Origin of the sequence: Terrabacter sp. GCM10028922 (assembly GCF_042666095.1) — a bacterium.
Classification (GTDB): Bacteria; Actinomycetota; Actinomycetes; order Actinomycetales; family Dermatophilaceae; genus Terrabacter.
The window spans coordinates 468,216-515,857 of record NZ_JBHTFG010000023.1; the positions used below are offsets into that span (position 1 = coordinate 468,216).

Sequence of the window (47,642 nt, forward strand, 5' to 3'; positions counted from 1 at the left end):
CGAGCGCAGCAGCAGGATGAGGATGAGCAGCACGACGGCGAGGATCACCGGGATGATCCTGACGTTGTCGTCGGCGCTCGCCCGCAGGGTGTCGGCGCGCGTCGCCGTGTCCCCGCCCGCGATGGCGTCTGCGCCGGGGACCGTCGCAATCGCCCGGCGGATGCCGTCCAGCGAGGCCGTCGCCGCGTCCGAGTCCGGCGCGTCGGCGAGGGTCGCCTGGATGAGCGACCGCCCGTTCCTCGTGACCGCCGGCGTGACCGCGTCGACGCCGTCGACCCCCTCCACGGCGTCGGCGACAGCGCCCGCCGTCGCCTCGTCGGTGAGGACGAGCACGGGGGACCCGGCACCAGCGGGGAAGTGCTTGGCTGCGATCTCCTCGCCGATGACCGAGGGCGGGGTCGTGTAGTACGAGTCCTTGTTGGACAGGCCCACGGCGTTGAGCTGGAGGACGCCCACCGACGCGATGGCGAGCAGCAGCGAGGTGACGACCCAGGTGCGGCGTGGGGCGCGGGCGATGCGGGCGCCGATGCGGGCCCAGATCCCGTCGCGGGTGTGGTCGACGGAGCCGTAGGTCGGGCGGACCGGCCAGAACACCCACCGGCCGAGGACGACGAGCAGGGCGGGGAGGAGCGTGAGCATGACGAGGAGGCCGACCGCGACACCGATCGCCGCGACGGGCCCGAGGCCCTTCGTCGAGCTCATCGTCGCGAAGAGCAGGCACAGCATGCCGGCGATGACCGTGGTCCCGGACGCGAAGATCGCTGGACCGGCGCGGTGGAGGGCGAACGCCATCGCCTCGTGCCGGTCCTCGTGGCGCCGCAGCTCCTCGCGGTAGCGCGCGACGAGCAGCAGGGCGTAGTCGGTGCCGGCGCCGAACACGATGACGGTGAGGATGCCGGAGCTCTGGGCGTTGACCGTCAACGTGTCACCGTCGGCGAGGTAGTAGATGACGCCCTGCGCGACGAAGAGCGCCGTTCCCGCCGCCAGCACCGGGACGAGCCACAGGATGGGGCTGCGGTAGGTGATGAGGAGGATCACGATGACGACGGCCATGGCGCTGTAGAGCAGCTTGCCGTCGATGCCGGAGAAGGCCTCTGACGAGTCGGCGGCATAGCCGACCGGCCCGGTGATGTGCATCGACAAACCGGCGGGGGTGTCCTCGGCTGCGTCCCGCATCTGCGTCACGGTGGTGCCCAGCGAGTCCCAGCCGGCCTCGCCGGCGTCCACGGGGACGATGACCTGCAGGGCCTGCTTGTCGGCAGAGGGGATCGGACCGACGGCGTCACGCTTGACCGGCTCGAGGGCGTCGAACCGGGCGACCTGGGCAGTGACGGCCGCCAGGTCCTCCGGCGTGATCCCGCTGGGTCGCTCGTAGATGACGACGGCCGGGAACTCGTTCGTGCTCTGGAAGTCGCTGATCTGGTTGACCACCTGGGTCGACTGGGCGTCCTCCGGCAACCAGGAGGAGGCCTCGTTGTTGAGGACGTCGGGGAGCTTCGACGCCGGCCCGAACAGCAGCCCGACGGCGACGATCCAGAAGGCGACGACAAACCATTTCGTCACTCGCGACGACGGAATCCGGGCGAGGCGCCCGATCCCGCCGGTTTTGTTGGCTTCCATGGTGATTGCCCCTCTGCTGGAGTGGGGTCGCGCGCCAGCGGCCCGCACCAACGCTAGGTCCGGTGGTCCTCATCGCACAGAGGTTTGCCGCGGAATCGGGGTCAACCTCAGGGACGGCTGGGGGTAGACCCTGACCGCGCGCACCGCCGAGCCCACCGTCCGGCCCCCCCGTCCGGCCCCCGTCCAACCCGCAGTCCCACACGCCGGAACCCTGGTGAGCGGCCTAGCATGGGTGCCCGTGCAGTTCCTCAACGGCCTTCAGCCCCAGCTCGACCTCACCTACGACGACGTCTTCATGGTGCCGAGCCGCTCGTCCGTCACGAGCCGCCTCGACGTCGACCTGTCGACGGTCGACGGGTCCGGCACGACGATCCCGCTCGTCGTCGCCAACATGACCGCGATCGCGGGCCGCCGGATGGCCGAGACCGTGGCCCGCCGTGGTGGCATCGCCGTGATCCCGCAGGACATCCCGGCGGAGGTCGTTCGCGACGTCGTCGCCTGGGTCAAGCAGCGCCACCTCGTCCACGACACCCCGATCACGCTCGAGCGGCACATGACGGCCGGTGAGGCTCTCGTCCTGATCGGGAAGCGAGCCCACGGCGCCGCGGTCGTCGTCGACGGACCCAAGCCGGTCGGCATCGTCACCGAGAAGGACCTGACCGGCGTCGACCGCTACACCCAGGTGCACGACGTCATGCACGAGGACATGGTCGTGCTCCCGGACACGATCGACCCCCAAGAGGCCTTCGAGCGCCTCTCGATCGCGCGCCGCAAGGTGGCGCCCGTCGTCTCCGAGCACGGTGAGCTCGTCGGCATCCTCACCCGGGGCGGTGTGATCCGCGCCGGCCTCTATGCGCCGGCCGTCGACGCAGCCGGGCAGCTGCGCGTCGCCGCCGCCGTCGGCATCAACGGCGACGTCGCGGCCAAGGCTGCCGAGGTGCTCGACTCGGGCGCCGACGTCCTCGTGATCGACACCGCGCACGGGCACCAGGACAAGATGCTGGACGCACTGCGCGCCGTCCGCGCGCTCGACCCGGGAGTCCCGGTCGTGGCGGGCAACGTCGTGTCGGCTGCAGGCACGCGCGAGCTCATCGAGGCCGGCGCCGACATCGTCAAGGTCGGCGTGGGACCCGGCGCCATGTGCACGACGCGCATGATGACGGCAGTGGGTCGCCCGCAGTTCTCGGCCGTCCTCGAATGTGCAACGGCGGCAAGGGAGCTCGGCAAGCACGTCTGGGCAGACGGCGGAGTGCGGCACCCGCGCGACGTCGCCCTCGCCCTCGCCGCCGGCGCCTCCAACGTCATGATCGGCTCGTGGTTCGCGGGCACGCTCGAGTCCCCCGGCGACCTCTACACCGACAACGACGGCCGCCAGTACAAGGAGTCCTTCGGCATGGCCAGCTCGCGTGCGGTGCGCAACCGCACGGCGAGCGACACGGCATACGACCGCGCCCGCAAGGCGCTCTTCGAGGAGGGCATCAGCACGGCTCGGATGTACGTCGACCCCGCGCGACCGTCCGTCGAGGACGTCATCGACCAGATCATCGCCGGGCTGCGCAGCAGCTGCACGTATGCCGGTGCGCGCACTCTCGAGGAGTTCCACGAACGGGCCGTCGTCGGGCTCCAGAGCACGGCGGGCTTCGCCGAAGGGCGTCCGCTCCACACCTCCTGGTGACGGTCACCTGCGCGTGATGGGGGCGGGGCTCTCCGGCGAGCCGCCGGCGTAGGCGGCCGTGAGCCGCGGGAACCGGGACGCCAGCCGGCTCGCGTCGACCGGCGTGCCGCTCGGCTCCTCGTAGATCGCGCCGTGGTCGGGCACGTCGCTGTCCTCGTCGTCGGGATCGCGCCCGGTCAGCTCGCTCCAGACGTCGAGCGGCGTGAACTCGAGCTCTTCCGCGGCGCCGACCTGTTCGTCGTCGTCCGGGCCGTGCGCGGCCAGGGAGTCCGGGTCGGAGACGAAGGCGTCGTACACGACGCGGCCCTGGTAGAGCACCCACGTGCGGAACGAGACGAAGACGTCCTCGCTCGTGAAGCCCATGACGGCCTCGGCCGCGGCAAGATGCAGGTAGGTGTTCGACCGCTTCATCTGCTCCACGAACTGGGCCTCGTAGGCGAGCACCCCCTCCGGCCCGAGAGCCTCGAGCGCGCTCGTGAGGGACTCGGCAGCCCCCTCCGGGTCGCGTGAGGCGACCCGGTCGACGATCGCCCAGAACTGGTCAGAGGTCATGGCTCGTGCTCCCGGCATGGTGGCGATCGGATCCGTGGTGACGGGCGTCGCGCCCGGGGGTGGCTGGTAAGAGAACCAGCCGGTGCCCTCGATCGAGTCGACAGGCGTCGAGCCCACGCCCGGACTCGACGGGTTGCCGCACGAGGCGGTCGTCAGGGTCAGGGCTGCCGCCACCAGGAGCGGGAGTGCCCCTCGGGGCGCGTGCATGCGCCGCAGTGTGCCACGCGCGGTGGGTTGGGCTGGGGACAACGAGGGGAACGCGTCAGGCCGTTCCTGCATCGTTGTGGCATGAGCAGCCACGACGCAGTGCCCGACGACGTGGTCCCTCCGCCCCAGCGACTCGAGATGGCGCGGCACGACCTCACTGAGCGCGCCGAGCTCAACCAGCGGCTCCGCTCTCTCAACACCGCCCTCGAGCGGGCCCGGCGCGAGCACCAGCGCCTCCGTGACGAGCTGACCCGCGAGGAGTACGACGTCGACCGGCTCGAAGGGGTCTCGGCGGCCCGCGTCTGGTCGTCACTGCGCGGTTCGCGCGAGCAGGACCTCGACCGCGAGCGGGCCGAGGCGACGGGGGCGGCCCGCGCGGTCGACCGGCAGGCCTCCGTCGTCGAGAAGGCCCGGGAGGAGGTCGCGCGCATCGCCGCACGAGCAGGTCAGCTCGACGATGCGGATGCCGAGTACGTCGCCGCGCTAGAGGCCGTGGCCGGGAGTGGCGGGACGGTCGACGACGTGCACGTTGCGCACGCCGTGGATGAGCTGGCCCGGCTGAGGGAGCTGCGCGAGGTCGACCAGGCCCGAGTGGCCGGGCGCTCGGCACGTCAGGGCCTGGCTGCCGCGCTCACGACGCTCGACAGCGCCGATGCCTGGTCCGGCTGGGACACCTTCGGCGGCGGCGGCATGCTCACGTCCGCGTTCAAGCACGAACGGCTCGACGAGGCCCGTCAGCGGCTGCACCTCGCCGGGGAGGCGCTCGACCGCTTCACCCGCGAGCTCGACGACCTGCGCATGCCCGGGGTCGCCCTGCCGGAGTTCAGCGGACTGACCCGCGGTCTCGACATCTTCTGGGACAACGTCTTCACCGACCTGCTCGTGCGTGACGAGATCAAGCGGTGCAAGCGCAGCGTCGAGGCGGCCATCGCGCGGGTCGACGACACCGTCGCCTCGCTCGACCTCCGCCGCGAGCAGCTGATGGCCACCTGACCGGACCGGGGTCTTGTCTGGTGCGGGCTCGGTCCCTAGCATCAGCGAGCCGCGCACTGCCGCGCGCACGAGCAACAGGGGTGAAAGATGCGCGCGAGCCGCGTACTGCGTCAGGTCCTCGCCGCGCTCGCGGTCCTGGCTGCGACAACGACGATGCCGGCCGTCGGGGCGGCGCAGACGAGCCCACCGGCTGTCGACGCGCCACCAGCAGTCTCGACCATCGCTGCCGCGCCGGACCCCGTGTGGAGCGCGCCCGTCACGGCGGTGCCTGACCGCGGCCAGCCGAGCGACGTCGCGTGCCCGACGACCACGTGGTGCATGGCCGTCGACCTGTCCGGCCGGGTCTTGACGTTCAACGGCACCACGTGGAGCACGCCGAAGGTCGTCTTCCCCCGCGTCGACGGGCAGAATCCCGGCGTCCGGGCCGTCTCGTGCCCCACCACCTCCTTCTGCCTGGCAGTGTCCGACTACGGCTACGGCATCTACCGCTCGGGCACGTGGACGGTCACCCGCTCCGCCATCGCCCCCTTCCGCGCCGTCGACTGCTACAGCGCCACCCGGTGTGGGCTCGTGCGCGGTGACGGCTCCTCGGGTCGGGGGCTGACCACGTGGAACGGTTCGACGCTGTCCGCCCCGGTGACGGCTCCGTGGGCCTCGCGCGTCGACGCGATCGCCTGCCCGTCGGCGACGGTGTGCCATGCGATCGGCATCGAGCCCAAGGGCGGCGCGATCGCGCTGCGGACGTCCGGCTCCGGCTGGGTCGCCTCATACCTCGGGAGCGCCTGGCTCCACACGACGTTGGACCTCTCCTGCACCTCGGCGTCGTTCTGCCTCGCCACGAGTGGCAGCGCCTACCGCACATGGCGCTGGAACGGCTCCGCGTGGGCCAACGCCGCCAACGCCGATGACGGACGCCTGTTCGACATCGAGTCGGTCTCGTGCACGTCGTCCTCGTCGTGCACCGCCGTGGGGGACGGCCGGACCGGCCGGTGGAACGGCTCGACGTGGAGCGTCCGGGACCTCTACCCGATCTACGGGGCGTCCTATTCGATGGACTGCGCCACGTCGTCGTCGTGCCTCGTCGTCGACGACCGTGGACGCTGGTGGCGTGGTGGCGGCTCGACGTGGACCGCCGCCAAGAGCTTCGACCCCACGTCGCAGTGGGTCGCTGACCTGTCGTGCCCCACGGCCACCTTCTGCATGGCAACCGACTACGTCGGCAATGCAGTGCGATGGAACGGGTCCGGATGGACGGGCATGTCACGCCTGGGGACTCGGCCGTCGTCGGTGTCGTGCCTGTCGCCGACCTGGTGCATGACCGTTGACGCGCAGCAGGGGACATACCGGAAGTGGACCGGCGCGTGGGGACCGGCGACGACGTTCGACAGCATCGGCCCCTACTGGCCCGTGGAGTGCGCATCCACCACAGCGTGCTTCACCTTCCAATACGGTGAGGTCCGACGCTGGAACGGCACGACGTGGTCCTCGCCGACGCGGCTCTTCACGTCGTTCGGGCCCGTCGAGATCGAGTGTCGAGGGTCGCGGTTCTGCATCGCGATGACGTATGACGGACAGTTCAGCACCTGGAACGGCACGTCATGGTCTGCTCGTCGGGCCTCCGGCGTGACCGAGGCCAGACGGCTCACCTGCACGTCCAGCGCGTTCTGCATGGTCATCTCCGCCTCCGACCTGTACTCGACGTTCAATGGGTCGACGTGGTCGGTGCGCCGCGTCCTGCCTTACGCCGTCGGCGCTCTCGGGTGCATGAGCAGCACGCGTTGCCTCGCAGCCGACTATCAGGGCGTCGTATGGGTCTGGAGCGGGGGACCGTGGTTGGCCGCACCGAACCGCCTTGCGTTCCAAGCAATCACGATGGCGTGCGTGACGACACGCTGCATGGCCATGGGCTACGAGAAGGCCAGCTGGACGCTGTGAGCGCTGGACAGCTCCTGGTGACGCTTCGCGCGTTTGCGCCGGTGCGGCTCGAGGCTCCGGCAGACTGATCGCGTGGACGCTGCCCTCGCAGGCCTGCTCGGCACCGCGATCGGCGCGGTCGCCGGGATCGTCGGCTCGCTCATCGCCTCCGGGCATCAGGTCCGGATCGAGCGCGAACGGGTCGCTGCAGCCCGATACGACGAGCTGAACCGGGAGGCGCGTCAGTCCCTCCTCGACCTCGTGCAGCTGGTTGCGACAGGCACCCATGCCATCGCCTGGCTGACCTGGGCGGTCGAGTCCCAACCGCGCGACGACTCGGTTGCCGAGGCCCACCGCTACGAGGAGACGATGCGGGCACTCCTCCCGCGTCTCGTCTCCGCCCAGGTGGCGGTGGCCAGCCTCAGCGATGTCAGCACCTACGAGCGTCTCGACCCGCTGGTGCGCACGCTCGTCAACCTGGACGCACGAGTCGGGACCGCGCTCGTCGGGCACGAGCAGGGCGTCGACGAGGCAGCGGCCGAGCTCGCGCAGCTCCGTGACGAGACGTCCGCGTTCGAGCTGCGGACCATCGAGGTGGTCCGCGCCATCCTGTCCGGGTCCGCCGAGCGGTGACGGCGACAGAGGGTCGCCCTCGACGTCGTCGGCCGAGCGGGTGAGCTGGACGCTCAGGCGGCGCCACCGGGCATACGGCTCAGTGGCGCTTGCGGCCGACCTCGACGACGCGCCAGCCGCGCTCGCGGGCCAGCTCGCGAAGCTCGCGGTCGGGGTTGACGGCCACGGCCGTGCCGACCCGCTCCATCATCGGCAGGTCGCTGATCGAGTCGCTGTAGGCGGTGCACCGAGCGAGGTCGTAGCCCCGCTCGGCGGCGAGCTTCTCGATCTCGATGACCTTGCCCGCGCCGTAGCAGAACTCGCCCGCGAGGTGCCCGGTGTAGCAGCCGTCGTCGTCCAGCTCGCTGCGGGTGGCGACGGCGCCCTCGAGCCCGAGCGCCGTCGCGATGCGGCTCACCAGCTCGATGGGGGACGCCGACACGACGATGCGGTCCTGCCCCAGCGCGCGTGCGTCGGACAGGAGCGTCATCGACGCCGGGATCGCCTTGCGCACGATGCCCGGCACGATCGAGTCGGTGAGGTGGATGATGTCGGACTGCCGGATGCCGGCGACGGCGCGCAGGATGCGCTCGCGCAGCGCCTCCGAGCCCTCGTCGGTGGATCCCCTGCGGTGGAAGGAGATCGCGTTGACGGTGTCCTTGACGAGGTCACGCCAGGGCACGTGACCGCCGCGGAACGCGGCGATTGCGAGCGGGTAGTTGGCGGAACCCCGGATCAGCGTGCGGTCGAGGTCGAAGAAGGCGGCCCTCGGCACGGGTCGTGCCTCCGCCTCAGCCGACACTGGCCACCATCGGCAGGGGCGAGCGGCGCTGCGGCACCGGCGCGTTGACGGCATCCTTCGGCAGCGACCGCGGCTTGCGCGGCGGCAGCGCCAGTCGGAAGACCTTGGCCCAGGCGGATGCGACCTGCTTCGGCAGCGGGCCGGTCGTGTAGGGCAGGCCGTAGCGATCGCAGATCTCGCGGACCTCGACGGCAACCTCGGCGTAGCGGTTGCTCGGCAGGTCGGGGAAGCAGTGGTGCTCGATCTGGTGGCTGAGGTTGCCCGTCATGATGTGCATGAGCTTGCTGCCGGAGATGTTGGCCGAGCCGAGCATCTGGCGGATGTACCAGTCGCCGCGCGTCTCGCCCTCGATCTCCTCCTCGGTGAACGTGTCGACACCGTCGGGGAAGTGGCCGCAGAAGATCACCGAGTGGGCCCAGACGTTGCGGATCGCGTTGGCGGTGAAGGTGCCGATGAGCGCCTGCTTGCCCGAGCCGAACGGCACGGCGGCGAGCGGGGTCGCGGCGTAGTCCTTGGTGAACTGGCGCACGACCTTGCGGCCGACCGCCTTGAGGTCGCGCTTGAGGTCGTCCTTGGACTTCTCGCCGTCCTTGACCGCCTCGAGCTCGAGGTCGTAGATCGCGATGCCCCACTCGAAGAACGGCGCGAGGACCATGTTGATGGCGGGGTTGAGGATGTTGAAGGGACGCCACGGCTGGTCCTCGGCCATGCGCAGCGTCGAGTAGCCCACGTCCTTGTCCTTGCCCAGGACGTTCGTCCACGTGTGGTGCAGGTCGTTGTGGGTGTGCTTCCACGCCGCCGCGGGGGTGACGAAGTCCCACTCCCACGTCGTCGAGTGGATGTCGGGATCCCGCATCCAGTCCCACTGCCCGTGCAGGACGTTGTGGCCGATCTCCATGTTCTCGAGGATCTTCGCGACCGAGAGCATCGCAGTGCCCGCGACGAAGGCCGTCTTCTTCTTCGACAGGAGCAGCGTCGCGCGGCCCGCGATCTCGAGGGTGCGCTGGATGCGGATGACGCGGCGGATGTAGGCCGCGTCCTTGGCGCCACGCGAGGCGATGATGCGGTCGCGCACCGCGTCGAGCTCCTGGCCGAGGCGCTCGACGTCCGCGTCGGACAGGTGCGAGGCGGCGCTCGGGCGTTGGACGGGTCCGCCGGTCGCCGCGAGGATCGGCTTCCTGGGCCGGATCGTCGTGGCGGCGCCGTCGACGGCATCGACTGCGACGCCGGTGGGCGTCGTCGTGGGTCGGTTCGTGGTGGCGGTCATGGTGGTTCCCTTCTCAGATGTCCAGGTGGACGGGTCCGGCGGCCGCGTTGACGCAGGTCTGGATGAGCTCGCCCTCGTCGCCGTGCACCTCACCGGTGCGCAGGTCGCGGACCTTGCCGGCCACGAGCGGCGTGAGGCAGCTGCGGCAGATGCCCATGCGGCACCCGCTCGGCATGACGACCCCGCACTCCTCGCCGGCGTCGAGGAGGGGAACGTCGCCACCCACCTCGACCTCCTTGTCGCTCTTCTCGAACGTCACGAGGCCGCCCTCGCCGCCGACGCCGTCGAGCAGGACGGGGGCGAAGCGTTCGATGGTCAGGGCCGGGGTGTCGTCGACGTCACTGGCGCCCTCGCGCTCCCACAGCTCGGTGGCCGCGTCGAGGAACTCGGGGGGACCGCAGGCGTATGCCGCCCGGTCGCGCCAGTCGGGACAGAGCGTCTCGAGGTCGGCGACGTCGGAGAGGTCGAGGCGTCGGCCGCCGTCCTCGCGGGTGAACCAGTGGCGCACCTGCAGGCCCGGGAACTGGTCGGCCAGCTCGAGCAGCTCGTCGTGGAAGAGGGCGTCGTCGCGCGTGCGCGCGGAGTGGATGAGCACGACGTCGGCGTCGGGTCGGCGCGGCACGAGCGTGCGGATCATCGACATGACGGGCGTCAGCCCGCTGCCGGCTGTCACCATGAGCAGCGGGCGGGGGTGCTCGGGAAGCACGAAGTCGCCCTGCGGGGTGTCGAGGAAGAGGATGTCGCCGACCCGCGTGTCGCGGGCGAGCGCCGTCGAGACGAAACCGATCGCGGTGACGGTGATGGCGGGGTCGTGGCCCACCGCAGCCGACAGCGAGTAGCTGCGCCACTGGCGCACGCCGTCGATCTCGACGCCGATGCGGGCCCACTGGCCGGCCACGTGCTGGTTCCAGCCGCGTCCCGGGCGGAAGTGGATCGTCGTCGAGTCGGGCGTCTCGCGGACGACCTTGGTGACGACGCCGCGCAGCTGTCGCGAGGACGCGAGCGGGTTGACCAGACCGAGGAAGTCCTCGGGCGCGAGCGGGGTCGTCAAGATCGACGCCACACGCCGTAGAGCTCTGATCTGGACCATACCTTCTATGTTCCCTGTGGGAGCCCTTTCCTATCTTGGGCCGGCGCGTACTCTTTGGGGCAAGAAACTATCGCGTCACGACAAAAGTGAGGAGACCGAAGTGGTGCACGCCACGTCGGACCCGCCGTGGTTGTCTCTACCCGCCGACGTGACGACCGTCCTGCGCCCCGTCGTCGGCGACATCGTCGAGGCGATCGTCGAGGGCATCCCTCGGGACGTGCCGGTCTATGCGATGCCCATGGAGGGACGTTTCGGGCAGGGCGTCAGGCGGGGCGTGAGCATCGCCCTCAACCGCTTCCTCGACCTGCCGGGGACGCGTCTGCCGGCGCTGTCCGAGGACGGCAAGTGGGTCTACGAGAGCCTCGGACGTGGCGAGGTGCGCTCGGGGCGCAGCCTCGAGTCGCTTCTGGCCGCCTACCGCTACGGCGCGCGCGTCACCTTCCGCGCCATCTCGCGCACCATCGACGTCTCGCAGCTGCCGCCTGATGCGCTCCTCGCGCTCGGCGAGTCGCTCTTCGCGTACATCGACGAGCTGTCGGCGGCGAGCGCTCAGGGCTACGCGCAGGAGCAGTCCGAGCGCGCGGGGGAGCAGCTGCGGCTGCGCGGCGAGCTGCTCGAGATGATCCTTCGCGGCGACTCGAGCGACGGTGGCGTGGCTCGGCTCGCGGCCGCCGTCGGGTGGACCCTGCCCGAGGTCGTCGTCGTAGCCCTCGTGCCGTTCCCGCACGTCGACGGTCTGCGCGGCGCCCTCGGTCCCGACGGGCTCGTGGCCGAGCGCGGGACCGACGTCATCGTCGTCTTCCCGTTCGTGAACCGCAAGCCACGGCGGCGCGACCTCGAGCGCGCGCTGCGGGGCCGTCGCGCCATCGTCGGACCGCCACGCCCGTGGCAGCAGGCGAGCGAGTCTCTCCACCTGGCGACGTCGGCCGGCGCGCACGGCGTCGGGCCGGGCCCCGACCAGCCGCACGTCAACGCGAAGCCCGTGTGGGTCGAGGAGCACCTGGCCGAGCTCGTCGTGCACGCGGAGCCGCTGGCCACCGACGACCTCGCCCGCACCCGGCTCGCCCCGCTCGACGGCCTGCGCCCTGCCGCGCGCGACCGGCTCACCGAGACGCTGTTCTCGTGGCTGCGTCACCAGGGCCAGCGGGCGCCGATCGCCGAGGAGCTCTTCGTGCACCAGCAGACGGTCGGCTACCGCGTCGCTCAGCTCAAGGAGCTCTTCGGCGACGCCCTCGACGACCCCGAGGTGCGGTTCGAGCTCGAGCTCGTGCTGCGCGCCGGCCGCCGCTGACCGTGCGCCGTCGCCTCCAACCCCGTCGAGTGGGCACGTCCACCCGGCCGGACGGCATACGCCCGGGTCAGAGCAACCGGACCGGGGAGCCGTCGAGGTATGCCGTCACGCCCTCGACGACGCCCCTGAAGAACGTCGCGTAGACGTCCTGCGTGACGTAGCCGACGTGCGGCGTCAGCAGCGTGCGCGGCGCGCGGCGCAAGGGGTGGCCGGCCGGCAGCGGCTCCTCGTCGAAGACGTCGAGCCCGACGCCGCCCAGGTGACCGCGGTCGAGGGCGGCGAGCAGGGCCTGCTCGTCGACGATCGGCCCGCGCGAGGTGTTGACGAGCAGGGCGTCGGGCCGCATCAGGCCGAGCTCACGCTCGCCGATGAGGCCGCGCGTCCCCTCCGCGAGGACGAGGTGGATCGAGACGACGTCGGAGGTCGAGAGCACCTCGTCGAGTGACGCCGCACGAGCGCCCGCGTCGGCGGCGCGCCCAGGCGTCAGGCTGCGGCTCCACGCGACGACGTCCATGCCGAAGGCGCGTGCCACGCCGGCGACCTGTGTGCCGATGCGCCCGAACCCGACCAGGCCGAGCGTGTGCCCGGCGAGGTCGCGACCGACCGTGGTCTGCCAGCCGCCGTCGCGCACCGCTGTCGCCTCCGTGACGAGATGACGTGCCAGGCCCAGCACGAGCGCCCAGGTCAGCTCCGCGGGACCGCTCGGCAGGCTGTCGGTGCCGCAGACCGTGATGCCGGCCTCGGCGGCCGCAGCGGTGTCGATGCTCGGGTTGCGCCGACCCGTCGTGACCACGAGCCGCAGCCGGGGCAGGCGGGTCAGGACCTCCCGGGGCAGGGGCGTGCGCTCGCGCATGACGACGACCGCGTCGTAGGGCTCGAGTCGCTCGACGAGCGCCGCGGGCTCGCTCAGGTGGTCCCGGAAGACGTCCACGGTGCTCGAGGCGGTCGCGTGGTCGGTCACCGGCGACCAGTCCGCGCTGGTCAGGGCCACACCCTGGTAGTCGTCGAGCACCGCGATCCGCACGGGACCACCCTAGGAGACGGTCAGGTCAGGGCATCCGCCGCTCGACCCACCAGTGGGTGGCGACGGCGCGGTTGCCGAGGTGGTGTCGCCGGTAGACCCGGTGCAGGTGCTTCGAGACGGTCGATGTGGCGAGCCCGAGGCGGCGGCCGATCGCCGCGTCCGTGAGACCCTCCGCGACGAGGTCGAGGACCTCGCGCTCGCGTGGCGAGACGAGGGCAGACCGGTCGGCCTCCGTCCCGGATGCGGGCTCGCCCGGCGGCGAACCGGCGCCGTGCGCGAAGCACACCGGCGTCCAGGCGATGGCCGGTGAGAGACGCAGGGCCAGGATGCGCGTGCCCCGGGTCCGCGCGACGGCGGCACGCAGGTGCCGGGCGCCGAGCGCGAGCAGGTCCCGGTCCGGCGGGCCGAACACGCCCCCGAACCGGGTCAGGCTGAGAGCGGTGACGACGGTGCCGTCGTAGCCGAGCGGGAGGCAGAGCTGGTCGGTGACCGCGCCGAGCACGTCCCGCCCGAGCGCCGTCGAACGCCAGCCGAGCTCGCTCGAGACCTCGGACAGCTGGATCGGAAGGACCCACGGCCTTCGCTCCCGGACCGACCGCAGCAGCGGCGCGCGGACCGGGTGGGTCGCGGCGGTGTCCGGGTAGGCCGCCAACGTCCGGACAGCGGCGCCCGCCCTGGACGTCGGCCACAGCACGGCCACCTCGTCGCGGCCGTCGAGATCGATCCTCGCCAGGCTCGCCGTGTCCGCGCCGACGAGCAGCGCGACGTCGCCGATGAGCGTCGTCAGGCCACTGCCGTGCTCGACGGACACCGCCCGAGCCGCGAGCTCGAGCGCCGCCCGCAACGTGGACTCTTCGGTCCTGGGCACATCCCACCTCCCCGATCACGGTCAGAGCCGCCAGCGCCGGCGCTGATACGCGAGGGAGTGCCAGGACGCGGCCGATTACGCAGAAGTGCGACATGTCGTCTCCACCGGGTCCCGGTGCCGCACTGCCTCCTCGTCCGGCACCGCGTCGGACGACGTGCCGCCACAGGGGTGGCACTGCGGAAGGAGACTCACATGTTCACTCGTCGACACGTGGTGCGCGCCGCGACCGCCGTGGGAGCGGTGGCGGCGCTCGCCGCCGCGCTTCCCGGCTCGGCCGCCGCCGCACCGCTCATCCCGTTCGGGGTTGCCACCTCCAGCGCGATCGCGGGCATGTCGTACAACACGGCCTTCGGGGCGAGCACGACGATCGTCGTCTCGCGCGTCGGCAACTGGTTCCTCGTCGACGACACCATCCGCGTCGTCGCTGGTGCCGGCTGCCTTCCGATCGCCGCCGACAACACCCGGGTGTGGTGTGCGGCGCCCAAGGTCGGGCTCGTGTTCCGACCGTTCCAGGTGTTCGCCAAGGCCGGCAACGACGCCGTGTGGAACCAGACCGACGTCCGCATGATGGCCGACGGCGGACTCGGCAGCGATGCCCTCGTCGGCAGCCCGACCGCCTCGGACATCCTCGTCGGCGGCGACGGCGACGACGTCGTCAACGGTCGCGGCGGCAGCGACGGCCTGCGCGGCGGTCCCGGCGCGGACCGGCTGTTCGGTCTCGCAGGCAACGACTCCCTCGCCGGCCAGGACGGCAACGACGTGCTCGACGGCGGCATCGGACGCGACGTCATGGACGGTGGCGCGGGCGGCGACACCGCGACCTACGCACCGCGGGTGCTCCCGGTGACCGCCCGGATCGGCGTCGTGGGCGTCTCCGGGCAGGTCGGCGAGCTCGACACCGTCACTGCCACGGTCGAGCACCTCGTGGGCGGTGCGGGCAACGACCTGCTCGTCGGGAGCGCGGCCGCGAACATCCTGAGCGGCGGCGCGGGCCACGACCGGCTCTTCGGCCTCGCCGGCAACGACCGGCTGCTCGGCGGCGCGGGCAACGACGCGCTCGACGGCGGCTCAGGAGCCGACCTCAGCGACGGTGGGCTCGGTGTCGACACGGTGTCGTATGCCGCCCGCATCGCGCCAGTGACGGCGCGGATCGGCGTCGCCGCCGTCTCCGGCCAGGCCGGTGAGGCGGACACCATCACCGCGACGGTCGAGAACCTCGTCGGGGGCGCGGCCAACGACCTGCTCGTCGGCAGCAACGCAGCGAACTCGATCTCCGGCAACAACGGCAACGACCGGATCTTCGGCCTCGGTGGGCGCGACGCGCTCGTCGGCGGCAACGGCAACGACGTCATCTACGCGGCCTTCAGCGTGGCGGTCCAGAACGACGGCGTCACCGACCGTGTCGCCGGGAGCGGCGGCATCGACACCTGCGTGGTGAGCGGCACGGATCCCGACCTGTGGAGCACCTGCGAGTTCGTGGTCTGACCTTCGCAGCGCCGGAACGCGAGAAGCGCCGCTCTCAGCTGAGAGCGGCGCTTCCTGTGTGAAGCGACCCCGACCGGGCTCGAACCGGCGACCTCCGCCGTGACAGGGCGGCGCGCTAACCAACTGCGCTACGGGGCCTTACTGGGTGGTGCGTGTGGAACTCTACTGCGTATCCCCAACGGGATTCGAACCCGTGCTGCCGCCGTGAAAGGGCGGAGTCCTAGGCCGCTAGACGATGGGGACCTGCCCGACCTATCCGTTGGGACGTCGAAACTATAGGGGAGTTTCCGGCACCGGCCAAATCGGCTCGTGGCAGCCCGGATGCCCTTCGGATCAGCCCTTCGCCCACGCCCGCACGTCGTCGACCGGCCACGTCGTGACGATGCGTTCGGCCGGGATGCCGAGGCGCTCCGCGCGCTCGCAGCCGAGGGCCTTCATGTCGAGCTGCCCGGGTGCGTGCGCGTCGGAGTCGATGGTGAAGAGGCACCCGAGGTCACGCGCCAGCTCGATGAGCTCGTCGGGCGGGTCGCAGCGCTCGGGCCGCGAGTTGATCTCGACCGCGACGTCGTGCTCGAGGCAGGCCTTGAAGACCTTCTCGGCGTCGAACTGCGAGGGCGGTCTCTTCCCGCGGCCACCGGTCACGAGCTGGCCCGTGCAGTGCGCGAGCACGTTGGTGCGCGGGTTGCGCACGGCGGCGACCATGCGCGGGGTCATCTCGAACGACGGCTGGCGCAGCTTCGAGTGGATCGAGGCCGTGACGACGTCGAGCTGGTCGAGCATGTCGTCGTCCTGGTCGAGGGTGCCGTCGAGGTGGATGTCGACCTCGATGCCCTTGAGCAGGGTGAACGCGTCGCCCAGGCTCGCGTTGATCGCCTCGACGCGCTTCAGCTGGTCGGCGAGGCGCTCGCGACTGAGGCCGTTGGCGACCGTGAGGCGCGGGGAGTGGTCGGTGAGCGCCATCCACTCCTGGCCGAGCTGGACGGCCGCGAGGACCATCTCCTCGATGGGGCTGCCGCCGTCGCTCCAGTTCGAGTGGGTGTGGAGGTCACCGCGCAGGGCGGCATACAGCTCGGCGCCTCCAGTGGCCCGCAGCTCGCCGTACTTCTCCTCGGCGGACACGAGGTAGGCCGGCAGCACCCCGCGCACCGCCTGGACGATGATGGCGGCGCTCGAGTCGCCGATTCCCTTGATCTGCTTGAGGGTTCCGGCCTCGACGCGCTCTCGCAGCTCATCGTCGGAGATGAGCGTGATGGCCTCGATCGTCCGGCGGAACGCGTCGATGCGGTAGCTGCTCTCGCGCCCCCGCTCGAGCAGGAAGCAGATGCGACGCAGCGCGTCGAGCGGGCTGATCGGCGCCTGCGGCGGGCTCGGCTGCTGCATGCCGGCCAGCCTAACCGCGGGCGCCGACCAGACCCCTGGTCACTGGTGGAGCGTCGGCAGCGTCGTCCCGTCGGGCAGCTTGCCCGGCGCCCCGGCGATGGCCGGCACGACGCGGACGACGTCGCCGTACTGACGCGCGACGAGACCGGGTGAGCTGCCCTCGTCGGCCATCACGACGACCTGGTCGCTGCGACCGTCGAGCCTCACCCCGAGGACCTCGACCCCCTTGGAGCGCCACAGCATCCGCTCGCGGAGGATCTGCTGCGCGATGCTCTCCTTCTCGGCGTAGGAGTGCGTCGCGACGACGAACTCCACGTCGCCCGGCGCCGGCATCGCGCCGGTGACGAGCGCCTCGAGGTCGGCGTCGTGCCGGGTGACGGCCACGGCGACGCGCGTGCCCGCGGCGTCGACGGCATACGCCCCGGAGAAGACGTCGGGCCAGCGGGACACGAGGGTGGGCTCGACGGTGGCGAACGCCGTGGTCTGTGGCGTCGCGAGCCCCTCGAACCACTGGCTCGAGTCACGCGCCGACGGGACCGACGGGGCGAACCCCGGGTCGATCGGTCGCTGGGTCCCGCTGAACGTCTGCGGGCCGGCGGCGCCGTTGTCGGAGGTGGTGTCCTTCTGCGCCTCGGCGGCCGAGCCCGCTGACATGCTGCTCGACGTCGCGCGCTGGTTGGCGGCGAACCAGGTGCCGCCAACCGCGCCGACGACGACGAAGGCGGCCGCGGCACCCAGCAGCGTGGAACGACGGCGTGAGGTGCGGGCGCGCCCGCGGATGACCGCGCGCTGGACGAACAGGTCGTCGCGGGGTGGTTCGAGGTCGTTCATCGTGGCCAGCGCCTTTCGCAGCTGCAGCTCGCCCTCCTCCGGGGCGTTCGCCTCTGGCCTGCGCGTCGTGTCGTCGCTCATGAGACGGCTCCTGCCCCGGTCAGCGGTGGTTCGGCGAGCCGGTCTCGCAGGGCCGCGAGGCCGCGTGAGATCTGGCTCTTGATCGTGCCCTCGGCGACGCCGGTGCACTCGGCGATCTGGGGCACGGTGAGGTCCTCCCAGAAGCGGAGGACGAGGACGGCGCGCTGCTTCTCCGGAAGGTCCCGCAGCAGGTCGGTCAGGGTCATCGCGAGCTCGCGGTCGTGGTCGGTCGTCACCGGCTCGGGGGCCTCGTCGGTGAGCACCTCGCGCCGTCGCTTGCGCTGGTCGTTGAGGTAGAGGTTCATCATCGTGCGTCTCGTGTAGGCGGTCTCGGCCCCGGTCGCGATGCGTGGCCACGCGACGTAGACCCGGGCCAGGGCCTCCTGGACGAGCTCGTCGCCGTCGGCCCAGTTGCCGCAAAGCAGGTAGGCGCGCCGGCGCAGCATGGTCTGCCGCTCCTCCACGAAGGCGCGGAACGCCGCCTCGTCCCTCCGTCTCATGTGCTCCCGCCGGTCTGGCTCGTCAGGGTCGTCAGGGTCGTCACTGTTTCGTACACCTGCTTGGACACCGGGGCACGCCGAACCGTTGCACCCGCATCAGGACGGCCGGCTCAGGACGCCGGCGCGTGCACGGCTCAGGAGACCCGGCCCAGGGCGACGAGCGCGAGCATGAGGGCGGCGATCGTCTCACCGTCGGTGAGCGTGCCGTCGCGGACGAGGCCCAGGACCTCCGCGACAGGCACGCGACGGACCGCGCCGATGCCCTCCTCGGCGCGGACGCTGTCGCCGACGTCGCCGTGGAACCCGGGCGCCGGTTCGAGGCCCTGGGCGAGGTAGACGACCTCCGGGGCGCGGCACACGCCGTTGAGGGCGTTCACCGCGCCGACCTGCCGCCACTCGCGCGCCGCGAGCCCCGTCTCCTCGGCGAGCTCGCGCTGCGCGGCGACGAGCGGGTCCTCTCCGTCCGTGCCGCCGGCCGGGACCTCGAGGGACGTGCCGACGGTGTGCCGGTCGATGGTCACGAGGACCACCTCGTCGGCGTCGGTCAGGGCGACGACGAAGACGGCCGGGCGCTGCAGCTCGACGACGCCGAAGATCCCGTCACTGCCGTCGGGACGCACCACAGCGTCCTCCCGGACCCGGATCCACGCGTTCTCGTAGACGACCCGGGTCTCGCGCACGGGCCAGCTCACGGGCGGCGTCGCTCTCGCATGTCCGGATCCTCCCAGTCGAGTGGCCCTGTGCCGGTCAGGCGGCGCGCTCCAGGGCGAGCAGTCGCTCCTTGACCGGAAGCCCGCCGAGGTAGCCGCCCAGCGTGCCGTCCGAGCGCACGACCCGGTGGCACGGCACGACGATCGGCAGCGGGTTCGTCGCGCACGCTGAGCCGACGGCGCGCACGGCCCTCGGACTCCCAGCCGCGACGGCCACCTCGCCGTAGCTCTCGGTCGCGCCGTACGGGATCTCGCCCAGGTGCCGCAGCACCGCGAGGCGGAAGCCGTGGGCGAGCCGCAGGTCGAGCGGCACGTCGAAGCTCCGGCGTCGCCCGCCGAAGTAGGCCTCGAGCTCGCGGGCGAGCTCGTCCAGCCGGTCGCCGCCACGCAGGATGCGCGAGCCGATGCTCGCGCCGAGCGTGTCGAGCACCTGGTCGTGGTCCTCGACCTCGTACGCGACGCGGACGACGCCGGAGTCGGTGGCAGCGAGCAGGAGGCGACCGACGGGGGAGTCGACGATGCGGTACGTCGTGTCGACGAGTGCCTCGGAGGTTGCCCTCCGGACGAGGGCCGCGTGCAGTGACGCAAGGCGTTCGTCGTCTGTCTCGGTGGGCTGGGTCAGGAACTGGATCGTGGTGTCAGACATGGGTGCTCACCCTTCCCTGGGGTGCATAGGTGGATCGGAGCCGGGCGATGCCGTCGGCCGCCGCGCGGCGCGCCGCCATGGGCGTGCCCCCGACGATGCGGGCGACCTCGGCGTGGGGCAGCCCCGCCACGTGGTGGTAGGCCACGCACTGGCGTTGCTTGTCGGGCAGGGCGGCCAGGGCCGACCAGAGGTCCTTGTCGGGGAGGGCCTCCTCCGGTTGGTCGCCGCGTGGGGCCCTGGCGTCCGGCACCGTCGCCACCGGCGCGGCGTGACGTGCGCCCGCGCGGGCGACGTCGAGCGCCTTGCGGTGCGCGATGGTCACGAGCCAGGCCCGGACGTTCGCATCGTCGGGCAGGTCGGGCCATGCGCGCAGGGCCGAGAGGAAGGTCTCGGACCACGCGTCGTCGGCGTCGACGGGGCCGAGCACGGCGCGGCAGACGCGCAGCACCACGGCGCCGTGCTCGGTGACGGCCTGCTCGAACGGTCGCTTCATGCCCTGTAGACGCTCCGGCCCGCGGAAGTGTGAGGTCACCCAGTGTGACGGACGGGCGGCAGCGGCAACTCGACGGCTGGGGGAGCCGGGGTCAGAAGAGGCGGCCGACCTCGGCGGCGGCGGGCTCCTCGAGGGCGAGCAGGAAGCGCTTGCGGTCGAGCCCACCGGCATACCCGACGAGGGAGCCGTCGGCGCCGATGACGCGGTGGCACGGCACGACGACGGCGATCGGGTTGCGGCCGTTGGCCGTGCCGACGGCCTGAGCGAGGTTGCGGTCGCCGAGCGCCCGGGCCAGGTCGCCGTAGCTGCGGGTCTCGCCGTAGGGGATCTCGCGCAGCAGCGCCCAGACCCGCTGGTGGAAGTCGTCGCCGCGCGGCGCGAGCGGCAGGTCGAACTGTGTCAGGGCACCCATGAAGTACGCCGCGAGCTGGACCGCCGCTGCCGCGAAGGGCTCGCCGGCGGGGTCGCCCGCGTCGCCGAGGACGTCGGGGTCGGCGGGACGGTACTTGGCGGAGTCCATGAGCAGGTGAGTGATGGCGCCGTCCTCTGCGACGACCGTGAGGTCGCCGATCGGGGAGGGCAGCACGACGTGTGAGCGGGTCACCGTTCGTCCTGACCACGAGTGGTGGACCGGTGGGCGGCCACGATGTCGTCGTGCGTCGGCACGGGGAACTCGGCCGAGTAGTCGCCGTAGGCGCGGGGGTCCTCGGAGGGCTCGAGGTGACATGTCAGCGCGATCTCGCCGAACTCGCGGTGCACGGCGTCCTCGACTTCCTCGACGAGGTCGTGGCCCTGCTGGACCGTCCACGCGCCCGGGACGAGGACGTGCACCTCCGCGAACCGGTGGTGGCCCGAGAGCCTGGTGCGCAGGGCGTGGAAATGCACCTCTCGCGTGACGAACCGGCTCAGGATCTCCGCGATCGCGCCGTTGTCCTCCTTGGACATCGAGATGTCCATGAGGCCCTCGGTCGACTCACGGATGAGCTTCCAGGCGGCCCAGACGATGTTGACGCCGACGAGGAAGGCGATGACGGGGTCGAGCCGATCGATGTGCGTGAGCCCGACGAGCAGGACGCCCGCCACGACCCCCGCCGAGGTCCACACGTCGGTCATGAGGTGCTTGCCGTCGGCGGTCAGGGTGAGCGAGCGGTGCTGTCGCCCGGCGCGCAGGAGCACGAAGGCGACGGCCCCGTTGACGGCGGAGGCGACGACCGAGATGCCGAGACCGGTGCCGACGTTGTCGATGGGTCGCGGGTGGATGAAGCGCTCGACGGCGGTGGCCATGATGACCACCGCCGCGACGAAGATCATCATCCCCTCGAGGGCCGCCGAGAAGTATTCGGCCTTGGTGTGGCCGAAGTGATGGTTCTTGTCGGCCGGCATCGCCGCGACCTTGAGCGCGATGAGCACAGCGATCGCCGCGACGAGGTTGACGACCGACTCGGTCGCGTCGGAGAGCAGACCCACCGAACCCGTGACCCGCCAGGCGATGACCTTGAGGGTGATCGTGACGACGGCGGCCGCGATCGACAGGTAGGCGAAGCGGCTCAGGTCGCGCGGCTGCTGCATGCGGCCGGGTCCGTCGGAAGCCGGGATGGGTGGTGCTGGCACCACTACAGTCTCCCAAAGGGCACCGACGGTGTGTGACCTGCGCTCCATGGCTGGACTCGTGCCGCCGCGGCGGGTGGCGATCGTCCGCCATCGGGTAGGGGACGGATATCCGATCGGAGCCGAAAGGAGCCCCCCACATGGGTACTGAAGACAAGGCCAGGAACCTCGGAGAGAACCTCAAGGGCAAGGCCAAGGAAGCCACCGGAAAGGTCACCGACGACGAGCGACTCGAAGCCGAGGGCGAGCGAGACCAGGCCTCGGCTGACCTCAAGCAGCGGGGTGAGCAGCTCAAGGACGCGGGCGAGGACGTCAAGGACGCCTTCAAACGCTGACTCTTCCGGAGTGGGGTGGGCCGGTCCCTCCGGGGGCCGGCCCACTGCCGTGCCACCGGCCGAGCCCTTGCCAGCGTGTTCGGCGTCGGTGAGGCTCTGAGGACGATCTCTTCCTTCCGAGAGGCGAGCTGCCGTGACGACGACCCCCACATCCGTGCCCGCGCCCACCGCCGACGAGATCGCGTCGATGGACGCCTGGTGGCGGGCCAGCAACTACCTGACGATCGGGCAGATCTACCTGCAGGACAACGCGCTCCTGAGACGGCCGCTCACCGACGACGACATCAAGCCCCGGCTGCTCGGCCACTGGGGGACGAGCCCCGGCCTCTCCTTCGTCTACGCGCACATGTCGCGGGTGATCCGGCACACGGGTCAGCAGACGATCTACCTCACCGGGCCCGGCCACGGCGGCCCCGCGCTCGTCGCGGCCGGCTACCTCGAGGGCAGCTACACCCAGACCTACCCGCGCGTCACGTGCGACGAGGCCGGCGTGAAGCGGCTCTTCCGGCAGTTCTCGGCGCCCGGCGGCATCCCCAGCCACGTGTCCGTGACGACACCCGGGTCGATCCACGAAGGGGGTGAGCTCGGCTACGTCCTCGTCCACGCCTTCGGCGCGGTCATGGACAACCCCGACCTGCTCGCCCTCGCGGTCGTCGGTGACGGCGAGGCCGAGACCGGCCCGCTCGAGGGCTCGTGGAAGGGCATCTCGTTCCTCAACCCGCGCCGCGACGGCGCGGTGCTGCCCGTCCTGCACCTCAACGGCGCCAAGATTGCCGGGCCGACGGTGCTCGGCCGCAAGGACCCTGCCGAGGTGCGCAGCCTCCTCGAGGGTCACGGCTACGACGTCCTCGAGGTCGAGGGCGACGACCTGCCCGGCATGCACGAGCGCTTCGCGGAGACGCTCGCGACGGCATACGGGCGGATCCGGCAGATCCAGGTGGACGCACGCGCGGAGGGCTGGAAGATGGACGGCCGGCCGCGGTGGCCGCTCATCGTGCTGCGTACGCCGAAGGGCTGGACCGGGCCCGCCGAGGTCGACGGGGTCAGGGTCACGGGCACGTGGCGCTCGCACCAGGTGCCGCTCTCGGGCGTCAAGGACAACCCCGAGCACCTCGAGGTCCTCGAGACCTGGCTGCGGTCCTACCGCCCCGACGAGCTCTTCGACGAGTCGGGTGCCCCCGTCGACCTCGTCCTGAGGGCCAACCCCGAGGGTGACCTGCGGATGAGCGCGTCGCCCCACGCGAACGGTGGCGTGCTCACGCGCGACCTCGACCTGCCGGACTTCCGTGACTTCGCCCGCGACGTCCCCGCTCCCGCGACGGTGCGGGCCGAGTCGACGCGTGCGCTCGGAGAGCTGATGCGCGAGATCTACGTGCGCAACCCCGAGACGTTCCGCCTGTTCAGCCCGGACGAGGTGGACAGCAACCGCGTGGGGGCGGTCTTCGACGTCTCGGACCGGATGACGGCAGAGCGGCTCGAGGCGGAGGACGTCAAGCTGTCGCACGACGGGCGCGTCATGGAGGTGCTCTCGGAGCACAACTGCCACGGGTGGCTCGAGGGCTACACGCTGACGGGTCGTCACGGGCTCTTCGCGACGTACGAGGCGTTCGCCATGGTGAGCGCCTCGATGACGGTGCAGCACTGCAAGTGGCTCCAGGAGGCCAACCGTCTCGACTGGCGCGCCGAGGTGCCGAGCCTCAACATCCTGCTCACGTCCACGGCGTGGCGCAACGACCACAACGGCTTCTCGCACCAGGGGCCGGGTCTCATCCAGACGGTCCTCAACGCCCGTGGGGACGTATCACGCGTCTACCTGCCGCCGGACGCGAACTGCCTTCTCTCCGTGGCTGATCACTGCTTGCGGTCGAAGAACTACGTCAACCTGCTCGTCATCGACAAGCAGCCGCAGCCCCAGTGGCTGACGATGGAGGAGGCCGTCGATCACTGCGCAGCCGGCGCGGGCATCTGGGACTGGGCCGGGACCGATGACGGCACCCAGGACCCTGACGTCGTCCTCGCGTGCGCCGGCGACGTCGTGACGATGGAGGTCGTCGCCGCGGCGCGGATCCTCCGCGAGAAGCTGCCGCAGCTGCGCGTCCGTGTCGTCAACGTCGTCGACCTCATGACCCTCCCGCGGCCGCGCAGCCACCCGCACGGCATGGACGACAGCAGGTTCGGCGAGCTCTTCACCAACCACGTCGACGTCGTCTTCGCCTTCCACGGCTACCACGGCGCCATCCACCAGCTCGTCCACGGCCGCCCGGAGGCCGACCGTTTCCACGTGCGCGGCTTCAGCGAGGAGGGCACGACGACCACGCCCTTCGACATGGTCGTGCGCAACGGGGTCGACCGCTACCACCTCGTCATGGACGCCATCAACAACGCCGGCCGGCAGGTGCGTGGGTCGAGCGAGGTCAAGGCCTGGTGCGAGAGACAGCTCGACGAGCACGGGCGCTACATCGTCGAGCACCTGGAGGACATGCCCGAGGTGCGCGACTGGGTCATCACCCACCCGATCGAGGGCTGACGGTCAGTCGCGGCGCGGGGCCACCACGACGTCGACGCCGTGGTCCCGAAATGCCCGCAGCGCAACGGGATCCGCGGAGTCGTCGGTGACGAGCGTCCATCGGCGGGGCATGACGGCCCACGCGTGGAACGGCGACTGGCCGAGCTTGTCGGCGTGCGCGAGCACGTAGGTCTGCTCGGCCCGGCCCATCATGAGCTCCTTGAGCCGGGTCTGCTCGAGATCGGCCTCGCAGATGCCCCGCTCGGCGTGCACGCTGTCGGCGCCCATGAAGGCGCGGTCGAAGCTGAGGCGCTGCACGGCGGCCTCGGCGAGCGGCCCGACGAAGGCCTGGCTGAGTGGGCGCAGCCGTCCGCCCAGGGCGATGACGTCGATGCCGATGCTGTCGGCCAGGGTCGCCATCGCGCCGATGCCGGCGGTGACGACGGTCAGCTCGGTCAGCTCGGGGGTCTTCGTGATGGCGTCGGCGAGCGCGCTCGTCGTCGAGCCGGCGTCGAGCAGCACCGTCTCGCCCGGCTCGATCTGCGACGCGGCCCAGTGGGCGATGTCGCGCTTGGCCGCGTGGGCCTCGCCGAGGCGCTGGCGAAGCGAGGCCTCCGGATGGTGGGCGAGGCTCATGACGCCGCCGTAGGTGCGCGCCAGCTTGCCCTGGGCCGTCAGCTTGGCGAGGTCGCGCCGGATCGTCGAGGCCGTCACACCGAGCTGGTCGGACAGCTCCTCGACGCTGGCGAGGCCGCTCGTCGTCGCGAGGCGGACGATCTCGCCCCGTCGAGTCTGCGCGGTGTGCTTCGCCACGCTCGGCACCTTAGGCGTCCACGGGCCGCGGCGCCATCTCCGCCCCGAGGCGCAGGGCCTCGATCATCGAGCGGTGGTCGGCGACTCCGGTGCCGGCGATGTCGAAGGCCGTGCCGTGGTCGACCGAGGTGCGGATGACCGGCAGGCCGATGGTGACGTTGACGCCGGCCTCGAGGCCCAGCACCTTGACGGGGCCGTGACCCTGGTCGTGGTACATCGCCACGACGAGGTCGTAGTCGCCCCGGCCGGCCAGGAAGAAGAGGGTGTCGGCGGGCAGCGCGCCGTGGACGTCGATGCCGTCGGCGCGGCAGACCTCCACGGCGGGATTGATCTTCGTCTCCTCCTCGCCGTGGCCGAAGAGGCCGTTCTCCCCGGCGTGGGGGTTGATGCCGCAGACGCCGATCTTCGGGTGGGGGTTGCCGGCGTCGACGAGGGCCTGGTGGCCGCGCCGGATGGTTCGCTCGACGAGGCCCGGCTCGATGCGGGCGACGGCGTCGATGAGCCCGATGTGCGTCGTCACGTGGATGACCTTGACCCGCTCGGTCGATAGCATCATCGACACCTCCGGGGTGCCGGTGAGCTGGGCGAGCAGCTCCGTGTGGCCCGGGAACAGGTGACCACCGGCGTGCAACGCCTCCTTGTTGAGCGGGGCGGTGCAGATCGCCTGGACCTTGCCGGCCATCGCGAGCTCGCAGGCGACGCGGATGTAGTGGTATGCCGCGTCGCCGGCCACCGCGGACAGCCGGCCGAACGGCAGGTCCTCCGGCAGGAGCCCGAGGTCGATGACGTTGATCCGGCCGGGCAGCTCGAGGGCATCGGCGACGTCGGTGACGGTGACGATGTCGACCGAGACGCCGGCGATGTCGGCGGCCTGCTTGAGGCGCAGGGCGTCACCGACGACGACGGTGCGCGCCATCGTCGCGACGTGCGGGTCGGCGAGGGCCTTGACGATGATCTCCGGGCCGATGCCGGCGCCGTCTCCCATCGTCACGGCGATACGGGGAAGGACGGCGCTCATGGGTTCTCCTCAGTGGTGGCGCTGGGGGCGCTGGGGGCGTTGGCTGCGTTGGTGGTGGCGCTGGTGGCGACGGGGCGGGTCTGAGCGGTGGGCGAGCTGCCCGGGAGCAGGTACGTGGCGACGCGGACGAGCGAGCCGGAGTCGCCGAAGCTGCCGGGGCGGGTCACGACGAGCCGGCCACCGGGGCGGCGGCTGACGACGGTGCCGGTCTCGATCTCGGCGACGACCTCGAGCGAGCGGACGCCGAGCCGGTCGAGGACCGCGCGGGCGGTCTCTCCGCCGGACAGGAAGGCCGCGTCGTAGCCGTCGAGCAGGGGCGCGACGGCATCGGCCAGCGCCTCGGTGAGGGCACGCGAGCGGCTGGGGTCGGCCGGGGCTGCGGGGTCGAGCGCGACGACGACGGCGGCGTCGGTCGGAAGGGCGGCGAGGCCTGCTGCCGTGCCGGTGGGGTCGGCGAGCAGCTCGCCGGGCTGGAGCAGCACGGTCGCGGACGCGATGGACCGGATCTGCGCGATCTGCGCGGCGGCCCCGGTGGCACGCGTGCCCAGGACCAGCAGGACCGACCGCAACGCGTACGGCGCGGGAGGTGTGCCGGGGCCCGCATCCCGCGCGGTGTCGAACGACCGGGGAAGGGCGCGGACGGCGACGGCTGCCAGGGCGCCCGAACCGACGAGCAGGCTCGGTGAACCCGAGCGGGTCGCGGCCGCGTGCACGACCTCGAGGTCGGCCTCGGTGACGGCGTCGCACACGGCCACGAGGCCGGACTGGCCTGCGGCGGCGAGGGCGTCGGCCACGGCGTCGACGCCCAGCGCGATCACGGTGTGCGGGACCAGGACCGTCGGCAGGGGGTGCAGTGCCTCGGACACCCGGGTCGGGGCGGCGGTCGGCTCGACGGCCCACAGGTCGGTGTCGTGCAGGGGCGTACCGGCCACGTGAAGTACGCCGTCGCGCACGACGCGGTCGAGGGCCGGGTTGGCGACGGCGACGACAGGCGTGCGCTGCAGCACCTGGGCGAGTGCGCCGACCTCGGCGGCGACGTGCCCGCGCAGGAGCGAGTCGACCTTCTTGACGACGACCGGTGCGTCCGCCACGAACGCGGCGGCTGCGCGAACCGCCCGCACCGCCTGGTCGGCGGGCAGTCGACGCGAGTCGGTGTCGACGGTGACCACGGCTGCGTGCCGGGGAGTCGTGACGGCACCGGGCTCACCTGCGGCGGAGGCGTCGGCCAAGACGACCTCGCTGCGCGAAACGCGCAGCAACGTGTGTGCTGCGCACTCGGCGGCGCCGCTCAGGTCGTCCGCGACGATGCCCAGGGACCGTGCTGCCATGACTCCTCCTCACCATGCTCTCGTTGCGTGTACGCCTGTGCGGCAAGGAGGTTGGCAACCTTGCCGACGGGGTGAAGGGCGGGTGCACTGATCCGGGGGACTCGTCCGGATGACACGCGGCGAACCGTTCCTTCACAAAAAACGCTACAGGTATTGCGCGAATCGCGCAATGGTGTCAAGGTTGGGGAACCCGAGGGGCGCAGCGTGCGCCACCGACGGAGAGGCCACCGCTCAACGAGGAGTCCCGATGCCCCAGCAGCCTGCACTGCTTCCCCCGTCTGACCGCCCGACGCGGGAGGTCTCGCGTCGCTCGATCCTCAAGCTCGCCTCGCTGGCCGGCGCCGGAGCCGTTTTCGCTCCCGCGCTCGCCGCGTGTGCCGGGCCCAAGACCGCCACCAACGCGAGCACTGCCGGGGCAGGCGCCGCGGGTGGCGCCCTGAGCATCGTGCTCAACCGCAACCTGGTCAGTCTCGACAACAAGCTGAACCAGTACGACGCGGCCGTGACCGTCCAGCGCGCAGTGCGCGAGGCGCTCACGAAGATCGGCGACGACCTCAAGCCCGAGCTCGTGCTCGCCGAGTCGTTCGAGCAGACCAAGCCCACCGAGTGGACCGTCAAGCTGCGCAGCGACATCCACTACTCCGACAAGTCGCCCGTGACGGTCGACGACGTCGAGACCGCGCTCAAGCTCTACTTCGAGGTCAAGGCCGGCTACGTCGCGTCGCAGTTCCCGGAGCAGCCGGCCTTCGCCAAGGTCGACGACACGACGTTCACCCTCACGACCAAGAACCCCGTCGTGACGCTCGACTCGCTCATGTCGAACATCCTCATCACGCCGGCCAAGGACAACAAGGCCGAGGAGCTGAGCACCGGCCTGGGTACCGGACCCTTCGTCATCGCGAACGCCGACACCGGCACCGGCACGTACAAGCTGACGCGCAACGACAACTACTGGGGCGAGAAGGCGAAGCTCCAGGAGGTCAACGTCTCCTACCAGGAGGAGGAGGGCGCCCGGGTCATCGCGATCACGTCCGGCCAGGCCGACGTCATCGACACGATCACCCCCGAGTCCGCGGCCTCGCTCAAGACGAACGCCGACATCGACGTCATCGAGACGCCCGGCACACGCCTGATCCACCTCTTCTACAACTTCCGCAAGCCGAAGGGCCACCCGCTCGCGAACCCGAAGGTGCGCGAGGCGCTCTCCTACGCGATCGACCACGACTCGCTCATCAAGGCCCTCATGAACAACCAGGTCACGTCGGCCGAGGGTGTCGTCCCGACGACGCTCGCCGGCTTCGCGAAGACCGGCGACTACACGTACGACGTGACGAAGGCGAAGAGCCTGCTCGCCGAGAGCGGCGCGAGCGACCTCAAGCTCACCTTCATCTGGGAGGACTCGGAGTTCGCCGGGGCGTCGCGCGTCCTCGAGGCCGTCTCGCAGATGCTCGCGGCCGTGGGGGTCACGGCGACGCTGAAGATGATCCCCAAGGGTGGCGAGATCAACGCGTGGCGTCGCGGCGAGGCCGGCGACTGGGACGTGCTCGCCAACGGCTACGGCAACCAGACGGGCCTGGCCCTGACGAACCTGCAGGGCCAGTACGGCGGCACGGCGGAGAAGGAGAAGACGCGCGACACGTACCACGGCTTCGTCGTCCCCGAGATCACGGCGCTGCTCGACCAGGCCGGCGCCGAGGCCGACGAGGCCAAGCGCAACGACCTGCTGAAGCAGGCGCAGGAGAAGATCTGGGCGCTGTGGCCGGCCATGTGGGCCTGGACGCCCAACAACGTCCTCGCCAAGCGCAAGCGTGTCGCGGCCCTCAAGCTGCGTGCCATCAACTCCTACGACCTCGACGCCGTGACGGTCTCGGCCTGATCGGCAACGCTGTACTCGACGGCACCCCCAAGGTGATCCCATGTTGACCTACGTCCTCAAGCGCATCGGGCAGACCGTGCTCACCGCGTTCCTCGCGACCGCGACGGTCTTCGTCCTGCTCCGGATGGCCCCGGGCGACCCTGCGGCGAACTACGCCCCGCCGAACCCCACCTCGGCACAGCTCGAGGCCATCCGCCAGCAGTTCGGGCTCGACCAGTCGATCCCGGTGCAGTTCGTGACCTTCCTGCAGCACCTCTTCCAGGGAGACGTCGGCACCTCGTTCTTCTTCAAGCGCCCGGCGCTGGAGGTCGTCATGGAACGCCTGCCGTACACCATCACGCTGGCGGTGGCCGCGATCGTCGTCACGGCGGTGGTCGCGATCCCGCTCGGCGTGTGGATGGCCCGACGGGCCAACACGTCCAGCGAGCTCGGCGCCAACATCGCGACGATCGCGGGCCAGTCGATGCCGGACTTCTGGATCGGCTTCGTCCTGCTCATCGTCTTCGCCGTCAACCTCGGCTGGTTCGCGCCGGCCGGGTTCAGCTCGGGCACCTCGATCGTGCTGCCGACGGTGACGATCGCGATCCTCCAGGTGGCCCTCATCTCTCGGCTCGTGCGCCGCGAGATGGTCGTCAACCTCGCCTCCCCGTACCTGACGGTGGCGCGGTCGCGCGGCATCTCGGAACGCGCGCTGACCTGGCGCTACGCGTTCGGCAACTCGGCCATCCCGGTGGTCACGGCGCTCGGCACCCGGTTCGCGGCCATGCTCAACGGTGTGGTCATCGTCGAGGTCGTCTTCAAGTGGCCCGGTGTGGGCGAGCTCGTCGTCAACGCCCTCAAGCAGCGCGACTTCCCGCTCATCCAGGCCACCGTCCTCGTCACGGTCGTGCTGGCCCTTGTCGTCCAGCTGCTCGTCGACCTGCTCTACCCGCTCATGGACCCGCGGGTCCGTCTCGGAGAGGCCAGCGCATGACCACCTCCACGCCCAACCTCAGCGAGGTGCCCGGCTCGATCCTCGGCCGCGACTCGGCTGTCACCAGGATCCTGCTGCGCCGCTCGGCGGCCGCGCGGCGAGCCCGCTACAGCACCATCAAGATCTGGGTCGGCGTCGTGTGCGCGGGGCTCGTCGTCATCCCGGTGGCGCTTGCCCAGGTGCTGCCGCTGCCCGACCCGATCGTCGGGGCCCTGTCGGAGTCGTCGCTGCCTCCGTTCAGCCCGGGCCACCTCTTCGGCACCGACCCCAACGGCCGCGACCTGCTCAGCCGCATCCTGCACGGCGGCCAGACCTCGCTCGTCATCGGCGTGCTCGCCATCATCGTCTCGGGCCTCGTCGGCATCGCGGCGGGGGCCGCGGCCGGCTACTTCGGCGGCTGGGTCGACACGATCGTCTCGCGTGTGCTCGAGGCCCAGATGTCGCTGCCGCTGCTGCTCATGCTGCTGCTCGTCGTCGCGCTCTTCGGCCCGTCGATCCCGGTCATCACCCTCGTCATCGCGTTCGCGCAGTGGCCTGAACCCGCCCGCATCACCCGGGCGCTCGTGCTCGTCGAGCGGGAGAAGCCCTACGTCGCCGCCGCGCGGGTGCTGGGGCTGCACCGCGTCTCGATCATCGCCAAGCACGTCATCCCCAACGTGCTCCAGCAGGTCCTCGTCGTGGTGCTGCTGCTCCTCGCCCAGGCCGTGCTCCTCGAGAGCGCGCTGAGCTTCCTCGGCGCCGGCGTCCAGCGGCCGTACCCGACGTGGGGCGGCATCATCTCCGACGGCCGCGAGCTCTTCGTCACCGGCAAGTGGTGGCTCGTCACCATCCCCGGTGTCGTCATCGCCCTGCTCGTCGTCGGTGTCAACCTCGTCGGAGACGGTCTGCGCGACCGCGTCCGCCGCGCGAAGGGAGACCAGTGATGAGTGTCCTCGAGGTCAAGAACCTCCAGGTCGAGCTGATGACGGGCTCGAGCGTCGTCCGCGCCGTCGACGGGGTCAGCTTCCACATCGACAAGGGCGAGACCGTCACGATCATCGGCGAGTCCGGGTCGGGCAAGTCGACGACAGCCATGGCCATCCTGCGGCTGCTGCCCGACGACCTCGCGGTCATCTCGGGTGAGGCGCGCATCGCGGGCCAGGACGTCACCGGCAGCCGTTCGGTCATCGACAAGCTCCGTGGACGCTCCGTCGCGCTCATCCCGCAGGACCCGATGACGGCGCTCAACCCCATCCGCACGATCGGGGCGCAGATGACCGAGGCCGTCCGCGTCAAGTACCCGAAGCTGGGCAAGCCCGAGGCGAAGGCGCGGGCCCTGTCGCTCATGGAGCAGGTGCATATCCGCAACCCCGCCAAGCAGTTCGACGCCTACCCGCACCAGCTGTCGGGCGGCATGCTCCAGCGCGTGCTCATCGCGATGGCGGTCTCGACCGACGCCGACCTCATCGTCGCCGACGAGCCCACGAGCGCCCTCGACGTCACGGTGCAGGCCGGCATCCTCGACCTCCTCCTCGAGCTGCAGGAGCAGACGGGCATCGCCCTGCTGCTCATCACCCACGACCTCGGCGTCGCGCGCCTCATGAGCGACCGCATCCACGTCATGAAGTCGGGCGCGTTCGTCGAGGGCGGCCCCGTCACCGACGTCGTCGACCACCCGCAGCACCCGTACACCCAGAAGCTGCTCGGCGCGATCCCCGAGCTCGGGCCGTGGGACGACCCCGCGCTCGGGCAACCCCAGGGGTATGCCGGCAGCGGCGTCGCCGAGGCCGGCGGCCCTGTCGCACAGAAGGGCTCGGCGGCCCCGGCCGCGGCGACGGGCCCCACGGCATACGGCGCCCCCAAGCTCGCCAAGGAGGCCAGTCATGGCTGACGACCTGCTCACCGTCCGCAACCTCGTCGTCGAGTACCGCACCGGCAAGGAGGTGTTCCGCGCCGTCGACGACGTGTCGTTCAGCGTGCCCCGGGGCGGCACCCTTGCCATCGTCGGTGAGTCGGGCTGCGGCAAGTCGACGATCGCGAAGGCGCTCGTGCGGCTGCTCAAGCCGACGTCGGGGCAGATCGACCTCGACGGCACCGACCTCGCGCAGCTCTCCGAGAAGCGGCTGCGGCCGCAGCGGCATCGGGTGCAGATGGTCTTCCAGGATCCGTACGGCTCGCTCGACCCGCACCTGACGGCCCAGGAGATCGTTGCCGAGCCCATCGCGGTTCGCGGCGAGAAGTCACGAAAGATCCAGCGCGACAAGGCCGCCGAGCTCATCGACCGCGTCGGCCTGCCGAAGACGGCGCTCGACCGCAAGCCGCCGGAGTTCTCCGGTGGGCAGCGCCAGCGCATCGGCATCGCCCGTGCCCTCGCGTCCGGTCCGGAGCTGCTCGTGTGCGACGAGGCGACGAGCGCGCTCGACGTGTCGGTGCAGGCGCAGGTGCTCGAGCTGCTCGCCGACATCCAGAAGGAGACGGGGCTGACCTACCTCTTCATCTCCCACAACCTCGGTGTCGTGCGGGCCATCTCGCAGGACACGCTCGTCATGCGCGCCGGCCAGATCGTCGAGAGTGGCCGCACCGACGACCTGCTCTCGCGCCCGCAGGTGGAGTACACGCAGCGCCTGCGCCGCTCGGCCCTCGAGCCGGGTCTCATGACCGGCATCAAGCCGCGACACCTCATCCGACACATCGCCGCCTCCCGCACGGCGGAGACCGAGAAGGCCTCATGACCCTCCCCACCACCGACCTGCCCGGCCTCGACCGGCCGCTCTCCCAGCTCGTGCTCGGCACGATGACCTTCGGCGACACCGTCGAGCTCGACACCGCACGCACGATGGTCGACACCGCCCTCGAAGCAGGCATCACCTCGATCGACACCGCCAACGGGTATGCCGCCGGGCGCAGCGAGGAGATGCTCGGCGAGATCCTCGCGGGTCGGCGTGACGCGGCCACGGTCGCCACCAAGGCCGGCATCTACCCCGGTGACGCCGGCGACGCGCCGCTGCTGTCGGCCGCGGGCCTGCGCTCGTCGCTCGAGGCGAGCCTGCGCCGGCTGCGCACCGACCACGTCGACGTCTACTACCTGCACCAGCCCGACCGGTCGGTCCCGATCGACGAGACCGTCTCTGCCCTGGGCGAGCTCGTCAAGGAGGGCAAGGTCCGCGCCATCGGCGTCTCGAACTTCTCCGCCTGGCAGATCGGCGACGTCTTCGCCGCGTGCGACGCGCTCGGCGCGCCGCGGCCGATCCTCGCGCAGCAGCTCTACAACCTCGTCGCCCGGCGCATCGAGGCCGAGTACGTCGAGTTCGCCACGAGCAAGGGGCTCGCGACGATCGTCTACAACCCGCTCGGTGGGGGTCTGCTCACCGGACGCCACTCGTTCGCCGAGTCGCCGACCGAGGGCCGCTTCGGCTCGTCGGCGCTCTCGACCATGTACAAGGACCGCTACTGGAACGCCGAGACGTTCGCGGTCATCGAGGCCCTCGGCGCGATCGCGTCGGAGGCCGGCATCACCCTTCCCGAGCTGTCGCTGCGCTGGCTGCTGAGCAAGCCGGTCGTGTCGTCGGTGTTGCTCGGGGGATCCAAACCGCACCAGCTGGAGGCCAACATCACTGCTGCACAAGCCGGTCCGCTCCCCGACGACGTCGTCGCCGCGTGCGACGAAGCAGGCCTGGCGATCGCCGGGTCGATGCCGGGGTACAACCGATGAGCACGGCGATGGAGCGCAGTCGCGAGCGTGTGCTCGACTACGCCCGACGGGTGCGCGCGCGAGAGACCATCCTCGGCTACTGGGTCATCATCGACTCGCCGGTGTCGACGGAGCGGATCGCCCGCCTCGGCTACGACTACGTCTGCTTCGACGCCCAGCACGGCCTGCTCGACTACAAGGGCATCCTCGCCGGCATGACGGCCATCGATGCCGGTGGTGAGTCGGTCGGCATGGTGCGTGTCGGTGCCAACGACCCGTTCCTCATCGGGCAGGCGCTCGACTCCGGCGCCGCCGGCATCATCGTGCCGCTCGTCAACACCGCCGAGGACGCGGCTCGCGCGGTGTCGTTCGCCAAGTACCCGCCGCACGGCATCCGCTCCTACGGCCCGATGCGCTCTCAGCTGCGGATCGGCCCCAACCCGGCCGACTCCAACGCGGCGACGGTGGTGCTCGCGATGATCGAGACGCCGCAGGGCCTCGAGAACGTCGAGGCCATTGCGGCGACGCCGGGCATCGACGGGCTCTACATCGGTCCGTCCGACCTGCGCATCGCCGTCGGCGGTGCGACGTCGACCGACTCCGCCGTCGACGACGCCTTCGAGTCCGCCGTCGAGCGGATCCTGCGGGCCGCCGAGTCGGCGGGTATCGCGGCCGGGTTCCACACTCCCAGTGGGGAGGTCGCGGCCAAGCGCCTGGGCCAGGGGTTCACGCTCGCCACGGTGTCGTCCGACCTCATCCACCTGGAGCAGGCGGCGACCGCCCACCTCAAGACCGCCCGGGGAGAGTCGTGAGCGTGGCCGACGCCGACGCCGACGCCGATGCCGGCACCGTCCCGGCCGACGGCGTCCTGCGGCCGCGTGACGGGGGTGGCCGCACGGCATACCTGCCGACCCCGACGGTGCAGTGCCACGCGGCCAACCTCGCGTGGCTGCCCAACGGTGACCTCGCCTGCGTGTGGTTCGGCGGCACGCAGGAGGGCGTCAGCGACATCACCGCGTACCTCTCGCGTATGCCGTCCGGCTCGGACACGTGGCTCGACCCGGTGCCGCTGAGCGACGACCCGACCCGCTCGGAGCAGAACCCCGTCCTCTTCACCGCACCCGACGGTGACCTGTGGCTGCTCTACACGGCCCAGCTCGCCGGCAACCAGGACACGTCGGAGGTGCGCCGTCGTGTGTCACGTGACGGCGGTGCCACCTGGGAGTCCCCGACGGTGCTGCTGCCGGCTACGTCGGCCGGCGGCGTGTTCGTGCGCCAGCCGCCCGTCGTGCTGGCGAGCGGCCGCATCCTGCTCCCCGTCTTCAACTGCGTCACGGTGCCGGGCGAGAAGTGGGTCGGCAACGAGGACACGTCGAGCGTGTGGTGGAGCGACGACGGGGGAGCCACGTGGACCGAGACGCGCGTGCCCGGATCTTTGGGTTGCGTCCACATGAACATCATTGCGCGACAGGACGGTTCGCTCTGGGCCTGCTTCCGCAGCCGCTGGGCCGACCACATCTGGGAGACGACGTCGACCGACGACGGACTGACGTGGGCCCCGCCGACGCCGACGCAGCTGCCCAACAACAACTCGTCGATCCAGGCCGTCGGCCTCGGTGGGGGAGCGGTGGCGCTCGTCTTCAACCGCAGCTCGTCGGCCGATGCCACCGAGCGCCGCCTGTCGCTCTACGACGAGATCGACGACGCGGGAGTGCGTGAGGGACTCGACGGTCCGGTCGTGGCCGAGCCGTCGCCCGAGGCGGCGGAGGCCGGGGGCAGGCGGACCGCCTTCTGGGGCGCCCCACGTGCGCCGATGACGCTCGGTCTCAGCCCGGACGAGGGCCGCTCCTGGCCGGTCATGGTCGACCTCGAGACCGGCGACGGCTACTGCATGTCCAACAACTCGCGCGACGGGCTCAACCGCGAGCTGTCCTATCCCTCGGTGCTGCCCGGCCCGGACGGTGACCTGCACGTCGCCTACACGTACCACCGGCGGGCCATCAAGCACGTGCACCTGCCCGCCGACGTCGTCGCCCGTCTGCGCCAGGGCCCGTCCCGGTGACCACGGCGACCTCGCCCGGGCCGGCCCCCACCACGTCTCACGATCGCGCAGCACGCAGCGCGGTCGTGACCGGGGCCAGCTCGGGCATCGGGGTCGCCATCGCCCATGACCTCGTCGCAGCCGGGTGGGAGGTGCTCGGCTTCAGCCGTTCGCGCGGCGCCCTGTCGGACGCCGCGACGTGGGTGCCCTGCGACCTGGCCGACGTGACGTCGGCCGCGGAGGCCGTGAGCACGGTCCGCGAGACCCTGGCCGGCGGCGTGGGCGCGATCGTGCACGCCGCGGGCCTTCAGTACTCGGCCGGGGTCGGGCACCTGCGGCCCGACCACGGCGAGCGGATGTGGGCCGTGCACGTACGCGGCGCCGAGCTCGTCGTCGGTGGGCTCGTCGATGCCCTCGTCGACGGCGGACGCGTCGTGCTCGTCGGCAGCCGCACGATGACCGGCGTGCCCGGCAAGAGCCAGTACGCCGCGACGAAGGCCGCGCTCGCCGCGATGGCGCGCGCGTGGGCCGCGGAGCTCGCGCCGCGCCGCATCACCGTCAACGTCGTGGCCCCGGGGCCCACACGCACAGCGATGCTCGACGACCCGAACCGCGCGTCGGTGCCGCCCGTCCAACCGCCGCTCGGGCGCCTGGTCGAACCGTCGGAGGTGGCGCAGCTGACCCGCTTCCTGCTCGAGCCGACCGGCGCGATGGTGACCGGTCAGACGATCGTCATCTGCGGCGGCGCATCCCTGCCCTGAGACACTATCCGCACACCTCGGCCACGAGTCCACGGAACCATTGATGAGCCGGGTGGGTGTGCAGCCGCTCGTGCCAGACGAGCTTGTAGATGAGCTTCTCGGCCTCGAAGGGCAACGGGCGGACGACCAGCTCGTGGTGCGGGATGAGGTTCTGGCCGGGTCCGGTGACGAAGTCACTCGGGACGCACGTCAGCAGGTCGCTGTCGGCGACGATCGCCAGTGCATCCGCAAAGTGGTTCACGACCGAGACGATCGTCCGTGTCCGACCCTGCAGACTGAGCCAGCCGTCGATGGACCCGAGGTCCATGCCTGACGGCGTCACGAGAACGTGCGAGGCCGCCGCGAACTGGTCCAGGGTCATCTCTGGCACCAGGCCGTGCCCGCGGTTCATCACGCAGACGTAGTGGTCCGTGCGCAGACCCTGCACATGCATGCCTCGGGGAAGCGCCGGGAACATCCCGACCGCGCAGTCCAACGTGCCGCGCTCGATCGCGTCCAGCGAGCTCGCGTTCGTGTGGAAGGAGAACGCGACCCGGGCATGGGGCGAGGTCGCCCTCAGCCTCAGCGTGATGTCGCGGACCCCCTCCGCCGCAAGGCTGTCGGTCACCGCGATGCGGAAGCTCGTGGGATCCGACTGGGGATCGAAGTGCTGCGGTGCGATCGAGGCGCGGATCACCGCCAGCGAACGATGCAGCTCAGGCCAGATCGCCAGCATCCGCGACGTGGGCTGCACCCCGTCGGCGACCTTGAGGAACAGCTGGTCGTTCGTCAGCTTCCGAGCGCGTCGAAGCGCGTTGCTGACGGCCGGCTGGCTCATCGAGAGGTTGGCAGCCGCGCGCGTCACGTTCCGCTCCAACATGATCGCCTCGAGGACCATCAGCAGGTTGAGATCGATACGCGTGTTATTCGTCTGAGTGATGACGGTCCCCCCAAACTCTCTATTGGACCGGCCGCGGCTGCGTGGGCAACGCTAGCAGCACGAGCACGAACCCACGGCACGACCGATGCCCTGAGAGCCGAGCGACAGCCGCGGCCGACGACAAAGACGTTGTTAAGGATTCCTCACATGAATAACCCCACAGTCGGAGACGTCCCACCGAAGCTGACCGGAAAGATCAGCCCGGACCGGATACGTCTCCTGCGAGCACCCCGGCCGCCACACGGGCTCATCGAGGGTTTCCAGCGCCTCGCCGACGCGACCAGCGTCGTGTCGGACATCATGGACGAGCTCGGCATCACCGGGGTGATCGGTGCCTCCGTGCTCAAGCCGACCCTGCCGTCCGCACGCATCGTCGGACCGGCGCTGACCGTGCGCAACATCCTGCAGGCCGAGCACGTCTACGAGACGGCGCGCGAGCACGTCAACCGGATGGCGGAGTTCGAGGCGCACAACCTCGCTTTGCCAGGCGACGTCGTCGTGATCGACGGCGTCGCGGGCGTCTCCAACATGGGCGGCATCTCGGCCCAGACGGGCAAGCGGCAAGGGGAAGCCGGCGCCGTCGTCTCCGGCGGCATCCGCGACCTCGCTCACTCCCGGCGGGTCGACTACCCGCTCTGGGCCACCCAGATCACCCCCGTGACGGGCAAGTGGCGCATCGAGACGGTGGAGATCAACGGCGACGTCCAGATCGCCGGGGTCCGCGTCTCCCCGGGCGACCTCGTGGTCGCCGACGAGACCGGCGTGTGCTTCATCCCGATCGAGCGAGCGGCGGAGGTGCTGGAGCTGGCCGAGCGGAAGGCCGCCCTCGAGGACGAGAAGTGCGCTGCGATCGAGGCCGGCACCGCGGTCGCCGATCTCCCCACCAAGGCGTGACGTCATGACTGACGACCTGCGCAGACTGCGCGTCTCCATCCTCGACGACTACCAGGACGTCGTCCGTACGCTCGACTGCTTCGCGACGCTGGAAGCCCACGACGTCACGATCTGGAACGACGCCGTCGGCGACGTGGACGTCCTGGGCGGACGCCTGGCCGACGCCGACGTGCTGGTGCTTCTGCGGGAGCGCACCCCGGTGGGTGAAGCCCTGCTCAGCCGCCTGCCGAAGCTGAAGCTGATCAGCCAGAACGGCCACGTACCGCACATCGACCTTGATGCGTGCACGCGCCACGGGGTGGTCGTCTCCTCGGCACTCACCGGGCGACCGTCCTATCCCACCGCAGAGTTCACCTGGGGTCTGATCCTGGCGGCACTGCGCAACATCCCGCTGGAGTCCGCCGCGCTGCGCGAGGGCCGGTGGCAGAGCACCGTCGGGCTCGGCCTTCGCGGCCGGACACTGGGCATCTACGGCCTGGGGCGGCTCGGCTCGATGGTCGCGCGGGTCGGCGCCGCGTTCGGTATGGAGCTGCTGGTCTGGGGGCGGGAAGGGTCACTCGACCGGGCGCGAGCGGAGGGTTTTCCGGTGGCGGCGGACAAGCAAGCACTGTTCGAGCAGTCGGACGTGCTGAGCCTGCACCTGCGGCTCAACGCTGGGACCACCGGACTGATCGGCCCTGACGACCTCGCCCTCATGAAGCCGACGGCGCTGCTGGTGAACACCAGCCGGGCGGAGCTGATCCAGCCCGGGGCCCTCGTCGCGGCCCTTCGGAGGGGTCGGCCGGGCAAGGCGGCGGTCGACGTGTTCGAGCACGAGCCGCTGACCGATCCGGACGACCCGCTGCTGCGGCTGCCGAACGCCCTGTGCACCCCACACCTCGGCTATGTCGAGCGTGACAACTACGAGTTCGCCTACCGCAACGCGTTCGACCAGATCGTCGCATTCGCCCAGGGCACCCCGATCGACGTCCACAATCCCGATGTGCTGGAACAGGACCTGCCATGAATCTCGAGCTCGACGGAAAGGTCGTCATGGTCACCGGCGGCAGCAAGGGCATCGGCCTGGCCTGTGCCCGCGCCTTCGGTCACGAGGGAGCCCGCGTGGTCATCGTGTCGCGCAGTCCGGAGCACCTGAGCGCCGCACAGGAGACGCTGGCAGCGGACGGCCTGACCGCCACGCCGTGCGCGGCGGACCTTTGCGATGCGGCCGCGGCGGAACGGGCGGTCGTAGCGGCCGAGGAGCACGTCGGGCCGATCACGGTGCTCGTCAACTCCGCCGGGGGCGCAAAGCGCGTGCCGCCGGGTGAGCTGACGGCGGACGCGTGGCGGGTGGCGATGGACGCGAAGTTCTTCACCTACATGAACGTCATCGACCACCTCCTGCCGCGAATGGTGGCGCGCGGGGCCGGCGCGATCGTCAACATCATCGGCACGGGAGGGAAGGTCGCCTCGCCCATCCACCTCCCCGGCGGGGCGGCGAACGCAGCGCTGATGCTGGCGTCCGCCGGGCTCGCCGCGGCCTGGGGGCACGCGGGCGTCCGTGTCAACGTCATCAACCCGGGGGCGACCATGACCGGCCGGGTCCAGATGTCCCTGGAGGCGGAGTCCCGGATGACCGGTAAGCCGCCGGAGGAGCTGTTGCGTCAGCACCAGCAACGCATCCCCCTCGGCCGGTACGCCACCCCGGACGAGGTCGCAGATGCGGCGCTGTACCTCGCAAGCGCCCGGGCGTCGTACGTGACCGGCGCGTCGCTGACGATGGATGGAGGGCTGACACCACTTGTCGTGTGAAAGGGGGCCCAGCAGGAGACAGAATCTACTTTCGGAGGACAACGATGTTCAGTTGGTATCGCGAGTTGACCCGGCGCGAGCGCAATACGTTCTGGGGATGTTTCTCGGGATGGGCGGTCGACGCGATGGACGCCCAGCTCTTCAGCTTCGTGCTGCCCGTGCTCATCGCCGCCTGGGGCATGACCACGGCTCAGGCCGGCTATCTGGCCACGGCCACACTCCTCTCGGCAGCCATCGGCGGCTGGGCGTGTGGCTTCATGGCGGACCGCTTCGGCCGGGTTCGCGTCATGCAGTTCACCATTCTCTGGTTCTGCCTGTTCACCTTCATCGCGGGCTTCGCACAGAACTTCGACCAGCTCATGGTGGTGCGCGTGCTGCAGGGGCTCGGCTTCGGTGGTGAGTGGGCCGCCGGCGCGGTGCTGATGGGCGAGATCATCCGGCCTGCCCACCGCGGCAAGGCGGTGGGATCGGTCCAGAGCGGCTTCGGCATCGGTTGGAGCGCGGCCGCGCTGCTCGCCGGTGTGGTGCTGGCCCACGTGCCGTCGGAGTACGGGTGGCGGGTGCTGCTCATGATCGGGGTGCTGCCCGGAGTTCTTGTTCTGTACCTGCGTCGCAGGATCGAAGAGCCCGAGCTGTTCCAGCAGACGCGCGCGGCCATCGCTGCCGACGGCAGCCGCCCTGGCCTCGGGGCCATCTTCGGGGCAGGGACGCGCAGGGTCACGGTCTTGTCGTCGCTGCTGGCGTTCGGCGTGGTTGGCGTCGGTGGGGCGATCGTCAACTGGCTGCCGACGTTCATGAAGACGGTCCGGGAGCTGTCCCCCAGTGCCTCTGGCTACTACGTGTTCATGGTGACCGGTGGTTCGTTCCTGGGGTTCCTTGCAAGCGCCTACCTGGCCGACGCGCTCGGCCGCAAGCGGACGTTCCAGCTGTTCCTCGTTTGCTCCTGGCTGGTCACCCTCGGGTACATGTTCCTGCCGTTGTCGCGCTGGGGGCTGGTGGTGATGGGTGTGCCGTTCGGCTTCTTCACGATCGGCAACTACGCAGCGCTGGGCCCGTTCTTCACGGAGCTCTTCCCGACCGCGCTCCGTGGCAGCGGACAGAGCTTCGCCTACAACTTCGGCAAGGCGGCCGGCGCGATCGCAGTCTCCTGCATCGGCATCCTCGCCCAGCGGATCGGCCTTGCCGAGGCCATCGGGATGGTCGCGCTGCTGGGCTACAGCATCGCGATCGTGGCCACGCTGCTGCTCCCCGAGACGAACGGCCTCAAGCTCAAGCCGGGCTTCGACCGCGCTCTGGGAGTGGACGACCGGGCTGACAGCGTGGCGCCCGCCCTGATCCGGCAACCGGGCTCCGAGCGAGCTCGCGAAGGAGCCAAGCCGTGAGCCACCGTACGAGTGTCACCGTCGAGGCGCTGGCCCACAAGCACCCGGTGCCGAACGCCTCTCGGATAGGCAACCTGGTCGTGTCGGGGGCCGTTCACGGCACTGATCCCGCAACGCACGCCCTGCCGGAAGACCTGTCGGCGCAGTGCGCCAACGTCTTCGCCAACATGAGGGCCGTGGTCGAGGCGGCCGGCGGCAGCACGGACTGCATCATCAAGATGACCGTGTACCTGCGCGACCGCGACAACCGGGGACCGCTGAATGCCGAATGGGTCCGTATGTTCCCAGACCCTGCCTCCCGACCTGCTCGGCACTCACAACCGTTGCTGGTGGAGGGGCCGGCGCTGGTCCAGTGCGACTTCATGGCTGTGGTCGCGGAGGAGGCGCGTTGACGACGCCCAGCGCTCAGGCGGTCGCGTTCTCGAGGACTACGGCCAGGCCCTGGCCGACACCGATGCAGATGCACGCCACGCCCCAGTGCTCGCCTGAGCGCTGCAGGCTCCGAGCGAGGGTGCCGAGGATGCGGCCGCCGGAGGCACCGAGCGGGTGGCCGATGGCGATGGCGCCGCCGTGGCGGTTGACGATCTCGGGGTCGATGCCCCACGCGTCGACGCACGCGAGCGACTGGGCGGCGAAGGCCTCGTTGAGCTCGACGGAGGCGACGTCGGCCCATGTGATGCCCGCCCTGGCGAGCGCGGTGTCGGCCGCCTGGACCGGTGCGAAGCCGAAGAGCTGTGGGTCGAGCGCGCTCGCGCCGCGGCCCGCTATGCGGGCGAGCGGGGCCAGGCCGAGGCGCTCCTGCGCACGCTCGCTGCCGAGCACGACCGCGGAGGCGCCGTCGTTGAGCGGTGAGGCGTTGCCCGCCGTGACCGTGCCACCCTCCGTGCGGAAGGAGGTCCGCAGCCCGGCGAGGCGCTCAGGTGTCGTGTCGGCGCGGATCGACTCGTCGCGCGCGAGGTCGACACCGGGGACGGGCACGACGAGGTCGTCGTAGAAGCCGTCGCTCCAAGCGGCGTCAGCGAGCCGGTGGGACCGCGCGGCGAACGCGTCCTGCCGCTCGCGCGAGATCCCGTGCCGTTCGCGCAGCTGCTCGGTCGCCTCGCCCAGCGACACGGTCCATCCGGACGGCATCCTCGGGTTGACGAGGCGCCAGCCGAGGGTCGTCGACGCGAGATCCAGATTGCCTGCGGGATAAGGCTTCTCGGTCTTCGGCAGGACCCAGGGCGCACGGCTCATCGACTCGACGCCGCCGACGAGCACGACGTCGGCGTCGCCGGTCGCGATCTGACGGGACCCCATGATCGCCGCATCGAGGCTCGACCCGCAGAGGCGGTTCACGGTCGAACCGGGGATGCTCGTCGGCAGGCCTGCCAGGAGCGTGGCCATGCGCGCGACGTTGCGGTTCTCCTCGCCGGCGCCGTTCGCGTTGCCGAACACGACCTCGTCGACCCGCCCCGCGCCGTCGCCCGCGAGGCCGGGGCAGCGGTCGACGACCGACCGCACCACGAGGGCGGCGAGGTCGTCGGGCCGGGTCCCCGCCAGGGCGCCGCCGTAGCGGCCGAAGGGAGTGCGGACGGCGTCGTAGACGAACGCGTCGATCACGGTCGGGGACTTCCTCGTCGGAGCGGACGGCATACGGCACGGCGCATGCCACATCAGGTGCTCGTGGGCCCCGTCGGGCTCGAACCGACGACCAGCGGATCAAAAGTCGATCGAGGGGTCGCGTGCCCGTCATCTGACGGGGTGCTCCACGCACGCGAGTGTACGTGTCGGTTGCCGTGGCGTTGCACCCCTCAGCCGGTCGGGTGTGCCCCAAATGCGCCCCGGACGTGCCCGCCGCGGCGAGGCGCATGATGGAGGTATGGATGTGCGGCTGCTGTACTTCGATGGGTGCCCAAACTGGGCCGTTGCTGAGGAGAGGCTTCGCGAGGCCCTGGCCGGTGTGGGCCGCGACGGCGAGGCGATCCAGCGTGTGTTCGTGGAGACGCCAGAGGATGCGGTGCGACTCCGGTTCATCGGGTCGCCGACGATCCTCGTGGATGGCCGCGACCCATTCGCGACTGGGGGTGAGCCGCCGGCGCTGGCCTGCCGGGTCTTCGCAACTCCAGAGGGCCGTGCCGGGTCGCCTTCAGTGGGCCAGCTGGTGGAGGCGCTGTCATGAAACGCCTCCTGGGATTGGCCATCGGCGCCTACGTGGCGGCGGCGGTTGTCGGGTTAGTGCGGGAGCGCATGGGGCTCATCGCCTGTGGCTGCGCGGACGACTGCTGGTGCCATCGGCCTGGGCTGCGCCTGTTCCGTTGGGTCTTCCCTCGAGGTCACAAGAGCAAGTGGCAGGGTGGTCGGAAGCCGACCGTCGAGTCCTGAACCAAGTGGGACCGGCGCCCCGACTAGGAGGCGGGGCAGGGAGAGCCACCGAACCGATAGCGGAGCAGGGGAGCCTGCCGGAGTGGCCGGGTCGAGGGTGGCCGGAGGATCGCGGTAGGGACGCGTAGCGCCCTTGATGCGGTCCGGAGGCGAGCGGACAGTGAAGCGTCGGGTCGGCGGCTCGGAGGAGACGTGCTCGCTCAACTGCGCCAAGGCTTGAGAGTGGGGTCAGGCACTAGCAGTTCGGTATCGCCGCCAACCGTCGCGACTTCGGCCACCAGATCGACATACTCGCTCGACGTCACCCAGATCAGTACGGCGAGCTCTGTATCGAGCACGACGAGCTGGTCGCGGTCGATAGCTGTAGTCCAGGTGTACGGGGCGAGGGCCCACGCGACGCGGAAGTCTGAATCGTCCCTGGGGTCTAGGTCGATCGTGGGATGCCGGTCTCGCTTCGGTCGTCTGGTGAGCAACCGCAAGGGTGGGCGGTATCTCTCCTGTGCTTCGTGGGCGGCCCACTCGGCCTCCTCAGACCACGCTTCGTCGAGGGGCTGCAGGTCCATGGTGACATCGGCCAGTCTGTGCCGGGTGACGGTCAGTGCCGCGCGACAGATGGCGTCACGGTCGTCCGGATCGAGGTGGAACGGCAGCCGGATGCCGGTCACGGAGGGGACCTCATGGCGCATCAGGTCAGGATGCCACCGGGCTGGGCCGCGGGTCCGATGGAGCAGATGAGGGTGCGGGGTCCCCATCGCGGCCCCGCGCTTCTTCGCGCCGGAGGCGCGCTTGAGCCAGTACTGAAAGTGCTCACGCTCCCGTCCGGCACAAGTCACGTGTCCTGTGCCGGGTGTTGCGCGACAGTCTCGCGCCAGTTGGCGAATCGTGAGACAGGCGTAGACAAGCGAAATACTGTACTCGGCACCTGACCCATTCGTAAAGGGGGTGAAGGGTCATGGTTTGGTCTATTTTGCGTAAAATACGACGAGCGCTTCTTAGGGTCGCCGTCGTTGCCATAGCAGCGCTGCTCGCCGTTGCGACCTTGCCGGCGTCGACGACGACCGCGCTGCAGGCGGTCACGGCCAATGCCACCTGGGGCGATTTCGAGTCGTCGACGAGCTCGACGCCGGTCGGATGGACCGTGAGCGCACCGTCGCCGAACCGCGCCTATGTGTCAACGGGCACCGCTTTCACCGGCATTCGCGCCATGCACCTCGTCGACTCGTCGTCGACGGCGCCCGCCACCGCCCTGCGCAAGGGCTTCACCGTGGTTGCCGCCGCCGAGTACCACGTGCAGGCCTACACCTTCACATGGTCCGGCACCCAGCACCTCGGCCTGCGCTTCTACGACTCGACCGGCCGCCAGCTGGGCCGGACCGTCACGCCCACGACGGGAGCCGTCTCCGTCTGGTCACGTGTCGAGGTCCGGGCCGTCGCCCCCGCCGGCGCCGTCAGCGCCGCGATCGAGGTCTCGTCGTACAGCACGAGCATCTCGAAGGTCACGTGGGACACGATGTCGCTGATCCGGCCAGGCGTCACGAACAGCGGCTTCGAGACCGTCGGCCCCGTCGGCACGATCCCCGGATGGACCATCAGCACGGCTACGAGCACGAGCGCCTACCTGAGCACCGGCGCGGCCCGCACCGGCACTCGCAGCACCCGGCTCGTCGACAGCTCGACGACGGGGCTGGTGCGAACGACGAGCACGCCGGCGCCGGTCTTCCCGGGCGTCACGCACGACCTGCGCGCCTGGATCCGCCCGACGGGCGGTGCGCACGCCCTCACCCTCCGCTGGCTCCGGGCCGACAAGACCGTGACCGCCACGAAACGCATCGACGTCTCCAAGGCCAGGGACACCTGGAGCCTCATCGCCATGCAGCTTGTCGCCCCGACCGACGCCCACTGGGCGACGATCGAGCTGTCCTCGGGCGCGGCCGCCACCGGCTCGGCGTACTGGGACGTGCTCGACCTCCGACCCACCCGTGGCGCCGCGATCCGCACCCTCGCGCCGACTGCCGCCGTGCAACCGGTCGACTCCTTCACCAACACGATGACCGTCGAAGCAACCACCATCGCCGGCCGCGCGAAGGTCTTCACCGTCGTCAACGGCAGCCCGGCCGAGTTCCAGCTCGCCGACGTCGAGACGGGCACGGTCGAGACCCGGCTGCCGCTCGGCACCTCGACCGTCGGCTGGGCCCTGACCGCCGCCGCCGACGGCTCGATCTACGTGGGCGGCAACGACGGGCACCTGCAGCGCTGGCGGCCCGGCGACGCGAGCCTGACCGATCTCGGCAAGGTCACACCGACGGCGACCTTCGTCTGGGACGTCGAGGCCGCTCCCGACGGGCGCATCTGGGGCGTGTCCTACCCCGCGTCCGAGCTCTGGGTCCTCGACCCCACGACCGACCACATCACCAATCTCGGCACGCTCAGTCCGCAGCACGAGTACGCCCGAAGCCTCGCCGTCGACTCCCGTTACGCCTGGGTCGGCCTCGGCTCGACGGACCCCGCGATCATGCGCGTCTCGCTCCTCGATCCGTCCCAGCGCGTGGTCATCCCGCTGCCGACAGAGGTCGCAACCGGCAACGTCGTCGAGCTCGAGTCGCTCGGGCGCTACCTTGCAGTCCGAGTGCCCTCCGGCGCCACGGAGACCGGCTTGGTCGCGTCGAGCGAGCGCCGGCTCTACGACACGTTCACCAGCTCGTGGGACGTCCCTGCGAACTACCCCCTACAGAAGTCCTCGTCGCTCGGGCCTTGGGGGAGCTTCTACTACTTCCGCTCCAGCCGGCTCTGGGCCGTGAGTGCCCTGACGGGCTTCACCACCGAGGTCGGTCCCGTGAGCTCGCTGCCGGGCCGTGACCGCCTCGCCCTGCGGACGACGATCGGGGGCCGCACCAGCAACTACGTCCTCGCCTACGACACGTCCGGTGAGCTCGCCGCGATCGACCTCGCGGACCGGAGCGAGGCCACCTACCCGATCAGCTTCGTGCCGACCAAGATGCGGATCAAGTCCATCGGCACCGGCGCCGGCGGCACGGTCTGGGTCGGCGGGTACGGCGGCTCGAGCCTCAGCGTCCTCGACCCCGGCACCCTGTCGGGCGAGCAGTACCCCAAGGTGCCCTTCGGCACTGGAGTCATCGGCGAGGTCGAGGGCACCATCCTCCACGGCACCACCCAGTACCTCGGCACGTACACCGATGCTCAGATCTTCCGCTACGACACGACGCAGCCCTGGGTCGACGGCTCCAACCCCCGGCTCGTCACTGCTCTCGGCCCGAGCCACCAGCAGGACCGGCCGCTCGCCTGGGCGACCGCGGGCACCCGC

The 47,642-nt window shown here is 70.8% G+C and carries 45 protein-coding genes and 2 tRNA genes (1 of these 47 only partly in view); 24 read left to right on the forward strand and 23 right to left on the reverse strand.

Annotated features, from left to right (window positions below):
• A protein-coding gene (locus ACFQU3_RS19015; RefSeq protein ID WP_385912643.1) for an MMPL family transporter crosses the window boundary here: on the reverse strand, positions 1-1,563 show its 5' portion. It extends 525 nt beyond the left edge of the window; 1,563 of the gene's 2,088 nt are visible here — the first part of the coding sequence; it begins with the start codon at positions 1,561-1,563; the stop codon falls past the left edge of the window.
• Positions 1,564-1,858: 295 nt separating this feature from the next.
• On the opposite strand from ACFQU3_RS19015, the gene ACFQU3_RS19020 reads away from it, so the two are divergent.
• A complete protein-coding gene (locus ACFQU3_RS19020) occupies positions 1,859-3,295 on the forward strand; it encodes a GuaB1 family IMP dehydrogenase-related protein (protein ID WP_385912645.1) in 1,437 nt (478 codons plus the stop codon).
• 3 nt (positions 3,296-3,298) lie between these two features.
• On the opposite strand, the gene ACFQU3_RS19025 is transcribed toward ACFQU3_RS19020, so the two are convergent.
• Positions 3,299-4,054: a DUF4240 domain-containing protein gene (locus ACFQU3_RS19025; RefSeq protein ID WP_385912647.1), complete on the reverse strand. Its 756-nt coding sequence runs from the start codon at positions 4,052-4,054 to the stop codon at positions 3,299-3,301.
• A gap of 81 nt (positions 4,055-4,135) precedes the next feature.
• Between ACFQU3_RS19025 and ACFQU3_RS19030 the strand changes: the two genes are divergently transcribed.
• The 3 genes from ACFQU3_RS19030 (at position 4,136) to ACFQU3_RS19040 (ending at position 7,594) form a co-directional block, all read left to right on the forward strand.
• Positions 4,136-5,047, forward strand: a complete 912-nt coding sequence (locus ACFQU3_RS19030; protein ID WP_385912649.1) for a hypothetical protein — start codon at positions 4,136-4,138, stop codon at positions 5,045-5,047.
• An 87-nt stretch (positions 5,048-5,134) separates the two neighbouring features.
• On the forward strand, positions 5,135-6,982 hold the full coding sequence (locus ACFQU3_RS19035) for a hypothetical protein (RefSeq protein ID WP_385912651.1): 1,848 nt from the start codon (positions 5,135-5,137) through the stop codon (positions 6,980-6,982).
• A 72-nt stretch (positions 6,983-7,054) separates the two neighbouring features.
• A complete protein-coding gene (locus ACFQU3_RS19040; RefSeq protein ID WP_385912652.1) occupies positions 7,055-7,594 on the forward strand; it encodes a hypothetical protein in 540 nt (179 codons plus the stop codon).
• Positions 7,595-7,673: 79 nt separating this feature from the next.
• Here the strand turns inward: ACFQU3_RS19040 and ACFQU3_RS19045 are convergent, their stop codons facing one another.
• The 3 genes from ACFQU3_RS19045 to ACFQU3_RS19055 are packed head-to-tail and all read right to left on the reverse strand — an operon-like array spanning position 7,674 to position 10,732.
• Positions 7,674-8,348 carry an HAD family hydrolase gene (locus ACFQU3_RS19045; RefSeq protein WP_385912654.1) on the reverse strand — a complete coding sequence of 225 codons (675 nt, stop codon included), beginning with the start codon at positions 8,346-8,348 and terminating at the stop codon, positions 7,674-7,676.
• A 16-nt stretch (positions 8,349-8,364) separates the two neighbouring features.
• Entirely contained in the window at positions 8,365-9,642 is a 1,278-nt protein-coding gene (locus tag ACFQU3_RS19050; RefSeq protein WP_385912656.1) for a fatty acid desaturase family protein, read from the reverse strand.
• A 13-nt stretch (positions 9,643-9,655) separates the two neighbouring features.
• Entirely contained in the window at positions 9,656-10,732 is a 1,077-nt protein-coding gene (locus ACFQU3_RS19055; RefSeq protein WP_385912658.1) for a ferredoxin reductase, read from the reverse strand.
• A 100-nt stretch (positions 10,733-10,832) separates the two neighbouring features.
• On the opposite strand from ACFQU3_RS19055, the gene ACFQU3_RS19060 reads away from it, so the two are divergent.
• Positions 10,833-12,023, forward strand: a complete 1,191-nt coding sequence (locus ACFQU3_RS19060; RefSeq protein WP_385912659.1) for a PucR family transcriptional regulator — start codon at positions 10,833-10,835, stop codon at positions 12,021-12,023.
• Positions 12,024-12,090: 67 nt separating this feature from the next.
• On the opposite strand, the gene ACFQU3_RS19065 is transcribed toward ACFQU3_RS19060, so the two are convergent.
• Positions 12,091-13,047 (reverse strand): D-2-hydroxyacid dehydrogenase family protein, encoded by a 957-nt coding sequence (locus tag ACFQU3_RS19065; protein WP_385912661.1) that lies wholly within the window; start codon positions 13,045-13,047, stop codon positions 12,091-12,093.
• A gap of 25 nt (positions 13,048-13,072) precedes the next feature.
• On the reverse strand, positions 13,073-13,915 hold the full coding sequence (locus ACFQU3_RS19070) for a LuxR C-terminal-related transcriptional regulator (protein WP_385912663.1): 843 nt from the start codon (positions 13,913-13,915) through the stop codon (positions 13,073-13,075).
• 192 nt (positions 13,916-14,107) lie between these two features.
• Between ACFQU3_RS19070 and ACFQU3_RS19075 the strand changes: the two genes are divergently transcribed.
• Positions 14,108-15,400: a calcium-binding protein gene (locus tag ACFQU3_RS19075; RefSeq protein WP_385912665.1), complete on the forward strand. Its 1,293-nt coding sequence runs from the start codon at positions 14,108-14,110 to the stop codon at positions 15,398-15,400.
• A 64-nt stretch (positions 15,401-15,464) separates the two neighbouring features.
• Here ACFQU3_RS19075 and ACFQU3_RS19080 read toward each other — a convergent pair.
• The 10 genes from ACFQU3_RS19080 to ACFQU3_RS19125 form a co-directional block, all read right to left on the reverse strand.
• A tRNA-Asp gene (locus tag ACFQU3_RS19080) sits at positions 15,465-15,538 on the reverse strand.
• 32 nt (positions 15,539-15,570) lie between these two features.
• Positions 15,571-15,643: transfer RNA gene (locus ACFQU3_RS19085), tRNA-Glu, on the reverse strand.
• A 90-nt stretch (positions 15,644-15,733) separates the two neighbouring features.
• Entirely contained in the window at positions 15,734-16,780 is a 1,047-nt protein-coding gene (locus ACFQU3_RS19090; RefSeq protein WP_385912667.1) for a PHP domain-containing protein, read from the reverse strand.
• A gap of 39 nt (positions 16,781-16,819) precedes the next feature.
• Positions 16,820-17,692, reverse strand: a complete 873-nt coding sequence (locus ACFQU3_RS19095) for a hypothetical protein (protein WP_385912669.1) — start codon at positions 17,690-17,692, stop codon at positions 16,820-16,822.
• Positions 17,689-18,192 (reverse strand): SigE family RNA polymerase sigma factor, encoded by a 504-nt coding sequence (locus ACFQU3_RS19100; RefSeq protein WP_385912671.1) that lies wholly within the window; start codon positions 18,190-18,192, stop codon positions 17,689-17,691. The genes ACFQU3_RS19095 and ACFQU3_RS19100 overlap by 4 nt, the downstream gene beginning before the upstream one ends.
• A 134-nt stretch (positions 18,193-18,326) precedes the next feature.
• Positions 18,327-18,884 (reverse strand): NUDIX domain-containing protein, encoded by a 558-nt coding sequence (locus ACFQU3_RS19105; RefSeq protein WP_385912673.1) that lies wholly within the window; start codon positions 18,882-18,884, stop codon positions 18,327-18,329.
• A gap of 55 nt (positions 18,885-18,939) precedes the next feature.
• Positions 18,940-19,548, reverse strand: coding sequence for a methylated-DNA--[protein]-cysteine S-methyltransferase (locus tag ACFQU3_RS19110; protein WP_385912674.1), 609 nt, complete (start codon positions 19,546-19,548; stop codon positions 18,940-18,942).
• Positions 19,541-20,041 carry an RNA polymerase sigma factor gene (locus ACFQU3_RS19115; protein ID WP_385912676.1) on the reverse strand — a complete coding sequence of 167 codons (501 nt, stop codon included), beginning with the start codon at positions 20,039-20,041 and terminating at the stop codon, positions 19,541-19,543. Before ACFQU3_RS19115 ends, ACFQU3_RS19110 begins: the two co-directional genes overlap by 8 nt.
• Positions 20,042-20,132: 91 nt before the next feature.
• Positions 20,133-20,645, reverse strand: a complete 513-nt coding sequence (locus ACFQU3_RS19120) for a methylated-DNA--[protein]-cysteine S-methyltransferase (RefSeq protein WP_385912678.1) — start codon at positions 20,643-20,645, stop codon at positions 20,133-20,135.
• A complete protein-coding gene (locus ACFQU3_RS19125; RefSeq protein ID WP_385912680.1) occupies positions 20,642-21,655 on the reverse strand; it encodes a cation diffusion facilitator family transporter in 1,014 nt (337 codons plus the stop codon). Before ACFQU3_RS19125 ends, ACFQU3_RS19120 begins: the two co-directional genes overlap by 4 nt.
• A gap of 134 nt (positions 21,656-21,789) precedes the next feature.
• Here ACFQU3_RS19125 and ACFQU3_RS19130 point away from each other — a divergent pair, with 134 nt between their 5' ends.
• A complete protein-coding gene (locus ACFQU3_RS19130; RefSeq protein WP_385912682.1) occupies positions 21,790-21,984 on the forward strand; it encodes a CsbD family protein in 195 nt (64 codons plus the stop codon).
• A 133-nt stretch (positions 21,985-22,117) separates the two neighbouring features.
• Positions 22,118-24,511, forward strand: coding sequence for a phosphoketolase (locus ACFQU3_RS19135; RefSeq protein ID WP_385912684.1), 2,394 nt, complete (start codon positions 22,118-22,120; stop codon positions 24,509-24,511).
• 3 nt (positions 24,512-24,514) lie between these two features.
• Here the strand turns inward: ACFQU3_RS19135 and ACFQU3_RS19140 are convergent, their stop codons facing one another.
• Genes ACFQU3_RS19140 through ACFQU3_RS19150 form a run of 3 tightly spaced genes read right to left on the reverse strand, consistent with a single transcriptional unit; the run spans position 24,515 to position 27,649 of the window.
• Positions 24,515-25,303 carry a DeoR/GlpR family DNA-binding transcription regulator gene (locus ACFQU3_RS19140; RefSeq protein WP_385912686.1) on the reverse strand — a complete coding sequence of 263 codons (789 nt, stop codon included), beginning with the start codon at positions 25,301-25,303 and terminating at the stop codon, positions 24,515-24,517.
• A 10-nt stretch (positions 25,304-25,313) separates the two neighbouring features.
• Positions 25,314-26,321, reverse strand: a complete 1,008-nt coding sequence (gene pdxA / locus ACFQU3_RS19145; RefSeq protein WP_385912688.1) for a 4-hydroxythreonine-4-phosphate dehydrogenase PdxA — start codon at positions 26,319-26,321, stop codon at positions 25,314-25,316.
• Positions 26,318-27,649 carry a four-carbon acid sugar kinase family protein gene (locus ACFQU3_RS19150; RefSeq protein WP_385912690.1) on the reverse strand — a complete coding sequence of 444 codons (1,332 nt, stop codon included), beginning with the start codon at positions 27,647-27,649 and terminating at the stop codon, positions 26,318-26,320. Before ACFQU3_RS19150 ends, pdxA begins: the two co-directional genes overlap by 4 nt.
• 247 nt (positions 27,650-27,896) lie before the next feature.
• Here ACFQU3_RS19150 and ACFQU3_RS19155 point away from each other — a divergent pair, with 247 nt between their 5' ends.
• The 9 genes from ACFQU3_RS19155 (at position 27,897) to ACFQU3_RS19195 (ending at position 36,970) form a co-directional block, all read left to right on the forward strand.
• On the forward strand, positions 27,897-29,525 hold the full coding sequence (locus ACFQU3_RS19155) for an ABC transporter substrate-binding protein (protein ID WP_385912691.1): 1,629 nt from the start codon (positions 27,897-27,899) through the stop codon (positions 29,523-29,525).
• Positions 29,526-29,565: 40 nt separating this feature from the next.
• Entirely contained in the window at positions 29,566-30,498 is a 933-nt protein-coding gene (locus ACFQU3_RS19160) for an ABC transporter permease (protein WP_385912693.1), read from the forward strand.
• A complete protein-coding gene (locus tag ACFQU3_RS19165) occupies positions 30,495-31,421 on the forward strand; it encodes an ABC transporter permease (RefSeq protein ID WP_385912695.1) in 927 nt (308 codons plus the stop codon). Before ACFQU3_RS19160 ends, ACFQU3_RS19165 begins: the two co-directional genes overlap by 4 nt.
• Positions 31,421-32,368: an ABC transporter ATP-binding protein gene (locus tag ACFQU3_RS19170; RefSeq protein WP_385912697.1), complete on the forward strand. Its 948-nt coding sequence runs from the start codon at positions 31,421-31,423 to the stop codon at positions 32,366-32,368. The genes ACFQU3_RS19165 and ACFQU3_RS19170 overlap by 1 nt, the downstream gene beginning before the upstream one ends.
• Entirely contained in the window at positions 32,361-33,209 is an 849-nt protein-coding gene (locus tag ACFQU3_RS19175; RefSeq protein ID WP_385912699.1) for an ATP-binding cassette domain-containing protein, read from the forward strand. The genes ACFQU3_RS19170 and ACFQU3_RS19175 overlap by 8 nt, the downstream gene beginning before the upstream one ends.
• Positions 33,206-34,189 carry an aldo/keto reductase gene (locus ACFQU3_RS19180; protein ID WP_385912701.1) on the forward strand — a complete coding sequence of 328 codons (984 nt, stop codon included), beginning with the start codon at positions 33,206-33,208 and terminating at the stop codon, positions 34,187-34,189. Before ACFQU3_RS19175 ends, ACFQU3_RS19180 begins: the two co-directional genes overlap by 4 nt.
• On the forward strand, positions 34,186-34,980 hold the full coding sequence (locus ACFQU3_RS19185) for an HpcH/HpaI aldolase/citrate lyase family protein (RefSeq protein WP_385912703.1): 795 nt from the start codon (positions 34,186-34,188) through the stop codon (positions 34,978-34,980). The genes ACFQU3_RS19180 and ACFQU3_RS19185 overlap by 4 nt, the downstream gene beginning before the upstream one ends.
• 2 nt (positions 34,981-34,982) lie before the next feature.
• Positions 34,983-36,230 (forward strand): exo-alpha-sialidase, encoded by a 1,248-nt coding sequence (locus ACFQU3_RS19190; protein ID WP_385912705.1) that lies wholly within the window; start codon positions 34,983-34,985, stop codon positions 36,228-36,230.
• A gap of 65 nt (positions 36,231-36,295) precedes the next feature.
• Complete coding sequence (locus ACFQU3_RS19195; protein ID WP_385912707.1) at positions 36,296-36,970, forward strand: SDR family NAD(P)-dependent oxidoreductase; 675 nt, start codon at positions 36,296-36,298, stop codon at positions 36,968-36,970.
• A gap of 4 nt (positions 36,971-36,974) precedes the next feature.
• Here the strand turns inward: ACFQU3_RS19195 and ACFQU3_RS19200 are convergent, their stop codons facing one another.
• A complete protein-coding gene (locus tag ACFQU3_RS19200; protein WP_385912709.1) occupies positions 36,975-37,847 on the reverse strand; it encodes a LysR family transcriptional regulator in 873 nt (290 codons plus the stop codon).
• A 189-nt stretch (positions 37,848-38,036) separates the two neighbouring features.
• On the opposite strand from ACFQU3_RS19200, the gene ACFQU3_RS19205 reads away from it, so the two are divergent.
• Genes ACFQU3_RS19205 through ACFQU3_RS19225 form a run of 5 tightly spaced genes read left to right on the forward strand, consistent with a single transcriptional unit; the run spans position 38,037 to position 42,348 of the window.
• On the forward strand, positions 38,037-38,783 hold the full coding sequence (locus ACFQU3_RS19205; RefSeq protein WP_385912711.1) for an RraA family protein: 747 nt from the start codon (positions 38,037-38,039) through the stop codon (positions 38,781-38,783).
• A gap of 4 nt (positions 38,784-38,787) precedes the next feature.
• Positions 38,788-39,789, forward strand: a complete 1,002-nt coding sequence (locus ACFQU3_RS19210) for a D-2-hydroxyacid dehydrogenase family protein (protein WP_385912713.1) — start codon at positions 38,788-38,790, stop codon at positions 39,787-39,789.
• Positions 39,786-40,574, forward strand: a complete 789-nt coding sequence (locus ACFQU3_RS19215) for an SDR family oxidoreductase (RefSeq protein WP_385912715.1) — start codon at positions 39,786-39,788, stop codon at positions 40,572-40,574. The genes ACFQU3_RS19210 and ACFQU3_RS19215 overlap by 4 nt, the downstream gene beginning before the upstream one ends.
• Before the next feature lie 44 nt (positions 40,575-40,618).
• A complete protein-coding gene (locus ACFQU3_RS19220; RefSeq protein ID WP_385912717.1) occupies positions 40,619-41,956 on the forward strand; it encodes an MFS transporter in 1,338 nt (445 codons plus the stop codon).
• Complete coding sequence (locus ACFQU3_RS19225; protein WP_385912719.1) at positions 41,953-42,348, forward strand: RidA family protein; 396 nt, start codon at positions 41,953-41,955, stop codon at positions 42,346-42,348. The genes ACFQU3_RS19220 and ACFQU3_RS19225 overlap by 4 nt, the downstream gene beginning before the upstream one ends.
• 13 nt (positions 42,349-42,361) lie before the next feature.
• Here ACFQU3_RS19225 and ACFQU3_RS19230 read toward each other — a convergent pair whose 3' ends face one another.
• Positions 42,362-43,558 carry a thiolase family protein gene (locus ACFQU3_RS19230; RefSeq protein WP_385912721.1) on the reverse strand — a complete coding sequence of 399 codons (1,197 nt, stop codon included), beginning with the start codon at positions 43,556-43,558 and terminating at the stop codon, positions 42,362-42,364.
• A gap of 259 nt (positions 43,559-43,817) precedes the next feature.
• Here ACFQU3_RS19230 and ACFQU3_RS19235 point away from each other — a divergent pair, with 259 nt between their 5' ends.
• Entirely contained in the window at positions 43,818-44,117 is a 300-nt protein-coding gene (locus tag ACFQU3_RS19235) for a thioredoxin family protein (protein WP_385912722.1), read from the forward strand.
• Positions 44,118-44,520: 403 nt separating this feature from the next.
• On the opposite strand, the gene ACFQU3_RS19240 is transcribed toward ACFQU3_RS19235, so the two are convergent.
• Positions 44,521-44,985: a hypothetical protein gene (locus tag ACFQU3_RS19240; protein ID WP_385912724.1), complete on the reverse strand. Its 465-nt coding sequence runs from the start codon at positions 44,983-44,985 to the stop codon at positions 44,521-44,523.
• Positions 44,986-45,458: 473 nt separating this feature from the next.
• Between ACFQU3_RS19240 and ACFQU3_RS19245 the strand changes: the two genes are divergently transcribed.
• Positions 45,459-47,642: hypothetical protein (locus ACFQU3_RS19245; RefSeq protein ID WP_385912726.1), on the forward strand; the 2,184-nt coding region annotated here is incomplete at its 3' end.

Coding starts and splice junctions, on each gene's coding strand:
- ACFQU3_RS19025 (WP_385912647.1), bottom strand. CDS start 4,054: ATGCACGCGCCCCGAGGGGCACTCCCGCTCCTGGTGGCGGCAGCCCTG.
- ACFQU3_RS19030 (WP_385912649.1), top strand. CDS start 4,136: ATGAGCAGCCACGACGCAGTGCCCGACGACGTGGTCCCTCCGCCCCAG.
- ACFQU3_RS19035 (WP_385912651.1), top strand. CDS start 5,135: ATGCGCGCGAGCCGCGTACTGCGTCAGGTCCTCGCCGCGCTCGCGGTC.
- ACFQU3_RS19050 (WP_385912656.1), bottom strand. CDS start 9,642: ATGACCGCCACCACGAACCGACCCACGACGACGCCCACCGGCGTCGCA.
- ACFQU3_RS19055 (WP_385912658.1), bottom strand. CDS start 10,732: ATGGTCCAGATCAGAGCTCTACGGCGTGTGGCGTCGATCTTGACGACC.
- ACFQU3_RS19075 (WP_385912665.1), top strand. CDS start 14,108: ATGTTCACTCGTCGACACGTGGTGCGCGCCGCGACCGCCGTGGGAGCG.
- ACFQU3_RS19090 (WP_385912667.1), bottom strand. CDS start 16,780: ATGCAGCAGCCGAGCCCGCCGCAGGCGCCGATCAGCCCGCTCGACGCG.
- ACFQU3_RS19095 (WP_385912669.1), bottom strand. CDS start 17,692: ATGAGCGACGACACGACGCGCAGGCCAGAGGCGAACGCCCCGGAGGAG.
- ACFQU3_RS19100 (WP_385912671.1), bottom strand. CDS start 18,192: ATGAGACGGAGGGACGAGGCGGCGTTCCGCGCCTTCGTGGAGGAGCGG.
- ACFQU3_RS19110 (WP_385912674.1), bottom strand. CDS start 19,548: ATGTCTGACACCACGATCCAGTTCCTGACCCAGCCCACCGAGACAGAC.
- ACFQU3_RS19115 (WP_385912676.1), bottom strand. CDS start 20,041: ATGAAGCGACCGTTCGAGCAGGCCGTCACCGAGCACGGCGCCGTGGTG.
- ACFQU3_RS19130 (WP_385912682.1), top strand. CDS start 21,790: ATGGGTACTGAAGACAAGGCCAGGAACCTCGGAGAGAACCTCAAGGGC.
- pdxA (WP_385912688.1), bottom strand. CDS start 26,321: ATGAGCGCCGTCCTTCCCCGTATCGCCGTGACGATGGGAGACGGCGCC.
- ACFQU3_RS19150 (WP_385912690.1), bottom strand. CDS start 27,649: ATGGCAGCACGGTCCCTGGGCATCGTCGCGGACGACCTGAGCGGCGCC.
- ACFQU3_RS19155 (WP_385912691.1), top strand. CDS start 27,897: ATGCCCCAGCAGCCTGCACTGCTTCCCCCGTCTGACCGCCCGACGCGG.
- ACFQU3_RS19160 (WP_385912693.1), top strand. CDS start 29,566: ATGTTGACCTACGTCCTCAAGCGCATCGGGCAGACCGTGCTCACCGCG.
- ACFQU3_RS19165 (WP_385912695.1), top strand. CDS start 30,495: ATGACCACCTCCACGCCCAACCTCAGCGAGGTGCCCGGCTCGATCCTC.
- ACFQU3_RS19170 (WP_385912697.1), top strand. CDS start 31,421: ATGAGTGTCCTCGAGGTCAAGAACCTCCAGGTCGAGCTGATGACGGGC.
- ACFQU3_RS19175 (WP_385912699.1), top strand. CDS start 32,361: ATGGCTGACGACCTGCTCACCGTCCGCAACCTCGTCGTCGAGTACCGC.
- ACFQU3_RS19180 (WP_385912701.1), top strand. CDS start 33,206: ATGACCCTCCCCACCACCGACCTGCCCGGCCTCGACCGGCCGCTCTCC.
- ACFQU3_RS19185 (WP_385912703.1), top strand. CDS start 34,186: ATGAGCACGGCGATGGAGCGCAGTCGCGAGCGTGTGCTCGACTACGCC.
- ACFQU3_RS19200 (WP_385912709.1), bottom strand. CDS start 37,847: ATGGTCCTCGAGGCGATCATGTTGGAGCGGAACGTGACGCGCGCGGCT.
- ACFQU3_RS19205 (WP_385912711.1), top strand. CDS start 38,037: ATGAATAACCCCACAGTCGGAGACGTCCCACCGAAGCTGACCGGAAAG.
- ACFQU3_RS19210 (WP_385912713.1), top strand. CDS start 38,788: ATGACTGACGACCTGCGCAGACTGCGCGTCTCCATCCTCGACGACTAC.
- ACFQU3_RS19215 (WP_385912715.1), top strand. CDS start 39,786: ATGAATCTCGAGCTCGACGGAAAGGTCGTCATGGTCACCGGCGGCAGC.
- ACFQU3_RS19220 (WP_385912717.1), top strand. CDS start 40,619: ATGTTCAGTTGGTATCGCGAGTTGACCCGGCGCGAGCGCAATACGTTC.
- ACFQU3_RS19235 (WP_385912722.1), top strand. CDS start 43,818: ATGGATGTGCGGCTGCTGTACTTCGATGGGTGCCCAAACTGGGCCGTT.